At 71.3% G+C, this 49,445-nt stretch carries 88 protein-coding genes (1 of these 88 running past the window's edge); 17 read left to right on the plus strand and 71 right to left on the minus strand.

The annotated features are described in order from the left end of the window. Positions 1-356 precede the first annotated feature (356 nt). Entirely contained in the window at positions 357-890 is a 534-nt protein-coding gene (locus tag OOJ91_RS13540) for an NUDIX domain-containing protein (protein ID WP_266244935.1), read from the plus strand. Positions 891-1,064: 174 nt separating this feature from the next. Next, positions 1,065-1,469 carry a hypothetical protein gene (locus tag OOJ91_RS13545; protein WP_266244936.1) on the plus strand — a complete coding sequence of 135 codons (405 nt, stop codon included), beginning with the start codon at positions 1,065-1,067 and terminating at the stop codon, positions 1,467-1,469. A gap of 179 nt (positions 1,470-1,648) precedes the next feature. Here OOJ91_RS13545 and OOJ91_RS13550 read toward each other — a convergent pair whose 3' ends face one another. Then, a complete protein-coding gene (locus tag OOJ91_RS13550) occupies positions 1,649-2,239 on the minus strand; it encodes a hypothetical protein (protein WP_266244937.1) in 591 nt (196 codons plus the stop codon). 134 nt (positions 2,240-2,373) lie between these two features. Next, a complete protein-coding gene (locus OOJ91_RS13555; RefSeq protein WP_266244938.1) occupies positions 2,374-2,781 on the minus strand; it encodes a winged helix-turn-helix domain-containing protein in 408 nt (135 codons plus the stop codon). 160 nt (positions 2,782-2,941) lie between these two features. Here OOJ91_RS13555 and OOJ91_RS13560 point away from each other — a divergent pair, with 160 nt between their 5' ends. The 6 genes from OOJ91_RS13560 to OOJ91_RS13585 all read left to right on the plus strand — a co-directional run bounded on the left by OOJ91_RS13560 (position 2,942) and on the right by OOJ91_RS13585 (position 5,537). After that, on the plus strand, positions 2,942-4,207 hold the full coding sequence (locus OOJ91_RS13560; RefSeq protein WP_266244939.1) for a helix-turn-helix domain-containing protein: 1,266 nt from the start codon (positions 2,942-2,944) through the stop codon (positions 4,205-4,207). Positions 4,208-4,369: 162 nt separating this feature from the next. Continuing rightward, positions 4,370-4,540: a hypothetical protein gene (locus tag OOJ91_RS13565; RefSeq protein ID WP_266244940.1), complete on the plus strand. Its 171-nt coding sequence runs from the start codon at positions 4,370-4,372 to the stop codon at positions 4,538-4,540. Then, entirely contained in the window at positions 4,537-4,803 is a 267-nt protein-coding gene (locus tag OOJ91_RS13570; RefSeq protein WP_266244941.1) for a hypothetical protein, read from the plus strand. Before OOJ91_RS13565 ends, OOJ91_RS13570 begins: the two co-directional genes overlap by 4 nt. Beyond that, the gene (locus OOJ91_RS13575; protein ID WP_266244942.1) at positions 4,800-5,006 is read left to right on the plus strand and encodes a hypothetical protein; all 207 of its coding nucleotides are present in this window, start codon (positions 4,800-4,802) and stop codon (positions 5,004-5,006) included. The genes OOJ91_RS13570 and OOJ91_RS13575 overlap by 4 nt, the downstream gene beginning before the upstream one ends. A gap of 60 nt (positions 5,007-5,066) precedes the next feature. Further along, a complete protein-coding gene (locus OOJ91_RS13580) occupies positions 5,067-5,255 on the plus strand; it encodes a DUF397 domain-containing protein (protein WP_266244943.1) in 189 nt (62 codons plus the stop codon). A 3-nt stretch (positions 5,256-5,258) separates the two neighbouring features. After that, positions 5,259-5,537, plus strand: coding sequence for a hypothetical protein (locus OOJ91_RS13585; protein WP_266244944.1), 279 nt, complete (start codon positions 5,259-5,261; stop codon positions 5,535-5,537). Between the two features lie 68 nt (positions 5,538-5,605). On the opposite strand, the gene OOJ91_RS13590 is transcribed toward OOJ91_RS13585, so the two are convergent. Further along, complete coding sequence (locus tag OOJ91_RS13590; protein WP_266244945.1) at positions 5,606-5,821, minus strand: hypothetical protein; 216 nt, start codon at positions 5,819-5,821, stop codon at positions 5,606-5,608. 133 nt (positions 5,822-5,954) lie between these two features. Here OOJ91_RS13590 and OOJ91_RS13595 point away from each other — a divergent pair, with 133 nt between their 5' ends. The 7 genes from OOJ91_RS13595 to OOJ91_RS13625 all read left to right on the plus strand — a co-directional run bounded on the left by OOJ91_RS13595 (position 5,955) and on the right by OOJ91_RS13625 (position 9,369). Further along, on the plus strand, positions 5,955-7,265 hold the full coding sequence (locus tag OOJ91_RS13595; RefSeq protein WP_266244946.1) for a hypothetical protein: 1,311 nt from the start codon (positions 5,955-5,957) through the stop codon (positions 7,263-7,265). Positions 7,266-7,267: 2 nt separating this feature from the next. Further along, on the plus strand, positions 7,268-7,417 hold the full coding sequence (locus OOJ91_RS13600) for a hypothetical protein (protein WP_266244947.1): 150 nt from the start codon (positions 7,268-7,270) through the stop codon (positions 7,415-7,417). A gap of 72 nt (positions 7,418-7,489) precedes the next feature. Beyond that, complete coding sequence (locus tag OOJ91_RS13605) at positions 7,490-7,834, plus strand: hypothetical protein (RefSeq protein WP_266244948.1); 345 nt, start codon at positions 7,490-7,492, stop codon at positions 7,832-7,834. Continuing rightward, entirely contained in the window at positions 7,834-8,070 is a 237-nt protein-coding gene (locus tag OOJ91_RS13610; RefSeq protein ID WP_266244949.1) for a hypothetical protein, read from the plus strand. Before OOJ91_RS13605 ends, OOJ91_RS13610 begins: the two co-directional genes overlap by 1 nt. Further along, the gene (locus OOJ91_RS13615; RefSeq protein ID WP_266244950.1) at positions 8,070-8,675 is read left to right on the plus strand and encodes a hypothetical protein; all 606 of its coding nucleotides are present in this window, start codon (positions 8,070-8,072) and stop codon (positions 8,673-8,675) included. Before OOJ91_RS13610 ends, OOJ91_RS13615 begins: the two co-directional genes overlap by 1 nt. Beyond that, entirely contained in the window at positions 8,675-9,130 is a 456-nt protein-coding gene (locus tag OOJ91_RS13620; RefSeq protein WP_266244951.1) for a hypothetical protein, read from the plus strand. Before OOJ91_RS13615 ends, OOJ91_RS13620 begins: the two co-directional genes overlap by 1 nt. Beyond that, positions 9,127-9,369 (plus strand): hypothetical protein, encoded by a 243-nt coding sequence (locus OOJ91_RS13625; RefSeq protein ID WP_266244952.1) that lies wholly within the window; start codon positions 9,127-9,129, stop codon positions 9,367-9,369. Before OOJ91_RS13620 ends, OOJ91_RS13625 begins: the two co-directional genes overlap by 4 nt. 233 nt (positions 9,370-9,602) lie before the next feature. On the opposite strand, the gene OOJ91_RS13630 is transcribed toward OOJ91_RS13625, so the two are convergent. Next, positions 9,603-9,905: a hypothetical protein gene (locus tag OOJ91_RS13630; RefSeq protein WP_266244953.1), complete on the minus strand. Its 303-nt coding sequence runs from the start codon at positions 9,903-9,905 to the stop codon at positions 9,603-9,605. Positions 9,906-9,972: 67 nt separating this feature from the next. Further along, the gene (locus OOJ91_RS13635; protein WP_266245394.1) at positions 9,973-10,206 is read right to left on the minus strand and encodes a holin; all 234 of its coding nucleotides are present in this window, start codon (positions 10,204-10,206) and stop codon (positions 9,973-9,975) included. Between the two features lie 37 nt (positions 10,207-10,243). Between OOJ91_RS13635 and OOJ91_RS13640 the strand changes: the two genes are divergently transcribed. Further along, a complete protein-coding gene (locus tag OOJ91_RS13640) occupies positions 10,244-10,567 on the plus strand; it encodes a hypothetical protein (RefSeq protein ID WP_266244954.1) in 324 nt (107 codons plus the stop codon). Here the strand turns inward: OOJ91_RS13640 and OOJ91_RS13645 are convergent, their stop codons facing one another. The 15 genes from OOJ91_RS13645 to OOJ91_RS13715 all read right to left on the minus strand — a co-directional run bounded on the left by OOJ91_RS13645 (position 10,568) and on the right by OOJ91_RS13715 (position 23,173). Beyond that, positions 10,568-10,867, minus strand: a complete 300-nt coding sequence (locus OOJ91_RS13645; RefSeq protein WP_266244955.1) for a putative phage holin — start codon at positions 10,865-10,867, stop codon at positions 10,568-10,570. Further along, complete coding sequence (locus OOJ91_RS13650) at positions 10,864-11,064, minus strand: DUF7620 family protein (protein ID WP_266244956.1); 201 nt, start codon at positions 11,062-11,064, stop codon at positions 10,864-10,866. The genes OOJ91_RS13645 and OOJ91_RS13650 overlap by 4 nt, the downstream gene beginning before the upstream one ends. Continuing rightward, on the minus strand, positions 11,048-11,338 hold the full coding sequence (locus tag OOJ91_RS13655; protein WP_266244957.1) for a hypothetical protein: 291 nt from the start codon (positions 11,336-11,338) through the stop codon (positions 11,048-11,050). Before OOJ91_RS13655 ends, OOJ91_RS13650 begins: the two co-directional genes overlap by 17 nt. 4 nt (positions 11,339-11,342) lie before the next feature. After that, the gene (locus tag OOJ91_RS13660) at positions 11,343-12,317 is read right to left on the minus strand and encodes a hypothetical protein (RefSeq protein WP_266244958.1); all 975 of its coding nucleotides are present in this window, start codon (positions 12,315-12,317) and stop codon (positions 11,343-11,345) included. Beyond that, positions 12,314-13,156: an SGNH/GDSL hydrolase family protein gene (locus tag OOJ91_RS13665; RefSeq protein ID WP_266244959.1), complete on the minus strand. Its 843-nt coding sequence runs from the start codon at positions 13,154-13,156 to the stop codon at positions 12,314-12,316. Before OOJ91_RS13665 ends, OOJ91_RS13660 begins: the two co-directional genes overlap by 4 nt. 93 nt (positions 13,157-13,249) lie before the next feature. Then, positions 13,250-15,814 (minus strand): hypothetical protein, encoded by a 2,565-nt coding sequence (locus tag OOJ91_RS13670; RefSeq protein ID WP_266244960.1) that lies wholly within the window; start codon positions 15,812-15,814, stop codon positions 13,250-13,252. 12 nt (positions 15,815-15,826) lie between these two features. After that, the gene (locus OOJ91_RS13675) at positions 15,827-16,516 is read right to left on the minus strand and encodes a hypothetical protein (RefSeq protein WP_266244961.1); all 690 of its coding nucleotides are present in this window, start codon (positions 16,514-16,516) and stop codon (positions 15,827-15,829) included. Then, positions 16,513-17,643 (minus strand): hypothetical protein, encoded by a 1,131-nt coding sequence (locus tag OOJ91_RS13680; RefSeq protein ID WP_266244962.1) that lies wholly within the window; start codon positions 17,641-17,643, stop codon positions 16,513-16,515. The genes OOJ91_RS13675 and OOJ91_RS13680 overlap by 4 nt, the downstream gene beginning before the upstream one ends. A 1-nt stretch (position 17,644) precedes the next feature. After that, a complete protein-coding gene (locus OOJ91_RS13685; RefSeq protein ID WP_266244963.1) occupies positions 17,645-18,034 on the minus strand; it encodes a hypothetical protein in 390 nt (129 codons plus the stop codon). Positions 18,035-18,049: 15 nt separating this feature from the next. Beyond that, positions 18,050-20,968, minus strand: coding sequence for a phage tail tape measure protein (locus OOJ91_RS13690; protein ID WP_266244964.1), 2,919 nt, complete (start codon positions 20,966-20,968; stop codon positions 18,050-18,052). Beyond that, entirely contained in the window at positions 20,965-21,237 is a 273-nt protein-coding gene (locus tag OOJ91_RS13695; protein ID WP_266244965.1) for a hypothetical protein, read from the minus strand. Before OOJ91_RS13695 ends, OOJ91_RS13690 begins: the two co-directional genes overlap by 4 nt. A 104-nt stretch (positions 21,238-21,341) precedes the next feature. Continuing rightward, positions 21,342-21,890, minus strand: coding sequence for a hypothetical protein (locus OOJ91_RS13700; protein ID WP_266244966.1), 549 nt, complete (start codon positions 21,888-21,890; stop codon positions 21,342-21,344). Positions 21,891-21,981: 91 nt separating this feature from the next. Further along, entirely contained in the window at positions 21,982-22,461 is a 480-nt protein-coding gene (locus OOJ91_RS13705; RefSeq protein ID WP_266244967.1) for a hypothetical protein, read from the minus strand. A gap of 3 nt (positions 22,462-22,464) precedes the next feature. Further along, positions 22,465-22,824: a hypothetical protein gene (locus OOJ91_RS13710; protein ID WP_266244968.1), complete on the minus strand. Its 360-nt coding sequence runs from the start codon at positions 22,822-22,824 to the stop codon at positions 22,465-22,467. Positions 22,825-22,837: 13 nt separating this feature from the next. Further along, on the minus strand, positions 22,838-23,173 hold the full coding sequence (locus OOJ91_RS13715; RefSeq protein ID WP_266244969.1) for a hypothetical protein: 336 nt from the start codon (positions 23,171-23,173) through the stop codon (positions 22,838-22,840). Between the two features lie 83 nt (positions 23,174-23,256). Here OOJ91_RS13715 and OOJ91_RS13720 point away from each other — a divergent pair, with 83 nt between their 5' ends. Then, positions 23,257-23,454, plus strand: a complete 198-nt coding sequence (locus OOJ91_RS13720; RefSeq protein ID WP_266244970.1) for a hypothetical protein — start codon at positions 23,257-23,259, stop codon at positions 23,452-23,454. Here OOJ91_RS13720 and gp17 read toward each other — a convergent pair. The 51 genes from gp17 to OOJ91_RS13975 all read right to left on the minus strand — a co-directional run. Further along, on the minus strand, positions 23,451-23,858 hold the full coding sequence (gene gp17, locus OOJ91_RS13725; protein ID WP_266244971.1) for a tail completion protein gp17: 408 nt from the start codon (positions 23,856-23,858) through the stop codon (positions 23,451-23,453). The two genes, OOJ91_RS13720 and gp17, sit on opposite strands and share 4 nt — an antisense overlap. Further along, positions 23,855-24,241, minus strand: a complete 387-nt coding sequence (locus OOJ91_RS13730) for a hypothetical protein (protein ID WP_266244972.1) — start codon at positions 24,239-24,241, stop codon at positions 23,855-23,857. The genes gp17 and OOJ91_RS13730 overlap by 4 nt, the downstream gene beginning before the upstream one ends. After that, positions 24,238-24,630 carry a DUF6093 family protein gene (locus OOJ91_RS13735; RefSeq protein WP_266244973.1) on the minus strand — a complete coding sequence of 131 codons (393 nt, stop codon included), beginning with the start codon at positions 24,628-24,630 and terminating at the stop codon, positions 24,238-24,240. The genes OOJ91_RS13730 and OOJ91_RS13735 overlap by 4 nt, the downstream gene beginning before the upstream one ends. Further along, on the minus strand, positions 24,630-25,034 hold the full coding sequence (locus OOJ91_RS13740; protein WP_266244974.1) for a hypothetical protein: 405 nt from the start codon (positions 25,032-25,034) through the stop codon (positions 24,630-24,632). Before OOJ91_RS13740 ends, OOJ91_RS13735 begins: the two co-directional genes overlap by 1 nt. 58 nt (positions 25,035-25,092) lie before the next feature. Further along, on the minus strand, positions 25,093-25,509 hold the full coding sequence (locus OOJ91_RS13745; protein WP_266244975.1) for a hypothetical protein: 417 nt from the start codon (positions 25,507-25,509) through the stop codon (positions 25,093-25,095). After that, positions 25,509-26,564, minus strand: coding sequence for a major capsid protein (locus tag OOJ91_RS13750; protein WP_266244976.1), 1,056 nt, complete (start codon positions 26,562-26,564; stop codon positions 25,509-25,511). The genes OOJ91_RS13745 and OOJ91_RS13750 overlap by 1 nt, the downstream gene beginning before the upstream one ends. An 11-nt stretch (positions 26,565-26,575) precedes the next feature. Further along, on the minus strand, positions 26,576-27,298 hold the full coding sequence (locus OOJ91_RS13755; protein ID WP_266244977.1) for a hypothetical protein: 723 nt from the start codon (positions 27,296-27,298) through the stop codon (positions 26,576-26,578). A gap of 59 nt (positions 27,299-27,357) precedes the next feature. Then, positions 27,358-28,128, minus strand: coding sequence for a hypothetical protein (locus OOJ91_RS13760; RefSeq protein ID WP_266244978.1), 771 nt, complete (start codon positions 28,126-28,128; stop codon positions 27,358-27,360). A gap of 46 nt (positions 28,129-28,174) precedes the next feature. Further along, positions 28,175-29,236, minus strand: coding sequence for a VG15 protein (locus tag OOJ91_RS13765; RefSeq protein ID WP_266244979.1), 1,062 nt, complete (start codon positions 29,234-29,236; stop codon positions 28,175-28,177). Beyond that, a complete protein-coding gene (locus tag OOJ91_RS13770; RefSeq protein ID WP_266244980.1) occupies positions 29,226-30,671 on the minus strand; it encodes a phage portal protein in 1,446 nt (481 codons plus the stop codon). The genes OOJ91_RS13765 and OOJ91_RS13770 overlap by 11 nt, the downstream gene beginning before the upstream one ends. Positions 30,672-30,689: 18 nt before the next feature. Further along, on the minus strand, positions 30,690-32,345 hold the full coding sequence (locus OOJ91_RS13775; protein WP_266244981.1) for a hypothetical protein: 1,656 nt from the start codon (positions 32,343-32,345) through the stop codon (positions 30,690-30,692). Continuing rightward, positions 32,335-32,826 carry a hypothetical protein gene (locus OOJ91_RS13780; protein WP_266244982.1) on the minus strand — a complete coding sequence of 164 codons (492 nt, stop codon included), beginning with the start codon at positions 32,824-32,826 and terminating at the stop codon, positions 32,335-32,337. The genes OOJ91_RS13775 and OOJ91_RS13780 overlap by 11 nt, the downstream gene beginning before the upstream one ends. Further along, the gene (locus OOJ91_RS13785; protein ID WP_266244983.1) at positions 32,819-33,007 is read right to left on the minus strand and encodes a hypothetical protein; all 189 of its coding nucleotides are present in this window, start codon (positions 33,005-33,007) and stop codon (positions 32,819-32,821) included. Before OOJ91_RS13785 ends, OOJ91_RS13780 begins: the two co-directional genes overlap by 8 nt. Before the next feature lie 160 nt (positions 33,008-33,167). Beyond that, positions 33,168-33,407 (minus strand): hypothetical protein, encoded by a 240-nt coding sequence (locus OOJ91_RS13790; RefSeq protein ID WP_266244984.1) that lies wholly within the window; start codon positions 33,405-33,407, stop codon positions 33,168-33,170. A 445-nt stretch (positions 33,408-33,852) separates the two neighbouring features. Beyond that, positions 33,853-34,722, minus strand: coding sequence for a hypothetical protein (locus OOJ91_RS13795; protein ID WP_266244985.1), 870 nt, complete (start codon positions 34,720-34,722; stop codon positions 33,853-33,855). A 25-nt stretch (positions 34,723-34,747) separates the two neighbouring features. Continuing rightward, positions 34,748-34,933: a hypothetical protein gene (locus tag OOJ91_RS13800; protein ID WP_266244986.1), complete on the minus strand. Its 186-nt coding sequence runs from the start codon at positions 34,931-34,933 to the stop codon at positions 34,748-34,750. A 261-nt stretch (positions 34,934-35,194) separates the two neighbouring features. Further along, positions 35,195-35,440, minus strand: a complete 246-nt coding sequence (locus tag OOJ91_RS13805) for a hypothetical protein (RefSeq protein WP_266244987.1) — start codon at positions 35,438-35,440, stop codon at positions 35,195-35,197. Beyond that, entirely contained in the window at positions 35,437-36,378 is a 942-nt protein-coding gene (locus OOJ91_RS13810; RefSeq protein WP_266244988.1) for a hypothetical protein, read from the minus strand. Before OOJ91_RS13810 ends, OOJ91_RS13805 begins: the two co-directional genes overlap by 4 nt. 46 nt (positions 36,379-36,424) lie before the next feature. Then, complete coding sequence (locus OOJ91_RS13815; protein WP_266244989.1) at positions 36,425-36,712, minus strand: hypothetical protein; 288 nt, start codon at positions 36,710-36,712, stop codon at positions 36,425-36,427. Next, positions 36,709-37,044, minus strand: a complete 336-nt coding sequence (locus OOJ91_RS13820) for a hypothetical protein (protein ID WP_266244990.1) — start codon at positions 37,042-37,044, stop codon at positions 36,709-36,711. The genes OOJ91_RS13815 and OOJ91_RS13820 overlap by 4 nt, the downstream gene beginning before the upstream one ends. Before the next feature lie 3 nt (positions 37,045-37,047). Continuing rightward, positions 37,048-37,473 carry a hypothetical protein gene (locus OOJ91_RS13825; RefSeq protein ID WP_266244991.1) on the minus strand — a complete coding sequence of 142 codons (426 nt, stop codon included), beginning with the start codon at positions 37,471-37,473 and terminating at the stop codon, positions 37,048-37,050. After that, positions 37,470-37,694, minus strand: coding sequence for a hypothetical protein (locus OOJ91_RS13830; protein WP_266244992.1), 225 nt, complete (start codon positions 37,692-37,694; stop codon positions 37,470-37,472). Before OOJ91_RS13830 ends, OOJ91_RS13825 begins: the two co-directional genes overlap by 4 nt. After that, positions 37,691-38,755 carry a hypothetical protein gene (locus OOJ91_RS13835; RefSeq protein WP_266244993.1) on the minus strand — a complete coding sequence of 355 codons (1,065 nt, stop codon included), beginning with the start codon at positions 38,753-38,755 and terminating at the stop codon, positions 37,691-37,693. The genes OOJ91_RS13830 and OOJ91_RS13835 overlap by 4 nt, the downstream gene beginning before the upstream one ends. Continuing rightward, the gene (locus OOJ91_RS13840) at positions 38,752-38,874 is read right to left on the minus strand and encodes a hypothetical protein (protein WP_266244994.1); all 123 of its coding nucleotides are present in this window, start codon (positions 38,872-38,874) and stop codon (positions 38,752-38,754) included. Before OOJ91_RS13840 ends, OOJ91_RS13835 begins: the two co-directional genes overlap by 4 nt. 1 nt (position 38,875) lies before the next feature. Further along, complete coding sequence (locus OOJ91_RS13845; RefSeq protein ID WP_266244995.1) at positions 38,876-39,376, minus strand: hypothetical protein; 501 nt, start codon at positions 39,374-39,376, stop codon at positions 38,876-38,878. A gap of 2 nt (positions 39,377-39,378) precedes the next feature. Then, on the minus strand, positions 39,379-39,732 hold the full coding sequence (locus OOJ91_RS13850; protein ID WP_266244996.1) for a hypothetical protein: 354 nt from the start codon (positions 39,730-39,732) through the stop codon (positions 39,379-39,381). Continuing rightward, entirely contained in the window at positions 39,729-40,034 is a 306-nt protein-coding gene (locus OOJ91_RS13855) for a hypothetical protein (RefSeq protein ID WP_266244997.1), read from the minus strand. The genes OOJ91_RS13850 and OOJ91_RS13855 overlap by 4 nt, the downstream gene beginning before the upstream one ends. Beyond that, the gene (locus OOJ91_RS13860) at positions 40,031-40,312 is read right to left on the minus strand and encodes a hypothetical protein (protein ID WP_266244998.1); all 282 of its coding nucleotides are present in this window, start codon (positions 40,310-40,312) and stop codon (positions 40,031-40,033) included. Before OOJ91_RS13860 ends, OOJ91_RS13855 begins: the two co-directional genes overlap by 4 nt. Next, a complete protein-coding gene (locus OOJ91_RS13865) occupies positions 40,309-40,500 on the minus strand; it encodes a hypothetical protein (protein WP_266244999.1) in 192 nt (63 codons plus the stop codon). Before OOJ91_RS13865 ends, OOJ91_RS13860 begins: the two co-directional genes overlap by 4 nt. After that, the gene (locus OOJ91_RS13870) at positions 40,497-40,901 is read right to left on the minus strand and encodes a hypothetical protein (protein WP_266245000.1); all 405 of its coding nucleotides are present in this window, start codon (positions 40,899-40,901) and stop codon (positions 40,497-40,499) included. The genes OOJ91_RS13865 and OOJ91_RS13870 overlap by 4 nt, the downstream gene beginning before the upstream one ends. Positions 40,902-40,912: 11 nt before the next feature. Next, entirely contained in the window at positions 40,913-41,266 is a 354-nt protein-coding gene (locus tag OOJ91_RS13875; RefSeq protein WP_266245001.1) for a hypothetical protein, read from the minus strand. Beyond that, a complete protein-coding gene (locus OOJ91_RS13880) occupies positions 41,263-41,574 on the minus strand; it encodes a hypothetical protein (RefSeq protein WP_266245002.1) in 312 nt (103 codons plus the stop codon). The genes OOJ91_RS13875 and OOJ91_RS13880 overlap by 4 nt, the downstream gene beginning before the upstream one ends. Next, a complete protein-coding gene (locus OOJ91_RS13885) occupies positions 41,571-42,044 on the minus strand; it encodes a hypothetical protein (protein ID WP_266245003.1) in 474 nt (157 codons plus the stop codon). The genes OOJ91_RS13880 and OOJ91_RS13885 overlap by 4 nt, the downstream gene beginning before the upstream one ends. Next, the gene (locus tag OOJ91_RS13890; protein ID WP_266245004.1) at positions 42,044-42,235 is read right to left on the minus strand and encodes a hypothetical protein; all 192 of its coding nucleotides are present in this window, start codon (positions 42,233-42,235) and stop codon (positions 42,044-42,046) included. The genes OOJ91_RS13885 and OOJ91_RS13890 overlap by 1 nt, the downstream gene beginning before the upstream one ends. Continuing rightward, entirely contained in the window at positions 42,228-42,470 is a 243-nt protein-coding gene (locus OOJ91_RS13895) for a hypothetical protein (RefSeq protein WP_266245005.1), read from the minus strand. The genes OOJ91_RS13890 and OOJ91_RS13895 overlap by 8 nt, the downstream gene beginning before the upstream one ends. Further along, positions 42,467-43,459 carry a hypothetical protein gene (locus OOJ91_RS13900; protein WP_266245006.1) on the minus strand — a complete coding sequence of 331 codons (993 nt, stop codon included), beginning with the start codon at positions 43,457-43,459 and terminating at the stop codon, positions 42,467-42,469. Before OOJ91_RS13900 ends, OOJ91_RS13895 begins: the two co-directional genes overlap by 4 nt. Beyond that, positions 43,447-43,752: a hypothetical protein gene (locus OOJ91_RS13905; protein ID WP_266245007.1), complete on the minus strand. Its 306-nt coding sequence runs from the start codon at positions 43,750-43,752 to the stop codon at positions 43,447-43,449. Before OOJ91_RS13905 ends, OOJ91_RS13900 begins: the two co-directional genes overlap by 13 nt. Beyond that, positions 43,749-44,303 carry a crossover junction endodeoxyribonuclease RuvC gene (locus OOJ91_RS13910; RefSeq protein ID WP_266245008.1) on the minus strand — a complete coding sequence of 185 codons (555 nt, stop codon included), beginning with the start codon at positions 44,301-44,303 and terminating at the stop codon, positions 43,749-43,751. Before OOJ91_RS13910 ends, OOJ91_RS13905 begins: the two co-directional genes overlap by 4 nt. Continuing rightward, the gene (locus OOJ91_RS13915; protein ID WP_266245009.1) at positions 44,300-44,482 is read right to left on the minus strand and encodes a hypothetical protein; all 183 of its coding nucleotides are present in this window, start codon (positions 44,480-44,482) and stop codon (positions 44,300-44,302) included. Before OOJ91_RS13915 ends, OOJ91_RS13910 begins: the two co-directional genes overlap by 4 nt. After that, entirely contained in the window at positions 44,479-44,931 is a 453-nt protein-coding gene (locus tag OOJ91_RS13920; RefSeq protein ID WP_266245010.1) for a hypothetical protein, read from the minus strand. Before OOJ91_RS13920 ends, OOJ91_RS13915 begins: the two co-directional genes overlap by 4 nt. Next, positions 44,928-45,767 carry an ERF family protein gene (locus OOJ91_RS13925; protein WP_266245011.1) on the minus strand — a complete coding sequence of 280 codons (840 nt, stop codon included), beginning with the start codon at positions 45,765-45,767 and terminating at the stop codon, positions 44,928-44,930. Before OOJ91_RS13925 ends, OOJ91_RS13920 begins: the two co-directional genes overlap by 4 nt. Next, on the minus strand, positions 45,764-46,780 hold the full coding sequence (locus OOJ91_RS13930) for a YqaJ viral recombinase family protein (RefSeq protein ID WP_266245012.1): 1,017 nt from the start codon (positions 46,778-46,780) through the stop codon (positions 45,764-45,766). The genes OOJ91_RS13925 and OOJ91_RS13930 overlap by 4 nt, the downstream gene beginning before the upstream one ends. Continuing rightward, positions 46,777-46,905, minus strand: a complete 129-nt coding sequence (locus OOJ91_RS13935) for a hypothetical protein (protein ID WP_266245013.1) — start codon at positions 46,903-46,905, stop codon at positions 46,777-46,779. Before OOJ91_RS13935 ends, OOJ91_RS13930 begins: the two co-directional genes overlap by 4 nt. After that, on the minus strand, positions 46,902-47,252 hold the full coding sequence (locus OOJ91_RS13940) for a hypothetical protein (protein ID WP_266245014.1): 351 nt from the start codon (positions 47,250-47,252) through the stop codon (positions 46,902-46,904). The genes OOJ91_RS13935 and OOJ91_RS13940 overlap by 4 nt, the downstream gene beginning before the upstream one ends. 1 nt (position 47,253) lies before the next feature. Further along, positions 47,254-47,760, minus strand: coding sequence for a hypothetical protein (locus tag OOJ91_RS13945; RefSeq protein ID WP_266245015.1), 507 nt, complete (start codon positions 47,758-47,760; stop codon positions 47,254-47,256). Beyond that, positions 47,760-48,029: a hypothetical protein gene (locus OOJ91_RS13950; RefSeq protein WP_266245016.1), complete on the minus strand. Its 270-nt coding sequence runs from the start codon at positions 48,027-48,029 to the stop codon at positions 47,760-47,762. The genes OOJ91_RS13945 and OOJ91_RS13950 overlap by 1 nt, the downstream gene beginning before the upstream one ends. Continuing rightward, a complete protein-coding gene (locus tag OOJ91_RS13955) occupies positions 48,029-48,484 on the minus strand; it encodes a hypothetical protein (RefSeq protein WP_266245017.1) in 456 nt (151 codons plus the stop codon). Before OOJ91_RS13955 ends, OOJ91_RS13950 begins: the two co-directional genes overlap by 1 nt. A gap of 8 nt (positions 48,485-48,492) precedes the next feature. Next, complete coding sequence (locus OOJ91_RS13960; protein WP_266245018.1) at positions 48,493-48,849, minus strand: hypothetical protein; 357 nt, start codon at positions 48,847-48,849, stop codon at positions 48,493-48,495. Further along, positions 48,846-49,067, minus strand: coding sequence for a hypothetical protein (locus OOJ91_RS13965; RefSeq protein ID WP_266245020.1), 222 nt, complete (start codon positions 49,065-49,067; stop codon positions 48,846-48,848). Before OOJ91_RS13965 ends, OOJ91_RS13960 begins: the two co-directional genes overlap by 4 nt. Next, positions 49,067-49,270, minus strand: coding sequence for a hypothetical protein (locus OOJ91_RS13970; protein ID WP_266245021.1), 204 nt, complete (start codon positions 49,268-49,270; stop codon positions 49,067-49,069). Before OOJ91_RS13970 ends, OOJ91_RS13965 begins: the two co-directional genes overlap by 1 nt. Next, positions 49,267-49,445 carry the end of a hypothetical protein gene (locus OOJ91_RS13975; protein WP_266245022.1) on the minus strand. Its footprint extends 343 nt past the window's final position, so only the last 179 of its 522 coding nucleotides appear in the window; its start codon lies off the right edge, out of view; its stop codon occupies positions 49,267-49,269. The genes OOJ91_RS13970 and OOJ91_RS13975 overlap by 4 nt, the downstream gene beginning before the upstream one ends.

A 49,445-nucleotide genomic window follows, 5' to 3' on the forward strand; every position in this document is an offset into this window, starting at 1 on the left:
TCACTGTCAGGACGCCGCGAGCAGTCGGATCTCGCAGCGGACGCGACAGGCGCAGATTGCGGTCTGGCAGCGCAAACATCTCTCGATATCTCACACCCCTGCCCCACCGTCGGTTGACCTCTTGCCGACTAGGGCCTGTTTCATAAGGGCGGTCGAGCCGAGGCGGAGTCCGGGCGGCGATCCGGCAAGGCGCGGTTTCGTTCGGATACCGGTGTTGTATCCGGACGAAACCGCAACGCCGCCGGTCGTCGTCCGGGCCCGCCGCAGGCCGGCCAGTTCTTATGAAACAGGCCCTAGATGCGGACTGCCTGATCCGGAGGACTGCGGGCAGGCATCGGAGTTGCGAACATGGCCTGATGGAGCAGGTGAGCAGTCGAGTCGTCTATCGCAACCCGTGGATGACGGTCCGAGAGGATGTCATCCGGCACCCCGATGGAAGCCCAGGAATCTACGGGGTGGTGGAGAAGGCCGACTCCGCCCTGGTGCTGCCTCGGTGGGCTCGCGGATTCTGGCTGGTGGAGCAGTACCGCTACCCGGTTGGTCGACGCGCGTGGGAGTTCCCTCAGGGTAGCTGGAGTAGCGGCGGCAACGGCGAACCAGTGGAACTCGCTCGACAGGAATTGGCGGAGGAGACGGGGCTTGCCGCCGAGGAGATGTCCCATCTCGGGCACCTGTTCGAGGCATACGGCTTCTCGACCCACGGCTTCGATGTCTACCTCGCGACCGGCCTGAGCGAAGGCGCTCCCGACCGCGAGATCAGCGAACAGGACATGCAGCATCGGGCCTTTACCGATGAGGAGATTGAGCAGCTGATAGTCAGCGGGCAGTTGGTCGACGCGCCCTCCCTTGCCGCGCTCACGCTGTATGGCCTTCGGTCTACTCGCGGGTGAACAAACTCAGTGCGATCAGGCAGGTGAGTTAAAGGCCGCTGCCGGTGTGGGTGGCCGAACGCCTCGTCGGGGCAGTCGTGCCCGCGGTGAGTGGGTCGATCCGGCTCTCGTGCAGCTCAAGCCGTCGACTCGCCAGCGGTACGGCGGTCTGCTGCGGCGGCAGGTGCTTCCGGTGTGGGAACGGACTTGTGCCCTCCACCGTTCGGCAAGCCGAGCTGGCGGCGCTTTGGGTGCGACGGGTGGGCTGGTAAAGCGACGGCTGCTGGTCGCGGGGTCGGTGACGGAGGTCAACGGTCGGGCGGTGTTCGGTACGCCGAAGACACACCAGCGCCTGCCGGTGCCGCTCCCCGGTTCCTGGTCGAGCCGATCGCCACGCAGATCACCGGCCTGACCCCGCACGAGCTGCAACACACGGCGGCAAACCTGGCGGTGGCCGAGGGCGCCAACGTCAAGGCGACGCAGCGGATGCTCGGAAACGCCTCGGCGGCGACGACGCTGGACGTGTACGCGGACCGGTTCGAGGACGACGTGGACCAGGTGGCGGACCGCCTTGACCGTGCGGCGGGTCGTGCAGGCTGACCAGGGAAAACGGCTGGTGGGGCGGGCGGGACTCGAACCCGCGACCGAGGGATTATGAGTTCGTCGGAAGGTACTGCACCCCCCTGCGTAGCCTGCGTTTTCGTACTTGTGTGCAGTGCCATGCAAGGGGGTGCAGTACACCCTGAAGTACACCCTCCGCCCACCACGGAGAGCAGCGATCAGTCTCCGGCCTGGTCCTGCCGCGGCAGCGTGTCCGCGTCGACCAGGCGGCGCGCGATCGTCCGAGCGTCCTGTATCGCCTGCGGGTCGAGACCGGTCCGCATGGGCACGGTGTCGCCGACCCCTCCCACGGCCGCGGCGCCGAGGTACCGGTGGCCGATCGGCGGCTGGTGCGCCGTCGGCAGGTACGTCACCCGGGACTGCGCGACCGCGGCGGTGAGCGCCTGCACCTGGGTGGTCAGCTCCGCCACCCGGTCCGAGAGCACTGTCACCTCCGCCCGGATGTCGGCCCGCTCCGCGCGTGCTTCCGCGCGTGCCTCGGTCATCTCGGCCGCAGCGTGCCGGTGAAGGCGATCCTCTGACCCGCTCATCAACCAGGCGATCGTCCACCCGCAGCCGCCGATGACCATCAGGCCGGCGAGGATCGCGTACAGACCGCGGGCGATCCACGCGCCAGTGACGTGTTCGAACAGGCAGGCGAGGGCGCCGGCCGTGAGCGAGACGGCGAAGAGTACGCAGTAGGCGGTCTGAGTGCCCCCCGACCTGCCCGGCGGATCGGTGTTCTGTTCAGGTCCCCACGTGTTTTCCATCGTGGGAGTCTCGTGGATGGGACAGGGGGTGAGGCAATGATCACCCGCCGCATCTTGCAGATGGTGAAACGTTGCCGCGTCAACGGTTAACGTGCCCGTCACATCCGGGGAAGATCCATCGACCGATCAGGCCGTCAGTCCGCCCGGAAGGTCAGCCGGTACCGATGTGCCGCGTACAGATCCTGCAACCCGTCCGGGTGCGTCACGACCAGCAGCGGCACGCCCTCGGGCACCCCGTACATCCGACGTTCCTCCGGCGTCGGGTTTCGCGCGGACACCCACGCCCCCACCTCGACCATCACCGGCTCCGGCTCGACACCTGCACGAACGACGACGCCGCGGCCGCGCACCGCCTCGGCCAGGCCCTCGTTTCGGAGCTGCTGCACAGCCGCCCGGGCAGTGATGGGACTGACGTCGTACGTCTGGCTGAGGTCCCTTTCGGACGGTATCCGGTCACCCGGTCTGAGCTGCCCAGACCTGATCCGGGCGCGCAGGATCTCGGCCACCTCGTGCCGGCCGACCTGCTCCTGATCCGGGCTCACCGCCGCAGGCTAAGCGGCGCTACACATAGGGGTGGTGGGGTACCTGAGTACCGCAGTCCGCTCCCGACCGTCACTGCTGCGGTACGGTCAGACATGGCAGGCCCGCCGGTTGTAGCGGTCGGCGGGCCGCCGCCCAGACCGCTACCTGGGGGAGACCACCATGGAGCCGACCATCGGCGAGCACCTCGCTCGCATCCGCCGCGAGTCCACACTGACCCAGGAGCAGCTCGCCGAGCAGGCTGCGGTCAGCGTCGAGACCATCAAGAAGCTGGAGCAGGGCGTGCGTAAAAGCGCCCGCATCCCTACCCTGCGCAAGTTGGCCCGCGCCCTCGGCGTCCCCACCTCGGCGCTGATGGGCTCCGCCGCCCACGCCCAGGCGATGCGCGAACCGCACGCCGAGCCGCTCGGCCTCGTCGGGATCCGCCGCGCCCTCGCGCCCGCCCGCGGCCTCGACGGCCAGCCCGTCGGCCCCCGCCCGCCCGTCGACGGCGACCTGCCGGTGGAGCACGTCCGCAACCTGATCGCCGACGCCAACCGCGCCTATCACGCCAACGACTACGCCACCGTCATCAGCAGCGTCCCCCTGGTCCTCGCCACCGCCGACGCGCTGGTCGAGCGGTCCGGCGCCGGCGACGACGGCCAGGTCGCCCTCGGCATCGCCTCCTACGCCTACCAGCTCGCCGGCCGGCTCCTCATCCAGCTGCGCCAGCTCGACCTCGCGCACATCGCCCTGGACCAGGCCGGCACCTACGCGCGGGCCGCAGACGACCAGGTCGCCGGAGCGAGCGCCACCGCGCACCTGTGCTGGCTGCTGCTGCGTACCGGCCGGATCGCCGAGGTGGAGGATCTCGCAGCCCGCACCGCCGACACCGTCGAGCCGCGACTGTCCACCGCGACGCCCCGCGCGCTGGCCGCGTGGGGGGTGCTGCTCCTCAAGGGCGCTGCCGCCGCGGCCCGTAACGCCCGCGAGGACGACGCCCGGTCGATGCTGACTCTCGCGGCCGCCGGCGCCGGGCAGCTCGGTGACCGGCTGACCCAGCCTGACGACCCGGCCGATCGGTTCTTCGTCGACGTCGCCGGCAACGACTTCTCCGGCAGCGGCGTGCAGCTGATGCGGGTGGAGACGGCGGTGATCGCGTCCCAGCCGGACCGGGCCCTGGATCTCGCCCGGGAGGTGACCGACTCCCCGCAGGTGACCCCGTCGTCGCGGCAGCGGCACCGCCTCGACGTGGCGTGGTCGTACGTGGAGACCGGCCGGCCGGCGGACGCCACTGCGGTGCTGATGCAGTTGCGGGATGTCGCGCCGGCGTGGCTGCGGCAGCAGCGGTACGCGCGGGAGATCGTCCAGTCAATCGCTGACGGTCGGCGGAGGGCGATGTCGGCTGATCTTGCGGCGTTGACGTCGCTGATGGACCGCCAGGTCTGACGCGGCTGGTACGCCCCGCACCCCTTTCGGTCGGGCCGGTGGCACGTGGTACGTGAGGTACCTGGATACCTCACTTCGCACCCGGAACTCTGAGGTCAGGACGCGGTAACTCACCGTCGAACAGCGGTGAGCCGCGCCCCTCGGAGCGAGGGAGGCGACACCGTGCACATCGTCCAGAGGCTGCGGCGGCTGCTCACGTCCACCCCACCGCGCGTCCCACCCGGTACCGGGCAGCGCTACCAGACCGTCGAGCAGGAAGCGGCCAAGGCGCGGCTCATCGCGCTGGCGCACCACCGCGCCGGCGGCCGCCACTACGACGGGCCGACCCGGTGACCGCCCGGACGATGCCTGGCCCGGGCGCCCGGGTGTCGGTGCGGCCCACCGAGTGGCAGTCGAGCCCCGGCATTGAGGGCCAGACGTACCACGACATCGTGATCGTGTCCGTCCACGAGTCCGACGACCCGCGGTTCGCGTGGGTGTACGGGCACGGCCCGGAGTGCTCGTGGGAGTCGTCGGACTGCGCTCGCCCGTTCTGCTTCGAGGTGCTGGTCAGCGTCGACGTCCTGGCCGCCGTGGCGGCCGGTGAGCGGCCGTGACCGCCCCGGGCCTGGTCCAGCCGGCCGTGACCACCCGGACGCCGCCGGCGGCCGCCGCCACGGAGGCGCGGTGGCGGCGGACCCTCGCCGAGCACCAGGCCGTCGACGGGCGCTGCCCGCGCTGCAACAAGCAGGGCCGCTGCTGGGAGTGGGCGGAGGCGTTCGGTCAGCTCGTCGCCCACGACCTGCTTCTGCCCAAGTAGACCACCCCTCGCACGACCACCGGCCGTACCCGACGGCCGGCTGAGGAAAGGAGCACCACCATGTCCCAGCTCAAGTTCGTACGCCCGAACCGGTGCGACAACTCCGGCCCGAACTGCGTGGAGGTCGCCGTCGACGCCGACCTCAACCGGGTCGTCCGGAACTCGCAGCGGCCGGGCGAGCAGGTCAAGTTCGACCAGGGCGAGTGGGCGACGTTCGTCGCCAGCGTGCAGGCCGGCCAAACCTTCTAACCCATGATGGAGGGGCCGATCGACACCACGCCCGGTCGGCCCCTCCCGCAAGGCCCGTCGCGCTGCCTGGGCTGCATGCCCCGGATCCTCGCCGAGTCGAAGCACGATTGCGTCGGCGACAGGATCCTCGCCGAGAACCTGGGCTGGTGGTGCGACTGCGCCGAGCCGGAGTGCCGGCGGCGGCAGGCTGGCGAGTGGCCCGCCGAGCCCTCGCTGGCCGAGCGTTCCCGCAAGCGCGGCATGGGCCGCCCGAAGAAGGTCCCCCTGCTCGACCCGCCCTGACGGTCCCGACGACGAAGCGCCCCCACTCACCTGGGCTACAGGTGAGTGGGGGCGCTTCCGTGTCCGGGCTACTTCTCCGGCTCGCCGGCCTTCTTCATGACCGCGCTGCGCCGCAGCTGGTACGCGCCCCTGGTGGACAGCGGCTTGTACCGCCAGCCCGTACCCTCCGCGCCCCACTCCTGGGTGCGCTGCTCTTCGTCCTGCAGGGACCGCTGCACTTGACGTGGCGAGATTTCCAGCAGCTTGGCCGCCTCGGCCGGGCTCACCCACACGCTGCTGCTCAACCTGCGCTCCCTGCTCCGACGCCGTTCATCTGGGGATGATCTCACGCCAGACACGCCGGTGATAGCCACGTCGACACGCCGTGACTGTAACGCCAGTTGCGCCAGGAGTGCCAGACGCGCCAGGATGGTCGGCATGACCCTGTTCCGTCGGCGGCTCGACGCCGCCGAGATGGCCGACGTCGCTCGCGTCGAAGACGAACGGCGCCGCCTCGACGCGCAGTTCGCCCGCGACCAGGCGACCGCGAACCGGGCCGCCCGCCGGCAGCTCGAACGCGAGCAGGAACGCGCCGAGCGCAAGCGCCGCAAGGCCAAGGCCAAGGCCCGAGCCCGCCGCCGGCGCAAGCTCGCCGCCGTCGCCGACTCCGCCCGCACCGTCGGCCCGCTGCTGCTCGTCAACGCGGCCGCCGTCGGCGGGCAGACCGCGTACGCGTTCACCCGCACCCCCGTCACGTGGAACCCGCTGATCCGCGCCGGCGTCGCCCTGGTCTACGCCGCGACCGTCGAGTCCATCTCCCTCTACGTCAACTGGCACGCCCACGACGCACTCCTGCAGCAAGCCACCGGCACCGCCGCCGAGATGCGCCGCCGCGCCTACCTCATCGCCGCCGTCGTCGCCGCCATGAACTACTCCCACTTCGACGGCGAACACTGGACGCCGACGCCGTTCGCGGTCGGGTCCGGGATGGCGTCGCTGCTGTCGCCGTGGCTGTGGGGCCTACACACCCGCCGCGCCCAGCACGTGCAGCTACTCCGCAAGGACCTGGTCGACGAGACCGGCGCGATCTTCGACCGCAAGCGCCGCCGCGCGTTCCCGGTCAGGACGTGGAAGGCGGAGCGGTGGTCGATCGAGCACAACGTTCGCGACCCCCGGATCGCGTGGTCCGGCTACCACGCGCACCGTGACGCCGAGCGGGCGCGCCGTACGGGCGGCCGGCTGCGCACGGCGTGGTCGGCGCTGCGCGGACTGCCCGCCGCCGCCGTCGACGAGGCCGACCCGGGCATCCAGCTCTGCAGGCAACTGGAGCGGCAAGTCGCGGGCGCCCGCCGTGCGTCCGACATCGCCGGGGCTCGCCTCGCTTTGGGTCATCGGCCGCTCGGTGTATGGCCGCCCCCGGCCGCGCCGGGCAGCGCGGTGCCCGCGACGGGCAGCGTGCCCGCGGGCAGTCCGGAGCTGCCCGGCCGGGTGCCCGCGACGGTGCCCGCTCCCCGTCAGCGGCAGAACGCCATCAACGCGCGGGTCGACCCGCCGGCCGTCAGGCCGTCCACACCACCGCCGCCCGCCACCGAGGCGGACCGCTGCGCGGCCGCATACGACCAGTACGTCAAGCAGCACGGACGCGCGCCGTCGGACCGGAAACTGGCCGCACTCGCGGGCACCGGGAAGACGTACGCCAACGAATGGAAGCGGTCGCGGGCAGCAGCCCGCACCAACGGGAAGGACTAGAGATGTTCCGCCGACCCATCCTGATCTGCGCCGGGCTTGCCCTGGTCGTGATGTTCGCCAGCAGCTCATTAACGGCCGTGACCTTTGCGAAGGTCAGCCTGGCGTTCTGCGCCTTCTATCTCGTGTCCGACGCGATCTCCCGCACGAAGTAAGCACCCGGGGCGCGGCCTACGCCTGGACAGCCAGCCGCTCCCCGGGACCCTCCCCGAAGGAAGGAACCCATCATGACCACAACCCACCAAGTCAGCGGCCAGGTGCCCGCCGACTCGCCGCTGCGGGCACTCGCGGGCAAGACCGTGACCGCGCCCGCGGGCAACCCGTCGGAGGTCGCCGCCAGAGTCACCGAGCTGCGCCTCGCCCACGTCGACCCCGTCGTGCTCCCCGTCCGCCGCGTGCCGTGGACGCCGATCGTCGTCACCGGCGCGGTCGTGGTGCTCGTCGACGTCGCCGTCGTCCTCGCCGCCATCCTCGCCCGCCACACCCTGATCGCGTGGACCGCCGCCGGCGTCGGCGTCGTCCTCGGGCTGCTGCTCCTGGTCGCCTGCATCCACCTGGAGATGGACCGCTGATGGCCACGCAGAAGTTCCGCCTCCACATCTTCGACGGGCAGTACGAGGTGCTGCACCACCAAACCCACGAACTGTTCCTCGACCTCGACGTGCCCGGCTACGAGAACACCCTCGACCGGCACCTCTGGGCACTCACCCGCGACGCCCGAGCGGCGAACGAACCGATGGACAGCCCGCGCATGGAGGTCCGCGACGCGGCCACCGGCACGGTGGTCCGGAACTGGACGACGACCTGATGCTCACCGCGCTCCTGGCGGCCGTACCGACGCCCACCCCGTCACCGAGCCCGACACCCGGGCCCGGTGGCGGCTCCTTCGAGATCACGCACACCATGTCCCCGACGACGGTTGCGATTCTGCTGCTGCTCGCCCTGCTCATCGACTGGATGTCGGTCGGCCCGAACAGCCTGCGCGACCGGCTCGCGTTCATCATCGCCGTGCCCACCATCCGCGAGGGCTTCGACGGCAGCCCACTCGACCAGTGGACCGTCGAGACGCTCAGCAAGCTGGTGCAGAGCTTGCTCGACTCCACCGGCGGCGCGTACATCGCTGGCGCCAGCATCAACTTCGTCCTCGGCGCCGGCATCGCCCTTCTGTGGATCTACGCGGTCGGGTGCATGCTGCCGATCAAGTTGAGCAAGAAGTTGGGCCGGTTCGCCACGCTCTCGTTCCCGGCGTCCGGGCTGCGCAGGCTCAACGCGCCGCTGTGGATCGTGGCGATCCTGCTCGGCCTGATGTCCGACCTCCCCGGCGGCTTGGTCGGCGACACCGCGCGAGCGCTGATCGACGCCGCCGCCACGCTCGTCGCACCCTGGCCCGCGATGCTGTTCGGAGACGCCTGATGACCATCATGCTGATCGCCGCGAGCAGTGAACCGGACCGCGGCTGGGGAGGGCCGATCGCGCTGCTGGTCGCCGGCGCGCTGTTCCTGCTGTTCATCGGGATCCAGGAGTACCGGGACCCCTCCCCCACCGAGGATGAGGGGAGTGGTGTCAAGGTCAACTCGCAGGTCAGCTCGGTGCCTGACACCGATGACACCGGCCGTGACACCGGCTGGTTCGGGCGGATCGTCGAGCGCGGCGGCCGCCGAGTGCGAGTGGTCGACGAGCTCGTCGACGACGAGCTGGACCTGGACCTCGACGACGACGAAGAGCCGGAGACCATCGAGGCGGCGGTCGCCCGGCTCGTGGATGCGCGCCAGCCGTACATGGAGATCGTGCGGCACCTGATGACCGTGCACCGGGTGTCGGAGCGGACGGCGAAGCGCCGCATCCGGGAGTACCGGCAGGCGGCATGAGTCACGGTAAGACGAAGTTCAGATACACCTGGGTCGCGAGCCGCGAGAACTGCACCGCCGAGCTGCACGAGACCGGCCGCGTGTGCGAGAACTGCGACACCGACCAGGTGTGTGAAGGCTGCGGAGACACCATCCCGGCCGGCAAGAAGTTCCGGTACTGCACCGACAACGGTGAGGTCGTCTGCAAGAAGGAGTGCCAGAAGCGGGCCAGCGAGAAGTGGGGCGACGACTACTGCTGAGGCGTTGCGCCGGGCGAACGGGTCCGGACACGCAGAAACGCCCCACCCGGCCGGAGCCGGGTGGGGCGTTTCGTTGTAGGCGGCGGGCACCCTGGTCGGTTACCGATCCCTCTCGGGCGGCGTGCGTGTTCCAGCTTTGGTGCGGCTGGCGGGCAGGACCTCAGCGGTACCGCGCCTGACCAGAGGTTGCCAGCCCGCGGGCAGGCTGGCAACGGACGCCGTGTGTGGCCGGCTCAGCGGCGCGAGAAGGTCTCCGGCTCGCCCGGGTCGGTGCCCGGGTCGGTCGGCTCGGTCGGGGTGTCCGAGCCGTCCGCGTCCGGGGTCTCCGCCCGGAACGCGGCCAGACCCGACGTGAGGGCGCTGACAGTGGAGACCACCCGGTCGGCCGCGGCCTGCGCCTCGGCGTCACCCTCGGGCACGCGGTTGACGATGATCCGCACGTCGTCCTGGAGGCCGGACAGGGCGGTTACGGCGGTGGTGAGCTGCTCGTTGGCAGCGTCGAGTTGCTGGGCGAGGTCGGACACGATGGGCTCCATTCGTCGGATTCTTGCGGGCATCTGGACCCAGTCGCGGGCCCAGGTGATCAGGGGGGTGAGCACGGCGTCAGGGGCGGGCTGAGGCCGAGGGGATCTCGACCAGCGACGGGCTGTTCGGCTCGCCGACGCCCACCGACACGATCGACGTCAGCAGTGACAGGACAGCGGCGCCGACCGCCACACCGCCGGCGAGCGGGAAGTCGGCGTGCAGCACGTTGAATCCGTCGAGGGCCCACAGACCCAGCAGGGCCTGCGCGGCGCTCTTGCCGGCGCGCTCGGCGGCGGACTTCCAGAACTTCATGGTGAACACGAGGTGCCTCCTTGGGTACGGTCGTCGGATGGTGCATGTGCCGTCACTGCCGGCCGCTGACCGGCTCGTACTGGCCGGGCTGTCCGGCGTCGCCGGCCGGTACGGCACCGGCAGCGACCGAGACACCCCACGCGACCAGGCCATCGCGGCGGTCCGTGAGGTGTCGACTGATCCGCGGCTGCTGGGCATCCAGGCCGGCGTCGCGCTGGCCGACCCGCAGGGCATCAGCGGGCCGACGGTCGAGCTGCTCCAGGCGGCCGGCGCCGACATGGAGGTCGCCGCGGCGCACGCGGCCGAGGTGCGGGCCCGGTTCGAGCGGGCCGGGATTCAGTACGAGCGGCCGCCGGAGTAGCTACCGGCGCGCGGCCGGTTCGTGCTGTGCTCGGTGCAGAAGCACGCACCGCCAGACGATCTGCACGACGAGCAGTGCGAACGCCACCAGCACCACGACGTCGCGGCCCGGGTAGCCCGGCCAGATCCGCGCCACGACGATCAGCGTCATCAACAGGCCCAGGTCGGCGGTGAACAGCATGACGTGCCGGCCGCCTGCGTTGTGCCGCCAGTCCCCGCCCGTCGTCCACCAGAACACGACGACGAAGTACCAGCAGGCGCCGGCGCCGACCGCCGCCAGGACTGTCGTTAGGTCTCTCATCTCGACCCCCGCAACGCTGAAGTGATCATCGGGCCGAAGTGGTTGCGGCGGCGCAACTCGACCAGCTTCGCGGCCACCGCGTCGACCGTGTCGTCGTCGGCGCGGGCCCGCTGCAGGCTGCGTTCGGCGTCCGCCGCCCGGTCGCGGGCCGCCTCGGTCTCGGGGGACGGGCCCCGGCGTCTACGCCACCAGGTCATCGCGGCCCGCCTCCCTCGCCAGGGACTGCAGCAGCTGCACCGTCAGGTCCGACTGTGCCAGCAACTTGTCCACCTGCTGACCACGTACCCGCAGCTCTTCGTCGCGACTCGCGAGCGTCTCCTGCAGGTGCGTGATCTGCTCCGCCTTGTCCCGGATCCGGTCCTCCAAGACCGGGCGGGGCAGCAGACGGCCGGTCAGGATCAGCAGCACGACCAGCGACAGGAGGCCGACGGGACCGACCTTGCCGGCCAGCTCGGCGACCGGCACATCCACCGGGTCAGTCCTGCGGTGCAGTGGCGCCGGCGGGTAGGAGCTCGCGCAGCTTGACGAGCACCTGCTCGGCGGTCAGCTCCCCGGACTCCATTCGCCCGAGCAGGTCGGCGACCTGGTCCAGCTTGCCGGACAGGTCGGCCAGCTCGGTGGCCGTCTTCGCGTCGCGCGCCACCTCGGCCGCGGCGACCTGGTCGACGCGGGCCAGGATCGCCTTGGTGTCGAGGCCCTGCACCGCGCCGAGCACAGCGGCCTGCATGGCCGTCATCTGCTTGCCGAGCGCGACGAGTGAGGGGAACGTCTGCTTGTGCTCCTTGCCGAAGACCTGGTCGGTGCCGTCGGTGATGCGGGTGTAGACCTGCCCGATCGGGTTCCGGCCGTCCATGACCGTGAGGTTCTTGTGGACGGTGGCCAGCCAGTTGTGCTCTTCCGGGGTCATGTCGTCGTCCTCCAGGAGTCCGATGGAGCTGAGGTAGCGGCGGAACAGGGGCCGCTGGTCGCGGCCTGCCTTGATCGCGTCGCGGAAGAAGCTGAAGTGGGTGTGCCAGCGGTGCGAACTGTCGCCGCTCGACCGCTTCCCGAGGCGATCCCACCGCTTCACGGTCGTGCCGTCTGGGCTGTAGATGATCTCGCGGATGTCCCGGGTGTCCGGCGCGTTCGCGGCGCACTGCCCGACGCACCAGAGCGAGAAGCTGGGCAGGGTGTGCGTACGTCCGGCGGAGCGAACCGAGAAGCCACCGACGTCCAGCGCCGCCGCGTCGAGCGTCAGGCCGGCCCGGTCCCGGGACGACTCGACCACCGAGTAGTCGTTCGTCACCACCCGGTCGGAGCCGCAGTGGTAGCCGCCCCGGTGGGCCGGGTCGCCGACGATCCCGACCTCCGCCGGCTCCAGGTCGGCGGGGCGGTCGCTGTTCGGGTCGACGTTGAGGTGAGCCAGGAGCAGGCTACGGACGGCCTGCAGGTTCGAGGGTGCTCGGGTCACTGATTGATTCCCATCTGCTCGCACGGCGTCCAGTTGGGGACCGCCCCGCCCGGCCGGCGGCCGGTCAGTCCGCACGGCAGCGGAGCCGACGGCGGAGACACCAGCGACGCCGCGATCGCGTTGAAGATCAGCCGCGCCATCACCGCGTAGCCGCCCTCGGTCGGGTGGACGCCGCAGGCGTCGAGGTACCCCTCGGGGATGGACTGCAGGTCGATCCAGCCCGGGACACGCTTGCCGAACTCGTCGACGACGCGGACGGCCCGGTAGATCGCATCGTTCACGCGAGCCTCGGACGCCGGCAGCCAGCTCGGGCTCGGGCCGGGCGGGGTGGTGCACGCCGGCGTCGCCCGGCCCGCGCTGTACTGCACCCACGTCGGCCAGACGACCACGTCCGGGTCGAGGTCCAGCGCGGTGTCGAGCAGCGCCCGGTACGTGCTCTCGAACGCGGCGACGGTGTCCGCGCTGGCGTTGTCCAACCTGTTGTTGGTGCCGCAGTTCAGGATGATCAGGTCGGGCCGGTGGGTGGTGACCAGGCTGGCCATCCGCGACGTCCAGTAGCCGCACGTCGTGCCGCCCATGGCCGCGACGACCATCCGGTTCGGGATGCAGGCGGCGTCGAGCAGTCGGCCCAGCTCGGCCCGGTAGCCGGCCGACACCGACCCGGCCATCGTCGCGCCCTCCGTGATCGAGTCGCCGATCGTGAGGATGACCCGCTCCGCCGGCGCCGGAGACGGACACGTCACCGCCGCGGCCGCCGACGTCGCCGGCGGAACACCGGCCGCCGCGGTGGCCACCAGCACCACCACGGCCAGGGCGACGACAGCACGGATCCGAACCATGAACACCTCCAGGCATGAAGACGCCGCCCGGCGGGCGGTCAGCCCGAGCCAGACGGCGGAGAAGGAAACGGCCGCCGTGGCGGCCGGGGCGGGTCAGGCGGTCCAGACGCCGCCGATGGTCGTGCCGATGACGCTGCGCACCTGAGCGCGGTACTCGTAGGCCACGCCGGACACGGCCCGCCAGTCGTCGACGACCGCACCGGGCTGCAGACCGGTCGCGATCCGCACGCCCAGCTCTGGGTCGCTGACCCGTACCCGCACCTCGTCGACCCACATGACGTCGCCGGACGCCGGGACGCTGTCGATCACCGCGCACAGGGTCATCTGCGTGGCGTTGGCCGGCGCGGTCGCGGCCGCCCACCGGTAGTCCCACACGGTCGCGGCGGGCGCCGGCTTCGCGATCCCGTTACGCGCGGAAAGGAACGTCCCGCCGGCGTTGTACCAGCGGAACTGCGCCAGGAGGTCCCGGGTTGCCACGGACGCCGTCGCCCACAGGTCGAGGAAGTAGGTCACACCCGGCTGGCACGGCATCTTGATGGTCTCGACGTACGAGCCGAGCGGATCGGCGCCGGTAGAGGTCAGCTGGTACGACCAGGATCCGCTGTGCGCCCGGGTAGTCGACCTGGCGGCGGTGCCGGCGTTCGGCGTACCCCAGCCGGACATGTCGGCCGTCTCGAAGTGCTCTTCCCGCAGGTACGGGTAGAGGATCGGGCGGCGGTACACGTCCTGGCTGGCGACGGCCGGCTGCAGGCCGACGGGCGTCGGGTTGGTGATGGTCACCCGGTTGACCCCGAGGTTCGGCAGCGGTGTCACGGTCAGCGTGGCGACGGCCGGCTCGACGAAGTCGACGCTGAAGTTCCGCTGGATCTCGTCGGACGCCAGGCCCTTGAGGTTGCGGGTCTGGACGAACGCCGTGTACGAGAACAGGTCGCCGAGCGCGAAGTCCGGGGTGTAGCTGGTGGCGGTGCCTGCCACCCAGCCGGAGTCGTGAACCACCTCGGAGAGGATCTGCAGCCGCACCCGGTACGCGGTCTGCTCTGCCACGGTCCAGCTGATCGTGACACTGTCTGTGGTCAGCACCTGAGCCACCGTCGGGGCGGTGATCGTCGGGTTGACCTTGCCGGACGGGATGACGACGAACGCGTCGGAGTAGACGCTGGCGAGGTCGCCGCTGTCCCAGTACTTGACCCGGTAGGAGTGCGGCGCGTCGCTGGTCAGGCCCCACCCGGAGGCGAGGCTACGGGCGGTGGTGCCGCCAGTGTTCTTCACCTCCGCCGCCTGCCACGTGGAGTCCGAGGCGCGGAAGTACGCGAGCGCGCCGGCGCCGATCTGGCGGGACAGCGCCCACGCGATCTGCGAATCGGCCGGGTCGGGGTCCGAGAACAGCCAGTCCAGGTTCAACGCGGCGCTGACGTTCGCTGCGCTGCCGTTGTCGACTCCGATGGCGGTCAGGTCCCACACGGGCGTGTTTGGTGCGTACGACAACACCTGGTGGGTCGACACGATGGTGTTCGGCGAGCCCGAGTGCGCGGTCACGACGTCGTATCGGGCCGACCCGGCCGACTCGTGACGTACCCCGTAGTTCTGCCCGGCGCTGCCGAGGATCGCCGTGCCGGTGACGGTGCCCCAGCTGGTCCACGTGCCGCTCGCCCGGACGAAGTCGACGTAGTAGAGCAGGTTGGTCGACGTGCCGACGGCGAAGATTCTGAAGTCGCGCGACGTCGAGTTGTACGACAGCGTGCAGTTGCGGACCACGCCGGTCGGGTGAACCGGCGTCGACCGCCAGGTGGTGCGGGTGTTCGAGGCGTCCCGCTCGGCGACGAGGACCCGGTCGGTCATCCCCGCGTCGGGGTTGGGGATGGCCATCAGGAAGACCTTGCCGTCCCAGCGGCCGGGGATCGCGTCGACGCCGGCCAACCCGGACTTGAGCAGCACCGTCGACGACGGGCCGGCGAACGTCGACCCGTTCCACGGCAACTTCACGACCCTCAGCTCCTGGCGGCCGAACACGCACCAGAGGTGCGGGATATCCGCGCCCTTGCCGGTGCCCCAGTGCTCGATGTCCATCTGCGGCGTCGACCGGCCGGCGGTGCCCGGGTACATCCACTGCCGCTTGCCCGTGATGATGCTGTTGTTGCGGGTCAGCGTCCCATTGGCGGCCTGGTCGACGCCGTGCAGCGTCACGCCCAGCAGCCCGCTGAACGTGGTGCCGGCGGCGACGACGACCCGGGCAGTGCCGTTCGCGGGATTGCCGACGACCGTCACGTCGAGACCGGTGTGGATCGACCCGGCAACACCGCCGTTGGCCGGTTCGCTGATCTGCAGCGGGTTGCCGGCCGAGAACGTCAACGCGTTGCCGATGCACCGGCGCACCCAGAGCCGGTCCTGGTTCGTCTCCGACGTGCGGTAGGCGATCCACAGCTCACCACCCGAGGTGATGTGCAGGCCCGAGATCTCCTGCACCGTCGTGGAGATCGTCCACGACCCGGCCAGCGCCCAGCTGGTGCCGCCGTTCGTCGACCGGTAGTAGCTGACGCCATCCGACGCGTTGTTCAGCACCACCGTCCACAGCACACCGCCGACGTCCTGCCGGTCGATCCCGGACACGCCGGGCGGCTGCAACGGGTTGGACAGAGTCGAGGTGGCAACGGAACCCATCCTGCGGACCTCCTAGATCGCGAGAGCGTGGGGGAACTTGGCCGGTACGCCCGGGACGCGCCACAGCTCCAGGTACCGGGCGGCCGTCGTCGTGCCGATGTGCCGCACCGTTCCGACGGAGTTCTGCGCGGTCAGCGCGATCGTCTGCTCGGACAGGGGCGTCGACGCTGTCCGGACCAGGTACTTGCTGAGGTGGGTCAGCGGATACTCACGGGTGTCTGGCGCCTGCGTGTGCCCGAGCGTCCCCCAGTCGACGAGGAAGCTGCTCGCGCTGTTTCGGATCCGCCACAAGGTGGCGTTCGCAACCGAGGCCACGTACTTGCCGCCCACGACCACCTTGTAGACCACACCGGGCTCGAAGGTCAGGCCGCTCAGCGAGATGACCGCACCCTCACCCGGGCCGACGTTCGCCGAGTCCGACGCAGCCCACGCCACATCGACCAGGTCGTCGGCCGGCGTGAACGCGGCGACGACCACCCAGTCGCCCTCGATGAGCTGCAGGCACGCCCGATCACCCGGTCGGCCCTTCACGCTCGCCGGGATCTTCATCGGCGTCTCGACGCTCGACCCATCCATCCGGACCGTGCACCGCGACGTCAACGGATCCCGCGACACCAAGGTGCCCACCCGCGCCGGCTGCGGCGGCGCCATCGCCCGGATCCGCTCGTCGATCGCCCGGTTCAGCTCTGCGTCGTACCTCATGGCAGGGCCGTCCATTCGTGGCTCATCAGCCCGCGGCCGAGCGGCAGCGTCCACTGGGTGGCCATCGTCTGCATCGGCGGGCCGGCCGCCGGGTCGACCACCAGCAGCCGGTCGAAGTGCCAGTGCAGCGGGTTGATCGCTGTGGCCGGGACGTAGACGGTGGGCAGCCGCATGTCCGCGTCGATCTTCTCCTGGGCCTGCTGCACGAGCGACGCGTGATCGGCGGCGTCCAGCCCCTCCATCCGGGTGATGACCCGGCCGCGTGCGTCGACGGACGTGTCGCCGGTCGACTGGTTGACGTACGTGTACATGCCGTTTCCCTCGACCGGCGGCGCGGCCTCGATGTCGTTCCTCCTGTAGAACACCCACCGGTTAGGCGCGTCCCAGATGTCCCGGTCGAGGTTGCGGTCCGGGGCGATCGTCGACCGCAGGCCGTCGGCCTCGTACGTCCACTCGGCCGGCCGCAGCCCTGGCGGCTGGTAAGGGTGGCAGCGCGGCCGCCCTTCCCAGTCCGACCAGATCCCGGCGTAGCCGACAGCCGCGAGCAAGTCGTTGACGACGGTCAGCCATGTGAGCCGGTCGTCGAACGCCCACACCTTCGGCGACGGCAAGACCAGACCGGCGGCGCCGCGATCGATGATGTACTGGACGAACCCGCGCTCGATCAGGATGTCCTCGACCGCCGTCAGGTAGCTGACGCCGCTGTCGATCGCGTACGTGTCCCCGACCGGATCCTGCAACGCCTTGAGGATGTCGTAGCCGGCCACGTCGTACGTCGGCGGCCGCGTCCGCAGGTTCCGCCGCGGCGTCGAGGTGAAGTACGCGCCGAGGTTGAACCGCGCGCTGAGCTGGCCATCGGCGATCGTCATGTACGGGCGGACGATCGCCCGCCCCCAGTCCAGGTCCGTTGAGATCGGCAGCTTCGCCGTGCCGTGCAGTTCCGCGTACGAGTTGCGCGACACCGATCCGCCGAGCTGCAGATCAGCGGAGATGTCCGCCAACACCGTCAGCGCCTGGTCGACCAGCTCCAGCCCGTACCCGAGCGTCAGCGCGGGCGCGTCGACGATCAGCGCCTCCACCTGCTCGGCCGTCAGCGCCTCGCGCGGCGACGCGGTCAGCGGCTGCACGTCACACCCCCTCTGCGGCGGTGATCGTGCGCAGGGTCAGCGCGACGTCGTACCAGTACGCCGCCGTCGGACCAGGCGCGACCGGCGGCTCCGACGGCATGACGGTGAAGAAGACGCCCGTCCACCGTTGGCCCCGATGGTCACGGACCAGGACCGCGACGCCCATCCAGTCCCGCAGCTTGCCGACCGTGGCCAGCGACACCCGGCGCAGCGTCACTCCGAACGTGCCCCGCTCGCCTTCGGTGGCCACCGCGCGTTGCCGGCCGCCGGCGAACGTGATCACCTCGCCGTCCTGCTCGTACTGCTGCGACCGGTCCACCGACCCGGCCGACACCGCCTCGCCCGTGTCGAGTCGGTTGATCCACACCCGGTCCAGAATCAGCGTCGCCATGGTGTGACCTCCGAATCAGCGTGTGAGCGTGCGGCCCTGGGCCCGGCCGAGCTGCCGGGCCGAGGACACCGACCCGGTCAGGTGCTCCCCGACACCGGGCGCGACCCGATCCACCGCGGCGACCAGCTGCCGCAGGAGGTGGTGCACTGTCGGGTCCGCGCCGCCGATCGCCGCGGCGGCCGGAGCGACGGTCGACGCGGACCGCGCCGGCCCGGGCGACAGCTGCATGGTTGCGGCGCCGGTCTGCGGGGCGAAGCTCTGCCAGCCGCCCCACCAGTTCTCGATCGCGTACCCCACCAGGGACCGGGTGCGCGCCATGTCCCCGTACCGCGGTGCGAACAGCTCGCCGCCGGTGGCCGGTTCCGCCCAGGCGTAGCGGGCCGGGCCGGCCGGCTGGGCGACCTGCGCCTGCCGCAGCAGACCGACCGCGGCGTGCTCGTAGACGCCGCCGCGCTCGTTCTTGAGGATCGTGCCGCCCGGCACCTTCATGTCGCCGGTGCTCGTCCACCTGACGGTGCCCGAGATGTAGATGTGCTTGTCTTTCAGCTCGTTGATCTTCGCCTTGAGCGCGTTGACCGCCGCCTTGGCCTCGCCGGTGCTGGCCCAGAAGGGCACCGTCTTCGACGGCGGCACCGACCTCACGGCGAAGTTGAAGTCCTGCGCCTGCGCGGTCGCCTTCGTCGCGCCCGGTGCCGACACGTCCGTCGACACCTCGCCCGGGATGCTGCGGTACTTGCCGATCAGCTCGTCGACGGCCTGCTTGTTGAAACCCAACTGGAGCAGCGTCCGGCGCAGCCCGTCGATGTCCTTGACGTACTTACCGTTGGCCTCGTCGAGCGTTGCGCCGTGATCGATACGAGCCTGCCGCAGGTCGTTGATCCGGTCGATCTGTTCCAACACCACACCGATGTTGTCCCGCCCGGCCTGCTTGTTGATGTCGAGGATCCGGGTGCCCGACTTCAGTTCCTCGCTCACGTCGGCGATTCCCTGCTTGTACTTCAGCAGGGCGGTGTCGACGTCCATCCGTTGACCGAACAGGCCGTCGAACGCGGCCTTCAGCTCGTCGACCTGCTTCGCCGCGTCGCTCGCGGACTGGCCCACCGCACCGACCTGCGGCGCCGCGTCACCCGAGGACTTCCCGGCCGTCTCCACCGCGGCCGCGTACTCCGGGAACAGGGCACGCAGCTCGTCGACGGTGACGCCGTCCTTCGCCGCCGCCGCGGCGAGCCGGTCGAACGCGGCCGCCGCCTCGTCGGCAGCGCCGCCAGCGACGAGCTGCGAGAACGCCTGGTCCATCGCCGCGACCCGCTCCTTCGTGCGGGTCAACGAGGTGTTCGTGCCGTCCAGACCAGGTATGACCGCCTCGAAGGTCTCCTGCATGCCCTTGGTCCACCGGCGGCGGGTGTTGTCGCTGTCCGCGAGGAACTTCAGACCCACCGTCAGGTCCGCCATGTCGCCGCCGAGCACCCGCGCGGATTCGCCGGCGAGCCGGCCGCTGGCACCCCACTCGGACAGGCCCTTGGCCATGGCGTCGATCTGCGGGTTCAGGTCACTCTGCATCGCCCCGACCGCCGCGCCCGCGATCTCGAACGCCACGAACGCCGCCGTCGCGCGTCCCAGCCACTTCGTGGTCGTCTCCAGGCCGCGCGCTGCCCGCTGGCCGCCCGGGCCGACCGCGCGCAGCTCGGTCAGCATGTCGGCCGTCGACCGGCGGGCCTTGACCAAGCCCGCGCCCAAGAGCAGAGCGCCGCCGGTGACGCCAGCCATCACCGTGACCGTGGAGCCGAGGGCGGGCGGCAGCTCGCCGACTTCGTCGACCAGCGCGCCGACCGACTGCACCAAGATCCGCAGACCGCCGTTGGCCCCGGACCCGGCCTCGATCGCCATGGTCTCCAGCGAGCCCTTGAGCTTCTCGACGTCTCCCGCGAGGTTGTCCATCTTCTTCGCGGCGGTCTCTGCGGCGGCGCCCTGGTCGTCGACGGCCTTGACGTAGTCGGCCAGCTTGTCCGCACCGACCTCGTAGAGGACGTTCGCGGCGCGCATCGCGTCGGCACCGAAGATCTGCGCCAGGGCCGCGTTGCGCTGTTCCTGGGTGAGTCCGCCGAGCTGCCGCTGCAGCTGCCCGGCCAGATCGACGGTGCCGACGAAATTGCCGTTGGCGTCGTACGCGTGGATGCCCAGCTCTTCCATCAGCGCCGACGCCTTGGCGGTCGGGGCCTGCAGCATCATCAGCATGGTCTTCAGCGACGTGCCGGCGTCCGAGCCGATCAGCGCCCGGTCGGCGAACGCCGACAGCGTGCCGACCGTTTCCTCGAGCGACAGGCCCGCGCCGGACGCGGCCAGGCCACCCTGCTTGATGGCCTCGCCCAGCTCGTGGACGTCGGTGGCGCTCTTGTTCGCCGACGCGGACAGGACGTCGGCGATGTGCCCGACGTCCTTGCCCTGCAGCTTGAAGACGTTCATCGTCTTCGCCGAGACGTCGGCCGCCTCGGCCAGGTCCAGCGACCCCGCCGCCGCCAGGGCCAGCGACCCGGTCAGTGCGCCGCCGAGGATCTGCGACGTGGACAGGCCGGCCTTCGCCAGCTCGGCCTCCGCCTTGGCCGCCTCGGTGGCGCTGAACGCCGTGTCAGCGCCGGCCTGCAGAGCGGCCTGCCGCAGCCGGTCGAGGTCCTTACCGGTCGCGTTACTGACCGCCGACACCTCGCTCATCTGCTTGTCGAACTTCGCGGCCGCGCCGACGGCGAGAGCGAACGCCCCGGCCAGGCCGAGGCCCATCGCGGCCGCCTGGTCGGCCACCGCGTCGAGCCGGCCACGCTTCGCCGCCTGGTCCAGCTCGGCGACAAAGCCCTTCGTGGCGGTCCCCGCCTGCCGCATCCCCGACATGTAGCCGCTGACCTCGGCGGTGAGCTTCACTCCCACGGTGCGCAGCGTCACGAGCCCATCCCTCCCGATCTACGGACCCGCCAGATCCGGGCACCACCGACCACGTCCTGCGTCGTCGCCGCTTTCTGCGCCTCCAGCAGCGCCAGGCGGGCCCGGCACACCACCCGGTCGGCGACGAACTGCGGCCCGGTTTCCTCGTCGCTGGTCGTGTCCACGTACCGCTGGCCGCAGCCACACGGGCAGAACTCCGCCCGGTACAGGGCCAGGGCGAGGACCTCGGCCCGGTCCTGCTCCGTCCACTCCGGCTCTCGGGTCGTCACCGACCGCACCAACCGGCCGCGCCGGTCGTAGTGGTGGCGGGTCGTCTCGACCGGCTCCCGGCCGTCGATGCGCGACCCGGGGATCCCGAGCCGTTCGGCCGCCTCTACTCGGTCGCGGAACTCCGGGTCATCCGCGAGGCGGCGAGCGAGAAAGGGACGTCGATGTCCCGCCGGTTCAGGCCCCACGCCGCGTTCGCCAGGGTGTCGAACTGCCGGTCGGTGAGCGCCTGGTCGAGCAGCAGCTTCCACTCGTCTTCGGTCAGTTCCGGGTCGACGACCGAGCGGCGTACCAGCTCGTCGAAGAACGTCTCGGTGTTGACGCCGACACCACGGTCCTGCTCCACGATCGCCCCGGACTCGTCGTCCTTGCGGGGTGGGTGCTGGGCGATGAACGCCCGCCACGCCGGTCGGGGCATGGCGCGGAGCCGGAACTGGTAGGTGTGCTGCAGCATGTCCTGGCGGACCTGTTCCATCCGCTCGGCAATCCCTGCGGCAGCCGTCACGTCTTCGAGGGAAGCGGTCGTTTCGCGCTGCGCCTGGTCGAGCTGCCGCTCCAGGTCCTCGAACTCGGCGGTGAGGTCGCCCCGTAGGCATACCGGCACGGTCGCCTCGGGCAGTCGCGCGCCGGCGAGTAGCGTCTTGAAGTCGGTCATCGTCTTCTGGCCCTTCGTGTGTCTGGCCCGGGCAGTGCGGAGAGCGGGAGCGGACCGGGCCAGTTGGTCCGCCCCCGCCGTTCTGGGAGGGTCAGGCGACGACGGCCCGCAGCGCGGGCTGATCGGTCATCTTCACCGGCACCTCGAACCGCTCCACCGTGTTCGGCTCCGGGTCCATCCACGCCGTCTCGCCGCAGATCACCGGGTACACCTGGAGGGGCTGCGTGGACGCGAACGCCGTTGCCGCGGGCAGCGACTTGCGGATGGTGATGAACCCGGCCGTGTCCGGCGTCATCGTCGTGTACACCACGTCGGACCCGCTCTGCTTCTTGAAGCGGAGCATGGTGCCGGAGTAGCTACGCCGGCCGTTCGTGTTGGTGTCGAACGTGCTCTCGACGTTGCCGGTCGGCACATCGGCGGTCTCCGGCCGGAACCCGACGATCCCGTCCGCGGTGATCCACCGGCTGACGCGGATGCCGGCGTTCAGCTCCGCCAGCGTGGGGGCGTTGATGTTGGTGATGGCCGGCACCCAGTCGACTCGGGTCTTGCCATCACCGGGGATGTCCGGCATCGCTTACCTCTTCTCGCTCGTGCTGCTGGCGGACTTCGGGGTCGCCCCCGACTCGGCCGGAGCCGCCTCGGTGGCCGTCACCCGGCCGGCCTCGGTGGCCGGGTCCGGGGTGTTGAAGGGGTTCACCGGCGGCTCCGGGTCCGAGGGCTGCCAGCCCTTCTGCATCCAGAGCTCGGCCGCCTCGACCGCGAACTGGGCGCGGCCGCCGTGCTCTTCGTGCCGCATCCACACGCGGTCGCCGGCGGCCGGCTCGTCGGACTCCGACCAGCCCAGCGGCGTCCACCGGTCACGCTCGTCGACGCCGACCATCAGCGCCTTCACGCCGTAGCCGTCGGTCATCCAGTACTGCGTCTTCGCCGTCATCAGGGGTTGCCTCCTATGCCCGGTACAGCTCGTACGTGACGCCGGTCAGCGCGCCGCTGAACGTGACCGTCGCGACGCCGGTCGCCGGGTTGATCGCGGTCCGGGGGATGAGGATCATGCGGACGCCGGTCGCCGGCGCGGCCACCGCGGTGACGGTGCCGGGATTGGCCGAGGGCGTCACACCCGGATCCAGCACCGAGACGTTCGTCGCCGTCCCGGTCGTGATCACCCGCATGTGCACGCCATTCACACCGAAGCTGCCCTCGGCGATCGTGTCGGACGCCGACGGCGTGATCGCCGCCGGCGTCGTGCCGGCCGGAACGACCGACTGTGCTGCTTGAAGCGCCATCGGCGCCACACCTCTCAATCTGGAATCGACGTGGATCTGTCAGTTCGTAAGCACGCTGGCCGGGGCGCGCTAACCTGCCCGGCATGACGTCTCAGCAGGAATCGCGGTGGAGCCTCAACCACACCGGCAACCGGGTGGTCCTAGCCGTGCTCGTCGGCGTGATCGTCGGGCTGCTCGGCACCGCGGCCGGCATCACCGGCGTCGGCCACTTCGTGGTGTTCCTGGTGGCCGCGGTCGTCACCTACGGCGTGGCCACCGCGATGGCGGTGCGGCGCCGCTAGGCCGGTACGGACTCGAGTCGGTACACGTCGACCCGGTCCATGATCAGCGTGCCGGTGGACTCGTTGCGCTGCGGCGGCTGACCGTCCTCCCGGCGGATCGGCCAGCAGACGCGGCCCGTCACCGTCGGCACCACATCGAGCAGTGCGGTCCGCACCCGTTCGCCGAGCGCCCGCGTGGTCGCGCTGTTCTCGCCGACGCAGTGCGCGTACACGCGCAGCACGAACCGTTCCGAGGTCCCCTCCAGCGCTCGGCTGTCGGGCAGTTCCGGGTCGACGTCGGCGAAGTAGACCAACACGTACGGCGGGACGCCGTCCTTCGGGACCGCCCCGTCGAGCACCTTCAGGCTGCCCGGAGCGGCCTGGAGCAGCGCCAGCACGGCGTCCGCGTGCGCCCGGATGGTCACCGGCCCTCCAGGATCCGCGCGGCCAGATCTTCCATGGCCTTCTCGAACCGGGGCCGCTCAGCATCACCGGCCGGGATCATGTGCGGTCGCGGCGCGTTGTTCACCGACCCGAACTCGATCAGGTTGCCCAGCGCGCCCTGCCGCTTGGCCTTGTCCGGGCCGATCTCCGCCGTGTACGACGCCGGCGTCTCCTTCGTGTCGTAGGAGATCGCGTACGGGTAGGCCGGCGCGTGCGCCAGGCCCCGTACCCGGCCCTGCGCGTCGCGCTTGATGTTCAACGCCCCGCGCTGCACCACCGCCCGGGTTTCCTTCGGCGCCTGCAGCAGCACCGCGTCCAGGTCGTGCTGCCACTTCTTCAGCTCGCCGTACTCGATGTCGGTCATGTCGTCCGCTCCGTCACCCCGACCCGACGCGCGGTCGCGTGGGTCTTGTGCGCGAGGTCGCGTATGAGGAAGACCCGGCCGGGTAGGTCCGGGTCGTGCACTGACGCGGTCACCGTGATCTCGTCGCCGACGTCGAGGCCGACCACGGTCATCGGGAGCTGGACCTCCAGGCGCAGCATCAGCTGGAAGTCCTCGCCGGCGTCGGCCTGTGCCGCTTGGCCTGCGTGCTGCTGGATCCGGCACTTCCCGGCGTACAGCGGCTCGTAGGTCTTGATCACGTTGCCGTCGTCGTCGCTGCCCTCACCGGTGACCCGCCGGATTGAGCATGTGTCGACCATCAGCGACTCGGCGAACGCCCGCCCGTCGGCGAGCAGCTGGTCGACGGACATCAGCACCGCCTCCAGGTCGGCGCACACCGGGAGGTCGGGGCGGCGGGCCGGATGGTGAACGCGCCGCCGGCGGTCAGGCCGACCGCCGCGCGGATGCGGCCCTCTTCCTCGGCGGTCAGCGACGTGGCGCCGATCGTCTCGCTGGCGTAGGTGTCCGTCACCGAGTAGTCGTCGATCTGCCGGGCCGTCGACCGGATCCCGCCCGGGTTGGTCACCATCCGCTTGCCGAGCTCGAGCGCGACCGGCTTGAACACGCTGACGTCGGCCAGCGCGTCGTACCTGGCCGGGGTGGCCACCCGCCGGACCTCAGTGGTGACCAGCTCCAGGGCCAGAGCGAACGTCGCCGGAGGGACAGTCTTCTGGGCGTACGCCTCCAACTCGGCGAGGGTGAACAGGTCAGGCACCGCTACCCCTCTCCTCGAGGTGCGGGCCGGACGGCGAGTTACCGCCCGGCCCGCCTCGTCACTCGGTTGGTACGCCGGCCTTGTCGAGCGCCTCCCACACGTCCTCACGGGACGCGTCCTCGGCCACCTCGACATTGCGCCTGGCGGCGTACGCGCGCCACGCGGGTGCGCCCGACCCGGGCCCGCCCTTCGGCGGCGGGCCGTCCGGGTCCGCGTCGCCGCCGTCGTCCTGCGCCGGGGAGCCCTGCGGCGGGGTGGCCCGCAGCTCAGCGATGCGAGCCTCCAGCCGGGCCAGCTCGGCAGCCGGATCCTCCCGCTCGGGGGTCACCTTGCCGCGCCGAGCGGCGCCACCCTGGACCAGGTGATCGCCGACCAGCGGCGCCGCCCAGTCGGGGACGTCGCCGCCGGCGATCAGGAACGCCAGCTCGCCCGTCTTCGGGTGCCTCACGTGCGTGCTCTCGGTCAGCTTGGCCATCAGAGCACCTTCACCGACATGATCAGGTCCGGGTCCGTGACGACCGGCATGGTGATGCCGGCGACCATGGTCCCCGTGTGGACCGGGTTCTCCGACTCCATCGCCACCGCGACCAGGCCCGGCGCGTTCTCCTCGCCCAGCGCCTGCGCGCGGATCAGCTTCTTTGCCTCCTCGGTCGTGCCCCACTGGGTCTGGCCGACCGGCACGCCGCCCTCGTTGCCGGGCTCCTCCGGCAGGTAGACGACCCGGTCGTCCGGCAGGACGCGGGTCATCTTGCCCGTGTGGTCCGGCACCATCGTGTCGTCCACGATGAGGCGCGGCAGCTCCCGGTCGGCCAGGGCCTGCCGCACGCTGGCCGCACCGATCGACGGCGGAGCGCCGAGCAGCGATCCGAACACGTTGCGGAAGTCGGGGTCCTTCAGCAGCACGTTCAGGATGCGGGTGCTGATGATCGCCACGCCCGGCATCACCTCGCCGCCGGTCGTGGTCTTGTAGACCGTCTTGTGGGCGTCCATCTGCCCGAAGATGTCGGGCGTGACACCGTTCCACAGCGTCGGCGCGGTGAAGAAGTGCTGCGCCGGGATCCCGAAGTCCACCGACCCGAGCTGCAGCCGGTTCTCCGGCGCCGCCTGGGTGCCGATGGTGACCTTGCCGTAGGCGATCGCCTCACCGTGAGCCAGCATGAGGCGCTGCAGGGCGCCGCGGGTCAGGGTGAGCAGGTCCTGGTCGAAGACCTCGGCGATCGCGTCCTCGTCGCCGGCCGCGCGGGCCGCGTCGAGCAGCTGGGAGTCCTCCTCCAGCAGCCACAAAATGCCCGACAGCGGCAGCATCCTGCCGGTGACCTCGGTCATCTCGCCGCGGTCCATCGGCACGGCCGGGGTGTTCCACGGCCGGAACGGGATCGCCCGGCGCAGCGACCGGGCGGACCGGCGGAACAGGTACCGGTGGTCGCGGCGCGTCACGGCCGGCAGCCAGCGCTGCAGGATGCCGCCGGGGAACGGGATCTGCCGGGCCGCGAGGGTCAGCTCCTCGGGATCGGTCAGTTCGAGAGCCATCGTGGCCATGCTCAGGCACCCACCTTGTCGAAGTAGATGTTCGGGGTGAGCTCGACGCGCGCCTGCGCGTCGAAGCCACCGTTGGACGGCAGGAGGTCCTCGTACACGCGACCCCGGTAGTAGAGGGCCCCGTCGACGTGCCGGCCCGCGCGGACCTGCTTGTCGCCGAGCAGGAACCCCTTCGCGGTCTGGGTGCCGCCGGAGCCGAGGTCGGCGGCGCCGGCCGTGGTGGTGGACACCCCGACGGTGGGGGTGCTGCCGCCGGTCAGGCCGGCGCTGTTCGCCGTCATCTGCGCCACGTCGGTGTTGGCCAGCGTGCCGGTGAACGTGACCGCGACCGCGCTGCCCGGGTGGGGGCCGCCGGTGGTGGTGACGTTGCCCGCGCCGATGCTCGACAGGGCCTCCAGGGCGGTGCGGACCTGCGCGGCGGTCGCGTTGTACGGGATCGCCGCGGTGGTCTGCCCGCCGAACGTCAGGGTGTAGGTGCCGCCGGTCGGGGTGCCGGTGATGGCCACCGACTGGACCTCTTCCGTGCTGCCGCCGTACGGCGCGTAACGGCCGGTCGCGGTGACCAGCGCCAGCGTCGCGCCGGACGGGATGTTGCCGTCCGGGTAGACCGCGAGCACGGCGTCCGCGTCGAGGGTGATGGGTGCGCAGTCGACCGGGAATTCGCCGGCCCAGCTAGGGCCGCCGGCACGCCGGGTCGTCTTCGTCACCCCAAGATCGCTGTACATGGGTGTGATCCCTCATCTCTGGGTGGGTGACCCCGACGCGGAGCGCCCCGGGGCGTGGGTCAGGTGGTGCTGGGCTTGCGGACACCGAGCCGTTCGAGCCGCTTGGCGGCGCGGTCCGACGCGGACGGCTTCGCGCCGCCCCGGTTTCCCTGGGAGTGGTCCGGTCGAGGCCGGCGAGTGGATCCGCCCTCGGCCGCCTTCGCGGCGAGGTACGGCTTGCGCTCGAGCAGCTCGTCGAGGGCTTCCTCCACCGCGTCGGCGTCGATGCGCGTGCCGTCGAGGAAGTCGTCGAGGCCGTGCTCGCGCAGCAGCAGCGCCGCCGCGTCGGCCGGGTCGGCGAACTTGCGGGCCTTCGCCTCGATCTTGTCGAGGACCCGGTCATTGAGCGTCTCCCGCTGCGCCTCCGCCCGGGCCTCCCGGCGGATCTGCTCCGGGTCGACCTGGTCGCCGCCGTCACCGCCGGTCTTCTTGCCAGCGATCAGGGCCTTGACCTCGTCGGGTGACCTGACCCCCAGCTCGCGGGCCAGTGCGGTCCACGGGCGCAGAGCAGCGCGGGCCGTGTTCCGCTGGCCCTTCATCGTGTCGAGGGCCTTCTTGCCGGCGTCGCGCAGGTCGTCGGCGTTGCCGTCGCCGTCCTGGTCGTCGCCACCGCCACCGTCTTCATCGCCGGCGTCGTCGTCACCGTCGCCGGCGCCGGCGTCGTCTCCTTCGCCGGATCCGCCCTTGACGGGCCAGATCGGATGGCCGTTGCGGCGCAGTCCGATCGCCGTGAGACCGGTGAACGGGTGGACGGGCAGGTCCGGCCCCAGGGCCGGCAGGTGGATCTTCACGTGGACTCCATTGCGGGGTCGGCCCGCAGCGTTGCGCTGCGGGAGGTCATCGGATGTAGCCGAACCGCTTGAGCAAGCGGAGCGCTTCGTCGCGGCTGCCCGCGATCTGATAGATCGATTCCGGCATCAGCCGCGGCGGCCGCGCCGACCGGTACCGCGCGCCGTCCGCCTTCACACCGGTCTGGCCGGCACCGAGCCGGACACCGGCCTGACCTCGGGTCGTCACGCCCTCGGTGGTGATGTAGAGCTGCCGGCCGTACACGTCGACGGCCTCCAGGCGGCCGATGTCGCGGCCGCCACGCAGCAGCCGCTCCTCTTCGGCGGTCAGCCGGGCGCCGGCCGGCGTCAGCCCGTACGCGGCGCGTCGAGCGTTCACCACCTGCGAGATGTCGGCGCCGTCGCGAATCGCTCGAGCGCCGGACTTCGTGAACTGCTTGTCCTGTTCGGCTTCATCGAGGCTGTCGAACCACGCCCGGGGGTTGGTGCGCATGTCGTCGGCGGTGTCCTCGCCGGCGGGCACGTGCACGCAGTCGCAGCGCGGATGCCGGTCGAAACCGTCGTTCCATCCGTAGAACCGGCCGGCCAGGACCACACACCGGCCACACGTCCCGCCGACGACCATCCGCACGTACCCGCCGGCGCGTCGCCGAGCCGCGAGCGCCACCTGGTCGGCCGCCCGGCCGGCGTCCGCCGCCTGCGTACGGACCATCGTGCTGAGCGCGGTCCCGCCGCCGGCGAGCGCCTCGTCGACGTCGGCTCCGGCGCCGATCGCCGCGAGGGTCCCGATCGCCGGCTCGTACAGCAGACTGGCCAGCGGCCGGCCATCCGAGGCAACCCCGGCCAGCGCGGCCGGCACCAGGAGCCCGTCCGCGGCGGGGTCGATGCCCTGAGCGTCGAGGACCTCGTCGAGGTACGCGTCGGCCGTTAGCGCCGCGGCGAGCTGGGTCGCGTTGACCATGACCAGCAGGTCGACCAGCAGCGTTGTCCACGACCGGGCGATGTCACCTGGGTCCACGCGCGCCCACAGCCCCTCGGCTAGGTCGGCGACGTCGTCGGCGAGTTGGCTGCGGCGCCGGTAGTGGTCGAGCGCGACCTGCTCAGCCGGCATCGGCCGGCACCACCTCGTCGTCCTGCGCGGCGCCGCCGGCGTCGGTCAGGCCATTGCGGCCCGCGCCCAACGCCGCGGCGATCCGTTCAGCCGGGTTTCGCGCCTCTTCGGCCGCGAACTGCTCGGCGAGCTTCTTACGCCGAGCCGCCGAGTAGCCGAGATCAACCCACGCCGCCTCACGCGGGATGATCTTCTGCTGCACGAGCTTCACGGCCGCGTCGGCGGCCTGCGCCCGGGTCGGGGTCGCCGCCGACCGCCACTGCGTCTCCAGCTGCTCCATCCGAGGATCCCAGCGGCCGTCCCGGATCCGGACGGCGATCTTCATGACCCGCTCCCAGGTCGCCTCCAGCGCCGTCTGGAAGTCCTCGACCTGCTTGATGACCCTGCTCTCGTCGGCCAGGATGCCCTCCGCCGACGGCGGGTTCGTCGTAGCCTGGCCGAGATACCGCATCGGCAACCCAGACACGCCGGACACGAGCTTGGCGTAAAGGCTGACGATGGAGTCGAAGTTCGCCAGGTCGGCGGCCGAGAACGCGCCGAACTTCGCGTCCTTGTTGGTCGACGCCCACAGCGCACCGAAGTACGCCTCCCACGTCGGAAGCGTCTCCCCGGTCTTTGGATCCTTGAAGTCGTCGGCGGACAGTCCCGCTGCCCACCGCTGCGGGACCGCGAGCGCTTCCGTGGCCACCTGTCCATTCGTCAACGCCCTGGCGGCCGCGTCGGTCAAGCCGATGATGCTGGTGAAGATCGACCGGCCGTCGCGCTTCGACAGGCGGGCGCCCCGGACCAGCGGCACCACCGGCACGACACCCAGCTGGTGTTCGTCGCGGTCGACCTCGACCCAGGCGGCGTTCCGCCGCTCCAGCCACGTCGTAGCGTTCGGCTGGTAGAACGTGGCCCGCGCCGAGCCGTCCTCCGCATAGAACTTCGCGCCGGCGATCGGCTGACGCGTGCGTGGGGACAGCTCGACGGCCATCTCGTCGGCGGACTCGACCGTGATCAGCGGGATGTCCGCCGACCGCTCCCGGTCATCGTCGCCGCCGTCCGGGGACGGGGCGTCCGGGCTGTCCGTGTCACCGGCGCCCACGACCACGAAGGCGTTGCCCCGCACGACCGCGTCCAATTGGCCAAGCTTCGACTCCGCATCCAGGCCGTTCGCCTGCCAGATCCGCCACAGCTCCTCATCGGCGTCGGTGGCGTCCGGCAACTCGAACCCCTCAAGCGTGGTCCGCGCGGCGATCTCGTCGGCGTACGTCTTCGGCCACGCCACGATCGTCAAGAACCGGCGCAGCTCCGGCGGGATCGCCAGACCCAGCTGCTCGACACGCTGCTCGCCGTCGTAGTACGCCTCAAGCACCCGGTTGCGGCGCTCAGCGCGCCCCACCTTGATCTGCAACCCGTTGAGGAGTCGACGTTCGTCATCGGTGAGAGCCACCCGGTCAACCCCCTTCGGCTATCGGAACACCAGCACCTGACGCGACTGCGCCCGCGGCCACGCCTTCGCCGCGGTGACGTCGCCGGCGGCTTCGTTGCACAGCACCGACGACACGGTGCCGTCGATCTTCTGCGCCTGGCTGGGCTTGCCCAGGACGTACCGTTGCCCCGGCCGGGGCAACTTGCGCGTGTTGCGCACGTGCACGGCGATCACCTGGTCTCCGTCGTGGGTGAACACCGTTCCGGACTTCGTGACGTCGGTGTGCAGACGAGCGACCGCGGCGTGCATCTGCACCAGCCGGTACGTCTCCCAGCGGACGAACACCCGCTCGCCGTGGCGCTCGGCCAGCTCGTCGATCTCGGTCTTCCAGCCCGGCGGGTCGAGGTAAGCGCGCACCAGCTGGTACGTGTCCACGATCTCGTCCCACGCGGCCCGGACCTCCAGGCGCGGCACCTGACCGCCGTGCTGCGCCGGATCCCAGATGCACGGCAGCCGGTCAGGGCCGTAGCGGGGCGTGAACTGGTAGCCGTCCTCGGTCTGCAACCGGATCACTGACCAGTCGTCGGTGTCCGAGCCGTCGAAGCCCGCGACCACGGGCGTCCCGGCCGGCACCACCCGCGCCGGCGTACCTGCCGGCTGCAGCCGAAGCCATTCCCGGGCGTCCCACCGGTCGCCTTCCAGCCAGGTGCCGGCGCCGTAGACCAGCCGGTTGCCGTAGTAACGCTCGGCCTGCGGCGGGTCCTTCTCGGCCAGCTCGGCCGCCTCCGCGTCGATGCCGTCGATGTCGTTGTGCGGGAACCCGGCGTAGTTGAACGCGTGGATCTTCCGCCGCTCCCGCTTGTTGCGGTACGACCAGTTCACCGGCGGCGGCTCGTAGAACCGGAACACGTCCGCCGCCGCCGACTCGTACGTCCGCTGCGCGACGCTGTCCTCGGCCGGGTCGAACGGGTTGGTCGTCTCCATCGACCGGCCACCCATACCAGCGGCGCCGCGGCGCTGGGTCTCGGCGACCTTCCGCAGCTTGTTCGTGTCGTTGTACAGGCCCGTTTCGTCCTGCATGGCGAACGTGACCGGGTTACCGAGCTTCGACAGGGCGCCGGTGGTGACGGTGTCGATCTCACCTTCGAGGCCGATGCGGACCATGTCCTCGCCGACGCGCATCAGGTCGCTGAGCGGCCCGAGCCGGATCATCGCCTTGACGTGCCGGTAGATGTTGTCCGTCTGGTCCTCGGACGTCGCCGTGATCTGGATCAGCGGCGTCGGCCAGCGCATCCCCTTCGGCTCGCCCAGCTCGTACTCGTAGACCCAGCCGCAGCCGCAGCCGTTGTCGTCGCACCGGTAGACGTCACCGGCCTCAGCCCAGCCCGCGAAGAGCGTCGGACCGCCACCCTCGGCCAGGCAGATCGACGCAGACCACGGCCCCTTGCCGATCTTCTGCGGCCCCATGATCTGGCTACGCCGGTAGTAAAACGCCGGACCGAGCAGCGGGTTCTCCGGCCGCCACACCGCCGTCGGCTTCACCCGGTAGTGGTTCAGGGTCCACCACAGCTGCGTCTCGTAGAGCTTGAACGGGCCGCCGCGGCCGAACCGGTCCGGCTGCGGGCAGTGCCGCTCGATCCAGTCCGGGACGATCCACAGGGTCGGGAAGTCGACGACGTACCGGTCATCCGCCATCGGTCGGCACCGACCTCAGCATCCGCTGCCGCGAGGACGTCTTCGCCGGCTGCGCGGAGCCCTCAGTGCCGGTCGGCGCCGGGATCGCCGGCGCCGCCGTGCCCGGGCCGCCGCCGATCTGCCACCGGTTACGCAGCAGACCGGGAATCGTCAGGCCGAGCGCCTCGCCGAGCTGCCGCACCACCACCACCGCCGACGACGACGCGTCTGGCCGCTCGGCCGCAGCGAAGCGACGCACGTACAGGGCGACCTCCAGCTCCTGGCCGAGGACCTCCCACCGGGTCGCCTGCGGCTTCGCCCACAGGACCACCCACAGCTGCAGCTCCCGGTCGGTCGCCTCGGTCAGCGGCCACTCCGGCGCCGGACCGGGCCGGCCGGTGATCGGCAGGACGTGCCAGCCCGGATCGCTACCACGTTCGCGCCGCAGCGCCTCCGGATCAGGTGCCGGCCCCGAACGAGCCCGCGCCCCACCGCTACCCACGCGGCACCACCGCCAGATCGATGTCTCCGACGAACAGCACCACGTCCTTCACACCGAGTGCCTTCTTCAGCCGCTTGCCCAGCCGAGCCAGGTCCTTCGGTGTGGCGAACTCACCCACGTTGCCGAACACCAGCACGTCACCCGGCTTGACCAGGACGACGCGGGTCTCATCACCAGCCATGCGGATCACTCCTCTGCCGCGTTGCGCAGCATCGGGCACCGTCACCTTGCGTGACGGCCGAAGTCGTTTGAACCTGCCCGACCGGACAGCGCCCTCCCCGGCGGTCCGGCTCATGATCACCCTTGGGGGTCTCCCCCCACCCCCGTCACGCAGGGTGAGGTCAGTCGTCGTCGCCTTCGCGTTCGAAGCGCGGCGAGCGGATCAGGTCGGACGCGGCGGTGATCAGTCCGTATTGGTCGAGCCAGGTCATGCCTTCGCTGTCCTCGATGAGCAGGGTGACTTGGCCGTCTTCGCGGACGACCTTGGCGATGACGAGTGCGCTGGCGACGAGGTCTCCGTCGGCGAGGTCGAGGGTGATGCCGAGTCCGTCGAGGATGGGGCCGGCTTGCTGGTCGCTCATCGCTCGCGTCTCCATCCTCGGTTGCACGGCGCGTGTTCGGGTCCGCGCCAGGTGGTGCGGTCGTCGGTGTGTCCGAGGTCCCAGGGTTGGCCGGGTTGGATGCGCCGGTCTGGCATGACGCAGGTGGGTGCGGCGCAGTCGACCTGGCCTCGTTCGACTTGGGGTCGCCAGCGTTCGCGTTCGCGGTCGTGGGCTGCGTCGTATCCGCGTTGCTGTCTGCTGCCTCGCGCCTGGTTGGCGGTGGTGGTGCAGGCGGGGCAGCGTCGCGCGGTGGTGAGTTCGGGGCAGCTGCCGGGGTGGGCTGGGCAGCCGATGCACGAGCAGGTCTTGAGCGCGGGCATGTCACTCCCTGGGCAGCGAAACAGCCCGGGAGCGTGGCGCTCAACCGGGCTGTTCCGACAGTTCTGCCTGTCCGACGACAGCGTTGCAAACGATCTTCCCGCTGTCAAGCAGCCTCGGGTGGGGTGGCCTCAGCCTGCCTGGCCTCCCGTTCGGCCCGGGCCATGGCCTTGCGCTCGGCGAGGGCCAGGACTTCGCCGAGAACGTAGCGCGGCCGGGGTCGTCCACCCGGATCGCGGTGCACCCATAGCGGCCCTTCAACGCCGTCGGGCAGCGGGTCCAGCTCCGCCACGATCTCGCCCCGTTTGGCCCAGCTGCGGATGGTGCCTTCGGGGATCTGCGGGTACGCGAGGCTGATCTGGCGGGCGGTGTACGCCTGGTCGGCGGTCTGGCCGTCGAGGAACGCGCGTCGTTCGGCGACCGCGTGGCGAGTGCCGCATGCCCGGCAGACGGCGACGCGGGCTCCGACGCGGGCGTGCAGATCGGCGGTGCAGCGGCGGTCATCGTCGAGGTCGGCCCCGCATTGGCCGAGCCAGCGTCGTTCGGTGGGGCCGGTGGCCACGCCGCGCACGATGGCGGCCGCGGCGCGGAAGCCCCGGTACGCCTCGACGGCGTAGGGCTGGCGGCGGATGAAGTCGAGGTGCCCGGCGAGCCAGCGGGCGGCGGCGATGAGGAGGTCGGGTCCGATGGGCTGGTCGTGGTGCCGGTTGTCGGCGACGACTCGGGCCCAGGTGGTGATCTCGTTCTGGACGGCGTCGAGCTTGGCGGTGGCCCCGAGGTCGAGCGGGATGCGGCCTTCGTGGCTACCGCCGCCGGCGCCGGTGGTGTGTCGGGCTTGGCCGGTGGCGACGTCGCGGGCGGCGGGTGTGGCGTCGGCGAGGTCGTGCAGGTCGCGGTAGGCCCGGTCGGTGCACGCTTGGCAGGCGTGGGCGGTGTCCGGCTGCGGTCGGCCGCAGTGGGCGCACGGGTTGGTCAACGCGGGGCCTCTCGTGTGGTGCGGGCTATCGGGTGGCGCGGCGGATGCGGTCGCGGTTGGTGCGGGCGGTGCGGCAGCGGATGCAGCCGCAGGGCTGGTCGGTGGGCCCGTGCCGGCCGGTGAGGTCGGCGGTCAGGGTGGTGGCGAGGTTGGCGATGGCGTCGCGGGTCCAGGTGTGCAGCGGCCCGGGTGTGGGCGGTGGGTGGGTCATCGAGTCACCGCTTCTGGCCGGTGCGACGAAGCGCCAGCTGCTCGCTGTGCGCGGCCTTGCACGGTTCGCACCGGCACATCCAGTTCGTGTAAGTCGAGGTGCGGCCGTGTTCGGCGAGGTTGGGGTCGGCGGCGAGGCGGTCGCGGCGGTCGGCTCTGGCCTGGCGGTGGCGGTTGGTGTTGGCGGTCGTGCAGTCGCGGCAGCGGCAGCCGTATCGGGTGCTGCTGTACGTGCTGGGCAGCCCATGGGTGGGGCCGGCGGTCACCACGGGGTCAGCCAGCTGTCGACGTCGACGGGCTGGGCGGGGTACGCGCAGCCGTTCGACCGGAGGTGGCGCAGCTCCAGGGCGACGAGCTGCTCGGCGCGGAACGTGGCGATGAGGGTCGGCTTGTGGCAGGCGCATCGGGTGGGGTCGAGGGGCGCGAGCATGGGTTCGGCGGGCCGGCGCAGCGGCTGGGCGGGGCCGGCGGGCTGGCGGGTGCGGATGCGGGTGCGGCTGACGGTCATGATGCGGCGCTCCTTCGGAGGTGGTGGTGGCACTCGGCCCCGTTGACGGGGTCGGCGGCGAGGGTGGTCTTGCCCTCGGCGTGGCAGGGCAGGCAGAAGCCAAAGCCGCGCCTGGTGCCGGTCGGCGTCGTGGTGGTGGTCGAATCGATCAGGCGCAGAACAGGAGTCCGCGCCTTTTCGGAATCGCGCGTGCGGTCGTGAGTTGCGGTCTCAGGCCGGGGTTGTTCATCTGCGTCGTCGGAGAGTGAGATTTCCGAGAAGGTCCCGGGACCCGACGCAGTCGGGGCCTGGGGTCGCAGGGGGTCTGGGGGCAGCGTGCCCCCAGGGATGGTTCCCGGATGGTTCATGGGTGGTTCATGGGTGGTTTGGGGGGCGCTGCGTCCGTGACATCCGGACGCAGAATCCGTGACGTCCGGACGCAGAGTGCGTGACGTCACGGACGTAGAATCCGTGACACCTTCGACGGTGCATCCGGGGTCATCGATCGAATCGGCCTCGCCGGTCGGTCCCGGCACGTCTCCGGCGGTCCGATTGTCGACCGATTCGGAATGGCCATGATCAATCGCAGAAGCGTTCTCGGCGGCCGCCTGTGCCGCCCTCAATCGCTCCCGGCGGCTCCGCTGACGCTCGGCGTCCTGAGCCCTTCTGCGGGCCACTCGGGAGTCCGCCTCAGCCTGCGGCTCGTCACCGACCCGCTTGGACATGTCGACGTCCCAGCGGGTTGTCCCCAGGTGTGAGGTTCCCTTGTGGATGAGCAGGCCGGCCTTGCGCAACCGGATCTCGGCGCGCTGGATCGTCCGCTCGTCGTAGCCGGTGGCGGCGATGAGGGCGGCCGGCCCGGGGTAGCTGCCGCGGCCGTGCTTGTCTGTCCGCTCAGCGTGCGCGACGAGCACGAACCGGGCCGCCACGTCGGGCTTACCGGCGGGGGTCAGCAGCATCGGGGCCTCGTAGAGTGCCCACTTCACAGCCTCGTGGCTCAACGGATCAGGGCCTCTTCTTCTTGCGGGTGGGGCGTGGGCCGGGCGCCGCCGTGTCGGTGTGGCAGGTGGCGCAGACGGCCGGGTACCAGTCGCGGTTGCCGGATGCGGGCCGGTAGGGCTGGCCGGGGAACAGGTAGCCGCCGCAGGGGCGGCAGGTGCCGACGGGGGCGTGTTGGGCGACGGCGTCCATCCAGGGGGCGGCGTTGATGACGCGGTCGGGTCCGGTGAGGAGGAACCGTCGCCAGATGCCGCCGCGGCCGGGTTGGTGGATGAGCGCCGCCTGCTGGGTCATCGGGTGGCCCACCCCTCGGGCGGGATCCAGTGCGCGTCCATGCGGTACGGACTGTCGGCGCGGGGCGGGTGGTAGTAGCAGCTCGGCATGGCCCAGTCGCGGCAGCAGTCGTGGTTGGTCTCCAGCGCGTACCGGGTCATGACGATCGCGCCGCAGTGGCAGCACCGCCACGCGGGTACGAGGTCGCCGGCCTGCGGGGTGGGGTCACCGCGGCGCGGGCCGGTGGCCCAGGTCCACGGGGTCCGGTACTGGCCGACTTGGTGCCGGGCCTCGTACCCCTCGGCGCGGTCGACGAGGGGCACCACGGCGAGGGTGAGCTGTTCAGCAGTCACGGGTCAGCTCACCCCCGACGAGGCGGAGGCGAAGAAAGCGGTGGGGCTGAGCAGGTCCAACTGCCGGGTGACCGGCGGTGTGGGCTTGGGGGGAGGATGCGGGCAACAGGTGCAGCTCTCCGGCGACGGATTGCTCTCGGGCACCAGGACGCCGCCGGTCTCCCACCACTGCCGGCCGTCGTCGGTGATGCCGTAGTAGTAGCCGCCGCCGCAGCCACCGAGGACCATGCCGCGAAACCCGTAGCGGCGGTTGCCTCGGACAGCGTTGGGGCGGCCGTGAACGACGACCCAGTCGCCGGGCCTGTACTTGCCCCGCTTGGGTATGGGGCCGACGCCGATGGCGACGATCAGGTTGCCGTCTGGGTCCCAGGCGGCGTGTTCGGAGTGGCAGTTGTCGGCGTGGTGCCGGGTCATGTCGAGTGGCTTCATTCGGTCACCACTGGGCCGAGCAGGATCGATCCGGTGCGCATCTCGGCGATGGCCGGCGCCGCGGCTGCTCGTACGTCGGCGGGGATGTGTGCGGTGGCGTCGGGGGTGCCGAGGTGTTCGAGGGCCTGGTCGACGTGGTCGGCGGGGATGGTCCAGATGCGTGAGGATTGGCTGCCGTCGGGGTGGAGGGCGACGGCGACGATGAGGTGGCGGTCGGTCATCGGCTGATCCCGGGCAGCTCGACGGTTACGATCGACGGGCCTCCGTCGTCGTCTTCGTCGTCCGGCCACTCTTCGTCGTCCTGGGCGTGCCCGCAGACGGCCGCGTCGCCGCCGCAGGTGTCGCACTCGATGAACGCCCCGCAGGCTCGGGCGACGGCGATCGCGGTCTTCTCGACGGCGTCCATGCCGGACCAGCCGTGCTCGTCGTGGTTGGCGGTGGCGACGAGCTGGCCGTCGACGTGGACTTCCAGCACCTCGTCGTCGGGCCGTTCGATGGTGATGGTGGCGCGCTGGTTGGTGTGCACGGTGGTGACATCGCTGCCGGCCTCCGGAGTGCAACAGGCCGGCTCGGTCGGCTGCTCTTCGTCGTGGCACCAGCAGCCGCACGCCGCGCACACCGGCTCGGTGCACTGGTCGTCGTGGAGGCGGCCGCCGAGCTGGAAGAGGTCGCCGAGGACGCTGTGGCACGTGTACCGGCCGCCGGCCATCAGGACGGCCAGTTCGGAGGTGATCTGCCGCTCGGCCAGCTGGCGTACGCGGCAGCCGAAGCGACGGGGGGTGACGCGGCAGCCGAGGGAGTGCTCCATCGTCCACGTGCCGTCGCCGGCGAACGTGATGACGTGCTGTGTCTCGGTGGCCAGCTCGCCGCTGGTGCTGTAGCCGCCGACGCCGTGGCGGTGCTTGGGAGCGCCGGGCAGGCACGGGCACGCGACCGCGCGGGCCTCGGCCTCGTCGATGAGGGCGGCGAGGTGGCGGGCGATGCCGTCGTGTTCGTCGGTGACGGCGGTGGCCGGCCAGGCGGCGTACCAGCCTTCGAGCATGTCGCGGATGACCTCGACCCGCTCGGCACCGGGGCGGGCGTGGGTGAAGGCGTGGGTGGCGTCGTCGAGCATCCGCTGCACGGCGTCGGGGTCGTCGACGGGGGCGAGGCGGCCGGCGGCGGCAAGGGCGTCCAGCACGGCGCGGGCGTCGGACTGCGTGTGCGGATCCCGGTAGTCCCAGGACCGCTTAAGCGCGCTGGCGGCAGCCTGAACGTCGGCGTCGTTGTACGGCTTGGTCATCGGTGTCTCCTGAGCTTGACGGCGAGCAGTCGGGCTCGGCGGGGGCGGATGCGGCGGGCGCGGATCAGCAGCGGCACGAGGTGCCGGATCACCGCCGCCCGCACGCCGTCGTCGGTCACGTCAGCCCCAGTACGAGCAGAGAAGCCACTCCGGCCGCGCCTGGGTGGGCGTGACGTCGAGCAGTTGGAGGGCGCGGGCGAGAAGGCCGTCCCACTCGTCTTGGCGCTGCCGGAGATCGCTGATCGGCACCACGTCGGCGTCGCCTCGGTGCGCGGTGAGGACCTTTGTGGTGAGCACGTACATCGGGTAGTCGCCGGAGCAGTGCGCCTCGAACCACACACCCAGCCGGCCCTTGACGACGTTCGCGCGGTCCCAGTCGTCCTCGGCGGGCGGCGCATCGGGGATCGAGTCGTACAGCCGCTTCGTCATCGCCTCGATCGGATCGAGGGCGCCGTCGACCTTCTCGTAGTCGACGGTCATCGTGGTCCGGTAGTCGTACCAGGAGTTGACGAAGTAGCCGTCGGGGTTGGTGTCTGACTCTTGAGCCTCCCGAATCAGGAGGCTGTCCTCGGAGCCGAAGTGGTAGCCGTAGGCGAGGATGCCGTTGGTTGAGGTGCCCATGGTTATCGCTCCGTCTCTTGGTCGCTGCGGGGGGAGGTGGCGATCAGGTCGAGGCGTTCGGCGATCACCTGGACCGTCGGGCACGGGCCGAAGCACAGCGGCTCTTCGCAGCCGGAGCACCACGGGCACCGGCAGTGGCAGTGCTCCCGGTCGGACTCCTCAGTCGCGAACCAGCCGCGGCCCTCGCACGTCGGGCAGTCCGGATCGGGCCGGCCCGTCGGCGACGCGTACGACGGGTGGACGTCGAGGACGCGCAGGACGACGCCGCGCAGCAGTTCGTCGACGTCGGGCCGGTTCAGGTGCTCGCGGATGGCGTGCACGGCCTGGTCGTGGGAGGCGATCAGCAGGTCGGTCACAGGACCACGTGCCTCGGGTCGTCCCACCAGCCGAAGCAGTCCCGACACTGCGACACACCCCGGAACCGGTGCAGGACCGGCAGCGCCGCCAACCGGCCGAACGGTGACCGCGGGGTCAACGGCACCGCCGCCGGCATCGGCGGCCGCGGGCGCAGCCGCCGCCGGCGGGCCTGGTTCGCCGCGTTGTTCGCGTCCATGCAGGGCCGGCACGGCTGCTCGCCGGCGACCCGGTGGCGGCTGTAGCCGGCGCGCTCACCGCAGGCGCCGGTGTCGGTCGGCGCCGCCTTCGTTGTGGTCGTCACGCCGCCAGTCCTTCCTCTCGGGCCGGACCGCGCCCGTGGCGGGCGAGGATCCGGGCGACCTGCTGTTCGTCGAGGGCAAGCACCGCGGCGACCTGCCGGGCCGTCCAGCGGTACTCGGTGGTCATCCGCAGGACCTCGTCGTCCGGGCGGGGCGTGGGCGGGGAGGCGAGCACGGGCGGGCCGGCGATCGTTGCGGCTTCCCTGAGGGCGGCGAGCGCCCCGGACGGTGAGGACCGTCCGAAGCGCTCGCGCCACGCCGTGTCGTAGTCGGCGCTCACGACGGCCGCTCCGGTGGCCGGAGCAGGTTCCGCAGGTCGAGCAGGACGTCGGCGGTCCGCCGGTCCCGGCCGGCGGTGCGCAGGCCCTCTTCGATGCGGGCGAGGGCCTGGTCGTGGCGGGCGGTGAGTTGGGCGAGCCGGACGGCCGCCGGGTCGACGGCCGGCTGTTCCTGCTTGCGGCCGATCACAGCCGGCTCCGGTTCCGCGCCTGGCCGGCCGCGGCCCGCCGCCGTTCGATGACCTGCGTCCACAGCGCGGTGAGCGCGGTGAACTCGTCGTCGCGACCCGTCTCGCACTCCGCCCGGTACTCGTCGTCGCGGTTCATCCGCCCCAGGTCGGCGTTGGAGAACGTGGCGGTGTCGAAGCCGCACCTGACGGACTCGTCGAGGGCGATCTCGGCGCGGAAGTAGCTGCCGAGCAGCTGCCCGAGCACGCAGTAGCAGTTGTGTGACATGGACAGGGCGTCGAGGTCGATGGGACCGCCGTCCTCGCCCCGGTCGAGCAGGTCGACGCGCCACCAGCCGCCGTGGTGCTCGTCGAGCCAGGTCACGCCTCGGTCGACGCGGGCCTGCAGCTCGCTGACGGTCATCGTCGGGGCGGTCAAAGCCCACCGTCCTCGGTCAGCTGCGCGATCAGGTCCCGCAGCCGGGCCAGGTCGGCGGCCCTGAAGGTCCGCAGCTCGTCGGAGCTGTCGACGTCCGCGTCGTTGCACTCCTCCGTGCACTCGTCGCGGCCGCACGGGCAGACGATCGGGGCCGGCACGAGGGGCCGGTGTCCCGCCAGGCACTCGACGTACCAGGTGCCGGCCTCCGCATCGGCGGGGAGGGCCGGCGCGTCGGTGAGGCTGCCGTGGCTGAGGCCGAGCACCAGCTCCCACCTGAGGAAGAGCAGCTCGTCGCACTGCGGCATGGGGCACCGCAGCTCGTCGTACGGACTGACCTCCGGGACGGTCACGGCCGCTCACCGCCCTTCGGCGGAACAGGCCGGTACTCGACCTGCACCACCTCGTGCGCGTACACCCGGGTCAGACCGACCGCCTCGCCGTTCTCCCAGGGCAGTTCGTGCGGCTGCTCTTCGGTGAGACCGAGGTCGTAGTCCAGGGCCCACAGCGCTCCGGCCTCGTCGCGGAGGATCAGCGAGTATCCCTGCATCCACCGCCGGGCCTCGTGGGCGATCTGGGTGACGCGCGTCCACGGGCCGACGGTCTCGCCGTCCTCCGACTCGTACAGCTCTTCGGCGTTCTCGGGGCTGATGGTCGTCATGCCGGCTCACCGCCGCCCGAGAACGCCGGCGGCGCCACCCTGCCGGCCTGCTCCGCCGCCTCGGCCTCCTTGCGCTCGCGGCGCTCGGCCATGATCTCGTCGCCGTCGGCCTCCGGCACCTGCCGCTCGCCGTCCGCGTCCTGCGCACCGTCGCCCGGGAGCACGCTGAACAGGTCCGCCGGCGGGGCGTCGTCGATGCCCGTGCGGTCCTTGAAACGGCGCTGCAGCAGCGACCGCACCGCCTCGACGTCGTCCTCGTCGGTGACGACCTCGATGTGCGCGATCCGGACCGTCGGCGTACGGCTGCCGTCCTCGCCGTCGACCTTGTAGAAGTTGGGCTCGATCCGAACGAGGCCCCAGTACGAGGCGTCGAGCAGCTCGTCGTCGACGAGCTTGTCCTCGATCTGCACCAGGCCGTTACGGGGCCGGTTCTCCTTGGACCACGCCGAACTGATGTTGACGGTTCCCACTACTGCTCCTTGCGGTGTCGGTCAGCCTGGGCGTCTGCCCGGGCCTGGTGGATCTGGGCGACGCCGTGCCAGCGCACGGCCGCCGCCATGGCCACGGCGCGCGTACGCCGGGCCTCGTCTCGTTCGGCCTTCAGGCGGGCCACCTCGGCGTCACCGAGGCCGGCCAGCAACCGGCGCAGCACCTCACGCATCGGCCACCGCTACGACTCGGCCGGGCAGCGGACCGAACGGCCCGTGCTCCAGCACCGGCCGATCGGCCAGGCCGTCGAACAGGTCGACCAGCTCCAGCGCCCGCTGCTGGGTGCCGCAGCGATCCCAGATCCGCTGGGCGCGACGCGGGCCGAGGCGCAGCGACAGGCTGGCCCGGTCGAGGCCCATGGCGACCAGGGCGAGGTCGTCGCGGTCGGCGCGGGTCAGGGTGATCACGACGCCACCTCGCGGCGGACGACCAGCACGGTGACCGGCGTCAGCCGGTGCGGGTGGTCGACGGGCACCGTGTACCGGCTCCCGCAGCCCTCTGTCGTGCACTGGTTCGCGTCGTAGCGGTAGAGGACGTTCGTGGCGGCGGCGATGCTGGTCTGCACGTACGCGTCAGCGGTGTTCTTCAGCGCCTTCCGGGCGTCGTCGCGCTCACGGCTCAGCCGGTCGATCTCGGCGTGGGCGCGGCCCAGCTCGACGTTGACGTTCCGCAGCTTCGCGAGCTCGCCGAGCGCCTGGTCGAGGTCGGCGAGCCGCGGTGCGAGCTGCCCGGCCAGCCGGGTCTTCTCGGCGCGGACCTGCTCCAGCTCGGCCACCGCGTTACGCAGCTCGCCGTCGAGCCGGTCGGCCTGGCGCCGTTCCTCGTCCCGCTTGGCCCGGAGGTGGCCGGCGCGGTTGAGCGCCTCGGCCGCCTCGTGCCTGGCGGCGGTCAGCTCGGCGGCAGTTGCGGCCTGCGCCGCGAGGTACCCCTGCTGCCATCCGTAGCCGGCGGCTGCGCGGTCGCTGACATGCGTGTGGGCGGCCAGGAAGTCCTTGGGTGGCATGGGCCGATCGGCGACCGTCGGGGGCTCAGCCCTGTCTGGCTCGGCGAGCTGGGCGTCGATCGCGGCGACCTGCTCGACGCTGTCAGCCTGCGCGACCGGGTCAGCCACCACCGGCACCGGCTCGGGCTCCGGCTCGTCGACGGGCTCCGGCTCGGCTAGCACCGCGGCCAGACCGGACTCCACGTCGAAGCCGCGGCCCAGCTCCTCAACGGTCTGCTCGTACGCCGCCTTCAACGGGTCCGCCGGCGCGGCCTTCGGCGGCTCGTACTTCCCGCAGCCGCAGACCGCGTCCTTGCAGCCCTTCCTGCCCATCCGGTGGTTCCACTGCTCGCAGCCGCACCCACGGCACGGGCCTGCGTCCACCACGGCGGCCTGGTCCGTCACCGGCGCCACGACCACCACCTCCTCTTCGGCTTGTCGTTGAGGGCGACCACGGCCACCTCGGTCAGGTGCACCGGCAGGTCGTAGCCCCGGGCCCGCAGCTCATGCAGCGCCAGCACCAGCAGCCGCGCCTGCGTCAGCCCGTCCATGTGCCGCAGCACCAGGGCGACCTGGTAGCCCGGGCACGCCTCCGGGTACAGGCACGCCTCCGCGTCGACGTGCTCCCGCACCGCGCCGACCAGCTCGACGAGCAGTGCCCGGTGCTGGTCGACGTCGGCGAGGATGTGCGGCGGCAGCGCGCTCACGGCCGCTCCCCGATCACGGGCCAGCGGATCGCCTCGACCGCGCGGATCCGCTTCGGGTTCAGCACTGTGGTCAGCGGCACGCCGTACGCGTGCGCCGTCAGGCCCAGCAGCGCCAGAGAGTCGGCCTGGTGCTCGTCGGCGACGTGGACCAGGTGCCCGTACTCGCCGATCACCGCCGACTGCACGGCGGTCTTGTCGGCGTTCCCGTTGCCAGTCGCATAGATCTTGATCTGCTGCGGCTCGACGTAGACGTAGCGGATGTCCTTGGAATAGAGCCAATGAGTCACCACGCCGTGGAGCTCGGCAAGGCGCAGCGCCGTGCCGCCCTTCCCGGCGCCGGCGTACACCGACTCGATGGCCACCAGGTGCGGCCGGCAGGCCACCGCAGCGGCGATGCTCGTGAGAACGCGGTGGATGCGAGGGTGCCCGGTGACCGTCTCGCAGACGGTGGTGCTGGTGACGACCTTCGCGGTGCCGTGGTGGTCGTGGGTGGCGCTGATGCCCGTGTTCCGCAAGGCGAGGTCGATCGCGACCATGCGCAGCTCGGTCACTGGGCACCCGCCCGAGGCGTCAGCTCGTACCGCTCGTTCAGCGCCCGCAGGATCGCCGTGGACTGGCAGGGCAGGCACACGGCCGTGTCCCGGAAGTGCGGACACGTCGCGGCCTTCCACGCCTCGCTGACCAGCTCGACGTCAGCCGGGTCCGGCACGAACAGCTCGACGCGGCTCACCGGCCCTCACCGCCCAGCGGCACGACCCGCAACGCCGGCGTCGGCGCGGCCACCAACTCGGCGGCCGTCTCCCGAACCGCGGCCGCGAACCCGTCCTCGTCGACCGCCCCGGCCAGCGCGGCGCAAACCCGGGCGTGCACCGCCCGCACCACGTGCTCGCCGGCGACGGCCAGGGCGACGATCTCCCGGACCGGATCCCAGCCGGTGATCACGACCGGCCCGGCGTACGGCATCTGCGCGGCGCCGAGCGCCATCAGCACGATGCTGCCGACCACATTGCGTTGCAGGCCCTTGACGTGGCCTTCGCCGTCGACCCAACCCATCAGCCCGTTCGGCATCCGGACCATGTCCGCCGAGTCGCCGATCGCCTCGCGGATGAGCGCGCTGACCGGCTCGACGCTGTACGAGGTGAGGGTGCCGTCGACACCGACGCGCAGGTAGCCCCTCACTGGTCGGCCGCCGATCCGGGCTGCGCCGCCGTCGGCCAGTCGTCCCCAGCCGCCGGCGGCGGCGCCGTACGCTCCCGCCGGATCCGGATCAGCAGGTTCCCCAGCTTCTCCTCATCGCCCGTCTCGTTGGCGACCAGCTCGCCGCCCCGGTTCAGCGACCGCAGCTCCTGGATCATCTGCGACAGCCGCGACACCGACGTGCGGGTGCTCAACGCCTCATCGCGGTACGCCAGCGGGTCGAAGCGGGCTTCCTCCCGCTGCACGTTGACCCGGTCCGGGTCCATCTTCGGGTCCTCGGTCGGGATGGTCAGCGCGGTGATCAGCAGGTTCCGGTACGCCGTGGTCAGCGCCTTCGGCGTACCGCGCTCGCCAGCGTCCAAGCCCTCACCGACGGACTGGGCGGTGATCATGTCGCCCTTCGGGCCGCGGATCTCGTAGGTCACGTTGACCTGCACGTCGCGCATCCGGCCGGCCATGCCGTACGAGGCGGCGACCTTGACGGGAATGACCATCACGCCGTGGCGGCGCAGCGCCGGCCCGACCGCGTTGAGGACCATGTCGATGCCGCGGTAGTTGAACTTGTAGCCGCCCTTGTCGGTCTTGATGTCCGCGCGTCCGCTCTTCGCGATCGACTTCACGTCGCGCATCACCCGCGCCCAGGCCACGTGCACGGGCACCTGGTCGACGTCCGTGATCGGGTCGGTGTAGACAACCTCGGGCAGGTCGTCGGGCTCGTCGACCGGCTGGGCCGGCCGCTGCTCGCCGGACGGCGCCGGCGTGGTGGTCGCGGCCGGCCAGCCGTCTGCCTCGGCCGCCGCGCGCTCTCGCAGGCTCACTCGAACTCTCCTGTCCGTCGGAACTCCGGGCTGATCCGGATCTGGTGGTGGGTCTTCTCGGTCACGCAGTCCGCGTACGCCTGCGGCCACTGCTCACGCAGCCGGTCCAGGTCGGTGGTCCGCTTCGTGACCGGGTCGAACGTGTAGGCCAGCTCCCCGCCGAACGTCACCGTCCGCGCGCCGGCGGCCAGCCGGGCGAGCGTCGCCCGGACCCGCTTCAACGCCCGGTCCGCGGCGCCCTTACGGGCGGACAGCTCGGCGTACTCCATGACCTCGCCGACCTCGTCGAGGCTGATCTCGCCCACCCGGTCGGGGTGCATCAGCGCGTCCATCTCGATCAGCGCCGCGGCCTTGTTCAGGTCCCAGGCCGGCTCGACGCCGGCGAGGAGGTGCTCGGTGCGGAACTGCTCGACCTCGCGCAGCACGTACCGCTCCATCGCCTCGTCGCGGTGGGCGACGGTCATCTTCAGTTCGTTGCCGCCGAGCAGCACCGCGACGTGGATGTGGTCGTAGCCGGTGACGCGCATCTGCCAGGTGCACTGAGCGAGGACGTCGTCGGGCATGTCGGAGCGCCACCGGCTGGCCTTGTACGCGCTGCGGCACTTCACCTCAAGCGCGCACCGGGTCTTCACCGACCGGTCCATCGGGCATTCCAGGACCTGCCGGTCGAGGGTGGCCATCTGCCACGGGGCGTCGACGTGGGCGACCAGGCCGACGCGTTGGATGACGGACCGCTGCCGGCGGGCCCACTCGCGGGCGACGGGCTCTTCGAGCAGGTTCCCCCAGAGCGCGGCCTCGCCGGCGTCGTCGACCAGCTCCCCGCGCTTGTCCCTGAACACGTGCACGGCGGTGTTGTGGTCGGCGACGCCGAGGATCGCGGCGACGTCGGAGGATCCGATGCCGTTGCGGCGGGCGGCGAGCCAGGTGTCGCGGGGCTCGTCGGCGGGGAGCAGCCGCACGGCGGTCGGGGTGACCCGCCGTGCGGCTGCTGGGGTGGTGTGCTGGTCGGTCACAGGAGGACCGCCAGGGCGATGCCGGGGGCGACGAGCAGCAGCCCCATCACGGCGATGATCAGGCGGGCGGTGGTGCGGCCGATGCCGCACCCGTCGGGGTTGTAGGGGCGCTCGCCGGCGGTCACTGGTCGGCCGCCTTCGGCACGGTGGTGATCGGCCCCCAGATCCTGACCAGCGAGTCCCATGAGGTGGGTGCGCCGGTCCCGACGCCGAACGCGCACCACCGCCCGTCCTTGTCCCGGTGCCATGGGCTGCCGTCCTGGTCGCGGACCTCCGTGATGTCGGGCGCGGGCTCGTTGCTCAGGATCTGCGGCTGGTGGCTGGTCAGCTCGGCGCGGAGCCGCTTCACCTCGGCGATCAGACCCGGCACCCAGCCGGCCAGCTCGCGCGCCAGCCAGGACTGGTCGGCACCGGCCGCACCGGTGTAGCGGAGCGACTGCTGCTCGATGGTGTCGAGGTTGAGGTCGCCCATCTCAGGCCACCGCCACGACGGCGAACGCGCCGGTGAAGTCCCGGTCGCTGGCCGGCGACACGATCGGCCGGATGCCGGCCTTGGCCCGCTGCACGTCGCCGATCTCCCGCAGCCACCGCCGGGCGATGTCCTGCGCGTCGACACCGTGCCGGCGCACCACCTGCGCGAGCACCAGCTCGGCGTACGGCGGCGTCCACTGCACCTCCCACGCGGCCAGGCCGACCGGCTCGGTCAGCGCGGCCGCAGGCCAGATCCGCTCAGCCGGCGCGGCGATCGCCTGCTCGACGTGGTCGTGGGCGATGGGCCAGTCACGGCGCTCCGGCACCACGGCCTGGTCGTGCACAACGACCACCGGCGTCAGCTCGACGGCCGGCTCGTGCGGCGCCCACAGGTCGAACTCGTTCGCGGCGGCCCGGCGGCGGCGGCCGAGCAGGTGCAGCCCGCCAACGGCGAGGCCGATCGGCATGAGGAACGCGCCGGCGGTCAGCAGGTCTCCAGCGATGCTCATCAGGACTCCTTGGTGGAGGCGGGATTGGTGAGGGCGCTCCGGAGCAGGGCGGAGAGGAGCACCGCCGGCCAGTAGCCGATCGTCGGCAGGGCCGGCAGCCACTCGGCCCGGGCGATGCCGACGGCGAGCATCAGCGCCCACCCGCCGAGCAGGGACAGCAGCACGCTCGTGATCAGGTGGGTGATGACCTTGTCCCTGCGGTTGCGGCGGCGGCGCTTGTCGGCGGCCAGGACCGCCCGAGCGAACGCGCTTTCGGTGTTCAGGCTCATCAGGACTCCAGGTCAGAGATGGAGAGGCTGTCGGTGTCGAGCAGCCGCCGGGCCCGGTCGCCGGCGTGGTCACGCAGGCCGAACGTCGCCGCCCTGGCCAGCTGCGTCGGGGTCAGCGCGCGGACCAGGTCCGCGTACATCTGGTCGGTGAGGCGCTGCACGACGGCCGGGTCGAGGCCGGCGCGTTTCGCGGCGAGTACGGATGCGTACGCGTCGACGGCGTAGGCGATGGTCGAGGCGATCAGCTGGGCTTCGTCGTCGGGCAGCGCCGGGTCGTCCGGGCGTAGTAGCGCGGTGGCGGTGGCTGCCTGGTCGTCGGCCGGGGTGGCTGGGGCCGGCTTGCGCGCCGGCTTCCGGCCCCACCACAGCGCGGTGAAGATGACCGACGTGGTGCCGAAGAGGATCGCGGCGAGCAGCACGAACAGCTGCGCGTTCGACAGGACGGTCTTCGTCATCGCGACGTTCATCGCGCACCGCCCGGAACCACCCGGAGCTGCCCGTCAACGACGGACACCCGCTCGACGAGGCGCTTACGGCGCCGCTTCCACCGGTCGTCGTCATCGTCGAGATCGCGGAAGACCCACCAGCTCCACAGGTTCAGCGCGAGGTTCAGCCACCGCACCCAGCCGACCCCGAGCATCCCGGAGGCGACGAACGCGACCACCACAGCGGGCAGGTAGAACGGTCGCAGCTCGTGGAACAGATTCCGGGCCAGGCTGGGCGCGCCCCGCTGGAGCAGCTTGGCGATGCTGAGCACGAGGCCGGAGAAGACCCAGGCGAGGATCACGCCGGTGGCCAGGGAGTTGAAGAGGTTGGTCATCGGGTCACCAACTTGTGGCCCAGGCGGCGCTTCGGCTCGGGCGTCTCGGTTTCCGGCTCGACCAGGCCGAGGGCCTCGGCCACGACGTCGAGCTGCCCCGTACGGGTGAGGTACGCGAGGGCGTCGGCCTGCCGTTCCTCGCGGGCGATGCGGTCCTGGACGGCGGCGGACACGCGGGCGGTGTGCGACCCGCCGTCGATGCGATCGAGCTGCGCCATCACGCACCACCCGACTGCTGAGCGAGGCGGACCATCGCGGCAGCGGCCATCGCCATCACCCGATCCGACGGCAGATCGCTGAACTCGGTGACCAGGACGTCCACCAGGTCGTCCGGGTGGTGGCCGTCGGCGAGCATCGTGCGGGTCAGCTCGACCACGCGGTCGACGCGCTTCTGCGCCTCTGCGGTCGTCTTCCGGCTCATCGCGCACCGCCCTCGGTGCCGGGCAGCTCCGCCGTCCGAGCGAACGCCTCGATCTCGTCAAGGTGCTCCGGCTGCAACCCCGTGCTGCCCTTCGGCCGGATCAGCAGCGCCCTGCCGTCGGCGATCAGCTCGTCGTGGACCTCACCCCACAGCGGCACCTCGACGTCGTCCGTCC

Source organism: Micromonospora lupini, assembly GCF_026342015.1.
Classification (GTDB): domain Bacteria; phylum Actinomycetota; class Actinomycetes; order Mycobacteriales; family Micromonosporaceae; genus Micromonospora; species Micromonospora lupini_B.

Bases quoted from the DNA above. Each gene is read 5' to 3' on its own strand.
- OOJ91_RS13765 (WP_266244979.1), bottom strand. From the start codon at position 29,236: ATGCCGGCTGAGCAGGTCGCGCTCGACCACTACCGGCGCCGCAGCCAA.
- OOJ91_RS13540 (WP_266244935.1), top strand. From the start codon at position 357: ATGGAGCAGGTGAGCAGTCGAGTCGTCTATCGCAACCCGTGGATGACG.
- OOJ91_RS13955 (WP_266245017.1), bottom strand. From the start codon at position 48,484: ATGACGAAGACCGTCCTGTCGAACGCGCAGCTGTTCGTGCTGCTCGCC.
- OOJ91_RS13580 (WP_266244943.1), top strand. From the start codon at position 5,067: ATGTCCCAGCTCAAGTTCGTACGCCCGAACCGGTGCGACAACTCCGGC.
- OOJ91_RS13830 (WP_266244992.1), bottom strand. From the start codon at position 37,694: ATGACCGACCGCCACCTCATCGTCGCCGTCGCCCTCCACCCCGACGGC.
- OOJ91_RS13785 (WP_266244983.1), bottom strand. From the start codon at position 33,007: ATGGCTGGTGATGAGACCCGCGTCGTCCTGGTCAAGCCGGGTGACGTG.
- OOJ91_RS13720 (WP_266244970.1), top strand. From the start codon at position 23,257: ATGACGTCTCAGCAGGAATCGCGGTGGAGCCTCAACCACACCGGCAAC.
- OOJ91_RS13755 (WP_266244977.1), bottom strand. From the start codon at position 27,298: ATGTACAGCGATCTTGGGGTGACGAAGACGACCCGGCGTGCCGGCGGC.
- OOJ91_RS13585 (WP_266244944.1), top strand. From the start codon at position 5,259: ATGATGGAGGGGCCGATCGACACCACGCCCGGTCGGCCCCTCCCGCAA.
- OOJ91_RS13625 (WP_266244952.1), top strand. From the start codon at position 9,127: ATGAGTCACGGTAAGACGAAGTTCAGATACACCTGGGTCGCGAGCCGC.
- OOJ91_RS13880 (WP_266245002.1), bottom strand. From the start codon at position 41,574: ATGACGACCATCAGCCCCGAGAACGCCGAAGAGCTGTACGAGTCGGAG.
- OOJ91_RS13685 (WP_266244963.1), bottom strand. From the start codon at position 18,034: ATGGCGACGCTGATTCTGGACCGGGTGTGGATCAACCGACTCGACACG.
- OOJ91_RS13605 (WP_266244948.1), top strand. From the start codon at position 7,490: ATGACCACAACCCACCAAGTCAGCGGCCAGGTGCCCGCCGACTCGCCG.
- OOJ91_RS13890 (WP_266245004.1), bottom strand. From the start codon at position 42,235: ATGCGTGAGGTGCTGCGCCGGTTGCTGGCCGGCCTCGGTGACGCCGAG.
- OOJ91_RS13810 (WP_266244988.1), bottom strand. From the start codon at position 36,378: ATGCTGCTGACCCCCGCCGGTAAGCCCGACGTGGCGGCCCGGTTCGTG.
- OOJ91_RS13945 (WP_266245015.1), bottom strand. From the start codon at position 47,760: ATGAGCATCGCTGGAGACCTGCTGACCGCCGGCGCGTTCCTCATGCCG.
- OOJ91_RS13665 (WP_266244959.1), bottom strand. From the start codon at position 13,156: ATGGTTCGGATCCGTGCTGTCGTCGCCCTGGCCGTGGTGGTGCTGGTG.
- OOJ91_RS13775 (WP_266244981.1), bottom strand. From the start codon at position 32,345: ATGGCGGATGACCGGTACGTCGTCGACTTCCCGACCCTGTGGATCGTC.
- OOJ91_RS13620 (WP_266244951.1), top strand. From the start codon at position 8,675: ATGACCATCATGCTGATCGCCGCGAGCAGTGAACCGGACCGCGGCTGG.
- OOJ91_RS13965 (WP_266245020.1), bottom strand. From the start codon at position 49,067: ATGGCGCAGCTCGATCGCATCGACGGCGGGTCGCACACCGCCCGCGTG.
- OOJ91_RS13730 (WP_266244972.1), bottom strand. From the start codon at position 24,241: ATGACCGACATCGAGTACGGCGAGCTGAAGAAGTGGCAGCACGACCTG.
- OOJ91_RS13835 (WP_266244993.1), bottom strand. From the start codon at position 38,755: ATGACCAAGCCGTACAACGACGCCGACGTTCAGGCTGCCGCCAGCGCG.
- OOJ91_RS13845 (WP_266244995.1), bottom strand. From the start codon at position 39,376: ATGGGCACCTCAACCAACGGCATCCTCGCCTACGGCTACCACTTCGGC.
- OOJ91_RS13735 (WP_266244973.1), bottom strand. From the start codon at position 24,630: ATGTCCGTCGACCAGCTGCTCGCCGACGGGCGGGCGTTCGCCGAGTCG.
- OOJ91_RS13630 (WP_266244953.1), bottom strand. From the start codon at position 9,905: ATGGAGCCCATCGTGTCCGACCTCGCCCAGCAACTCGACGCTGCCAAC.
- OOJ91_RS13675 (WP_266244961.1), bottom strand. From the start codon at position 16,516: ATGAGGTACGACGCAGAGCTGAACCGGGCGATCGACGAGCGGATCCGG.
- OOJ91_RS13650 (WP_266244956.1), bottom strand. From the start codon at position 11,064: ATGACCTGGTGGCGTAGACGCCGGGGCCCGTCCCCCGAGACCGAGGCG.
- OOJ91_RS13595 (WP_266244946.1), top strand. From the start codon at position 5,955: ATGACCCTGTTCCGTCGGCGGCTCGACGCCGCCGAGATGGCCGACGTC.
- OOJ91_RS13745 (WP_266244975.1), bottom strand. From the start codon at position 25,509: ATGGCCAAGCTGACCGAGAGCACGCACGTGAGGCACCCGAAGACGGGC.
- OOJ91_RS13870 (WP_266245000.1), bottom strand. From the start codon at position 40,901: ATGACCGTCAGCGAGCTGCAGGCCCGCGTCGACCGAGGCGTGACCTGG.
- OOJ91_RS13645 (WP_266244955.1), bottom strand. From the start codon at position 10,867: ATGAGAGACCTAACGACAGTCCTGGCGGCGGTCGGCGCCGGCGCCTGC.
- OOJ91_RS13670 (WP_266244960.1), bottom strand. From the start codon at position 15,814: ATGGGTTCCGTTGCCACCTCGACTCTGTCCAACCCGTTGCAGCCGCCC.
- OOJ91_RS13960 (WP_266245018.1), bottom strand. From the start codon at position 48,849: ATGACCAACCTCTTCAACTCCCTGGCCACCGGCGTGATCCTCGCCTGG.
- OOJ91_RS13550 (WP_266244937.1), bottom strand. From the start codon at position 2,239: ATGGAAAACACGTGGGGACCTGAACAGAACACCGATCCGCCGGGCAGG.
- OOJ91_RS13940 (WP_266245014.1), bottom strand. From the start codon at position 47,252: ATGGGCGACCTCAACCTCGACACCATCGAGCAGCAGTCGCTCCGCTAC.
- OOJ91_RS13750 (WP_266244976.1), bottom strand. From the start codon at position 26,564: ATGGCTCTCGAACTGACCGATCCCGAGGAGCTGACCCTCGCGGCCCGG.
- OOJ91_RS13710 (WP_266244968.1), bottom strand. From the start codon at position 22,824: ATGACGGCGAAGACGCAGTACTGGATGACCGACGGCTACGGCGTGAAG.
- OOJ91_RS13815 (WP_266244989.1), bottom strand. From the start codon at position 36,712: ATGACCCAGCAGGCGGCGCTCATCCACCAACCCGGCCGCGGCGGCATC.
- OOJ91_RS13825 (WP_266244991.1), bottom strand. From the start codon at position 37,473: ATGAAGCCACTCGACATGACCCGGCACCACGCCGACAACTGCCACTCC.
- OOJ91_RS13970 (WP_266245021.1), bottom strand. From the start codon at position 49,270: ATGAGCCGGAAGACGACCGCAGAGGCGCAGAAGCGCGTCGACCGCGTG.
- OOJ91_RS13715 (WP_266244969.1), bottom strand. From the start codon at position 23,173: ATGGCGCTTCAAGCAGCACAGTCGGTCGTTCCGGCCGGCACGACGCCG.
- OOJ91_RS13610 (WP_266244949.1), top strand. From the start codon at position 7,834: ATGGCCACGCAGAAGTTCCGCCTCCACATCTTCGACGGGCAGTACGAG.
- OOJ91_RS13640 (WP_266244954.1), top strand. From the start codon at position 10,244: ATGGTGCATGTGCCGTCACTGCCGGCCGCTGACCGGCTCGTACTGGCC.
- OOJ91_RS13805 (WP_266244987.1), bottom strand. From the start codon at position 35,440: ATGACCGTCAGCCGCACCCGCATCCGCACCCGCCAGCCCGCCGGCCCC.
- OOJ91_RS13800 (WP_266244986.1), bottom strand. From the start codon at position 34,933: ATGACCCACCCACCGCCCACACCCGGGCCGCTGCACACCTGGACCCGC.
- OOJ91_RS13600 (WP_266244947.1), top strand. From the start codon at position 7,268: ATGTTCCGCCGACCCATCCTGATCTGCGCCGGGCTTGCCCTGGTCGTG.
- OOJ91_RS13700 (WP_266244966.1), bottom strand. From the start codon at position 21,890: ATGACCGACTTCAAGACGCTACTCGCCGGCGCGCGACTGCCCGAGGCG.
- OOJ91_RS13560 (WP_266244939.1), top strand. From the start codon at position 2,942: ATGGAGCCGACCATCGGCGAGCACCTCGCTCGCATCCGCCGCGAGTCC.
- OOJ91_RS13790 (WP_266244984.1), bottom strand. From the start codon at position 33,407: ATGAGCGACCAGCAAGCCGGCCCCATCCTCGACGGACTCGGCATCACC.
- OOJ91_RS13950 (WP_266245016.1), bottom strand. From the start codon at position 48,029: ATGAGCCTGAACACCGAAAGCGCGTTCGCTCGGGCGGTCCTGGCCGCC.
- OOJ91_RS13705 (WP_266244967.1), bottom strand. From the start codon at position 22,461: ATGCCGGACATCCCCGGTGATGGCAAGACCCGAGTCGACTGGGTGCCG.
- OOJ91_RS13615 (WP_266244950.1), top strand. From the start codon at position 8,070: ATGCTCACCGCGCTCCTGGCGGCCGTACCGACGCCCACCCCGTCACCG.
- OOJ91_RS13635 (WP_266245394.1), bottom strand. From the start codon at position 10,206: ATGAAGTTCTGGAAGTCCGCCGCCGAGCGCGCCGGCAAGAGCGCCGCG.